Consider the following 55549-nt stretch of genomic DNA (forward strand, 5'->3'; position numbering starts at 1 on the left):
GATTTCCGCGACCGCGTCGGCCGAATACGAACATTACGTGGGGCTGCGCACGGAGTTGCGCCGGCCCGCGGCGAGCGGCGGGCCCCTGGGCGGGGGCGAGGGCATCCGCCTGACCGGCGGACAGGGCGGCGGCTCCAGCGCGGGCGTGGCCGCGGCGGCCGCGGTGCTGGTGCCGGTGCTGGCCGGCACGGCGGCGCTGATCTTCCTCCTCGTCGGCTATCTGCTGCAACTGATGGACCCCGAGCCCTCCGTGGCGTCCTCGATGCGCCAGGCGGGCTGGATCTTCGCGATGCTCGCGGTCGGCGCCATCGTCATCTCGATGGTCGCGCTGCTGCTGACGGCGGTGCGCAACGGTTCGACGTCCATCAGGGCGGCGGCCAGCCGGGATCTGACCGAGCAGGTCGACCGGGCCCGCGAGGAGTGGCGCGCGGCGCTGCTCGAACGGGGCATTCAGCCCTTCATCGAGCGGGCCCTCGCCGGCCCCGGAGCCGGCGGTCCCGAAGCGGGTGCCCCCGACGTCGGCGGTCCCGAGGTCGGCGGCCCCGACGTCGGCGGCCCTGAGGGCGGCGCCGGGGGCGGCGGGGCGTACCCCGCGGTCCGTACCGACCCCACCGCCACCCGCACCCCGCGCCTGGGCTACTCCCGCCCGGCGTTCTCCAGCCCCGACGACGGCCAGTCGACGGACGGACCGAGCTACTCGAGCCCGGACTTCACCAGCCCCGACTACGGCGGCCCGGAGCACGACCCGGACTGACTCCGACCGACCGCGACCGACTCCGGGGCCGTGCGGCGCAAGTAATCGTTTGTGGGCGACCGCGCGCACGTCCTAGCCTCACGGCCATGTCCCGGCTGCACATCTTCGACATGGACGGCACCCTGCTGCACGGCTCCTCCGCGAACATCGAACTGGCGCGGCAACTGGGCCTGGTCACGGAGTTCCGCGCGCTGGACGCGGCGTTCAGCTCCGGCGAGATCGACACCTACGTGTACGCCGAGCACGCCCACGCCATGTGGAGCAGCCTCACGCCCGAGATCCTCGCGCGGGCGTTCGCGGGCGCGCCGTGGCTCACGGGGATCCGGGAGGTGTGGGCGGACATCACCGAGCGTGGGGAGCGCTGCGCGGTCATCTCGCTGGCGCCCGGGTTCTTCGTCGAACGGCTGCTGGAGTGGGGGGTGCACGCGGCGCACGGTTCGCGGTTCCCGGCGCTGCCGTTCCGCGAGCCGGTGGACATGGCGGGCATCCTGGGGCCGCCGGACAAGGTGCGGATAGCCGACCTGCTGTGCGCGGAGTACGGGCTGACGCGGGCGGACTGCGTGGCGTACGGGGACTCCATGTCGGACACCGACCTGTTCGCGGTCGTGCCGCGGTCGGTCGCCGTGAACGCCGACCACCACGTGAGCGGGCTCGCCTCGCACGCGTACAGCGGGCGGGACCTGCGGGACGCGTACGCGCTGACGCGTACCGGCGGCTGACCCGTCAGCCGAAGTCGTCGGCGAGGACGGCGAGGACGCCCTCGATGTTCGCGCGCAGATAGGCGCGCAGACTGGGCGGGACGACGTCGACGGAGTCGACGCCCTCGCGGGTGAAGGGGATGCGCACCGCCTCGTACTCGCCGCAGGGCTCGTCGACTTCGGGGCCGTGGCGCCGGGTCAGGTCCATGGACGCCAGCCGGCAGGCGAAGAAGTGCTGCACCTTCACGCCGCGTGCGCCGTCGGGGCCTTGCGGCCCCTCGGGCACGGTGTCGACGAAGACGGGGACGACGCCGGTGACGCGGGCGCCCAGTTCCTCGTCGACCTCGCGGTGCAGGGCGGCGACGACGGAGGCGTCGGCGGGCTCGACGCCTCCGCCGGGGGTGATCCAGTACGGTTCGCGGCCCGGTTTGGTGCGTTTGATGAGCAGCATCTCGTCGCCGTCGAGGAGGACGGCGCGGGCGGTGCGCTTGACCACGGGCCGGTGGGACACGGTCATGGGATGTATGTGGCACGCGGGACGCCGGTCGAAACCCGCGCGCGCAGCGCGCGGGGGGACAACTCGCCGTCGAAGGCGCGGGAGTAGCGGCCGGCGCCGCGGTGCGCGGGCGTCCTGCTCACGGGTCCGGCGCCCGGGTGCCGCCGCTCGGCCCGGCGCGGGCCGGCCGCGGAACCCGGGCGCCGGTTGGGCGCCCGTGCGTCACCGCCGCTCGTCGTCGCCGCGGTCGCGGCGGGTGGTGTCGTCCTTGTCGTAGATGCGGTGGGTGCTGCCGCTCTCCTCGGTGCCGGGCCTCATCTCGTGCGCGGTGCCGCCGGTGATGTCGCTCTGCGTGGTGCGGCCGGACCGGTCGCCGGTGCCGGGCGCGGGGGACGTGCGGGACGCGGTGCCGCCGGGCATGCCGGAGTCGTCACCCTTCATCCCGGACGAGCCCGGCGTGCCGGACGTCTCACCGGACGCGCCGTGCCTGCCGCCGTGCATGCCGTGCTTGCCGTGCTTCTCGTGCCTCCCCTCACCCTGGCCGCGCATGTCCTCGTCGGCCGTGCGCGTCTGGCCGGTGTCCTTGCCGTGCCCGCGGTCCGTGCCGTAGTCGCGGCGCGTGCCGGTCGTCTGCGCGGCGCGGTTGGTGGTCTCGCCGCGGCGCGCGCCCGTACCGGACTTCTTCGCCAGACCGGCGAGGCCGAGGAGGCCGGCGAGGCCCAGCAGGCCCCAGTTGCTCGCGCTGTCGCCCTTCGGGCCGCGCGGGCCCTGCTCCTGCTGGACCGTGGTCTGGGGGCTGTCCGCCGGGGCCGCGGGCTGCGCGCTCGCGCCGGTCAGGGGGGCCAGGGCGATGACCCCGGCCGCGCCCAGTGTTGCGGCGATCTTACGCATGGTGTGATCTCCCTTGAGAGCTGTGCCGACGGGCGTCTCGAACGCGGCTCTCGACCCGCGTGCCCGCGGCTCCCCCACACACCATGAACACACGCCTTGCTGATTTACGCGAGTTTTATCTGTTTTGCCGGATTTTGCGGGCGTCAGCGGGCGAGGGCGTACGCCAGGGCTTCGCGCAGGTCGGCGACGAGGTCCGCGGTGTCCTCGACGCCCGCGGAGAACCGCACGAAGCCCTCCGGCACCGCGTCCCCGCCCCACCGCCCGCGCCGCTCCGCGGACGAGCGCACGCCGCCGAAGCTCGTCGCCTCGTCGACCAGCCGCGCCGCGCCCAGAAAACGCTCCGCCGCCGCCCGGTCCGGCAGCGTGAACGCCACCACGCACCCGTACCGCCCGGCCCGCATCTGGCGCGCTGCGAGCGCGTGCGCGGGGTCGGACGGCAGGCCGGGGTGGCGTACGTCCCGTACGCCCGGCGTCGCGTGCAGGGCCTCGGCGACGGCGAGCGCGTTCGCCGCCTGGCGCGCGGTGCGCAGCTCCAGGGTGGCCAGCGAACGGTGCGCGAGCCACGCCTCCATCGGTCCTGGGACGGCGCCCGCGGTCTTCCGCCACGTGCGCAGCCGGCGGGCGAGCGCGGGGTCGCGGGTGACGGCGTAGCCGAGGAGGACGTCGCCGTGGCCGGTGAGCGCCTTGGTGCCGCTGGCGACGGACAGGTCGGCGCCGAGTTCCAGGGGGCGCTGGCCGAGGGGGGTGGGCAGGGTGTTGTCGACGGCGACGAGCGCGCCCGCGGCGTGGGCGGCGGCGGCGAGGCGACGGACGTCGCAGACGTCGAGGCCGGGGTTGGACGGGGTCTCCAGCCACAGCAGGCGGGCGCCGTCGAGGAGCGCGGCCTGCGCGTCGCCGGCGGTGGGGGCGGCGCGTACCTCGGTGCCGTGTTCTTCGAGGAGGGTGCGCAGGCCGCCGGGGACGAGGTTGTAGCCGTCGGAGGGGAGGACGACGTGGCCCCGGGCAGCGGGGGCGGGTCCCGCCGGTCCGGGGACGGTCATGAGGACGGCGGTGATCGCGGCCATGCCGGAGGCGAACGCCACGGCCTCGGCGGGGACGCCGGGCGACTCCAGTTCGGCGAGGGCGGCTTCGAGGCGGGTCCAGGTGGGGTTGGCGTCGCGGCCGTAGTCGTAGGGGGCGCCGGCGACGTCACCGGGGAGGTGGTAGTGGGCGGCGAAGACGGGGCCGGGGAGGGCCGGTTCGTACGGCTCGGCGGCGGGGAGGCCGGCGCGTACGACGCGGGTGGCGTCGGCGTCCTGGGCGTCGTCGGGGGTCATCGGCCGGCTCCCGCCAGGGCCGCGCGCGCCGCGGCGCCGCACTGCGCGCCGTAGCCGGCGCCGAACAGCGCGGCGTGCACGAGCAGATGGTGGAGCTGGTACAGCGGCACCCGCCCGCGCCGGCCGGGCAGCGGGCGTACCTCCTCGTACGCCCCGAGCAGCCGCCCGAGCTGCGGGCAGCCGAACAGCTCCAGGAACGCGAGGTCCACCTCGGGGTGGCCGCCCTGCGCGGCGGGGTCGACGAGGTGCGCGCGGTCGTGGGCGGACCACTGCACGTTGCCCGACCACAGGTCGCCGTGGATGACCGCGGGCGGCTGCGGCGGGCCGGCGACCTCGTCGATCACGTCGCAGAGGTGCTCGACGGCGCGGGTGTCGGCGGGCGTGAGGGCGCCGTTGTCAGTGGCGAGACGTAGAAAGGGAAGCAGCCGGTGCCCGGCGTAGAAGCCGGGCCAGTCTGCGGGGGAGGCGGGCGCATGTGCGGCGTGCTGAGGGGGTGGTTCCGGCGCCGGTTCCGGGCTCTCGGGGGCTCCCGGGGCTCCGGGGGTGGCCGAGGCGCCCGGGGACGGCAGCGGGAGCGAGCCGATGTAGGCGGGCCAGGGAGTGCCGTAGGCGGCGGCGGGGGTGGTGTGCAGCGCGGCGAGGTCGCGGCCGAGCCGCTCGGCCTGCGCGGGGGTCGCGGGGCCCGGCTCGATCCACTCCAGCAGGATCATCCCGGGCTCCTCGCCGAGCACGGCGGGGACGGGGACCGTGCCGGTGCCGGCGAGGAGGCGCAGCCCGTGTGCCTCGGCGGCGAAGAAGTCGGCGGGCGCGCCGGCGCGGGTCTTGGCGAACACCCGGCGGCCGTCGGCGAGTTCGAGGCGGTGCGCGGCGGAGATGTCCCCGCCGCCGACGCGGCGTGCGGCGCGTACCGGAGCGCCGGCGAGCGCGGCGGCGCGTGCCTCGACGCCCCGGAGGGCGCCGGTGTCCGGGGTGCTCACGGGCGGGCGGTGAGTTCGTCGCGTACGGCCTGGAGAAGGCCCTCGGCGGCGGTCTCGATCAGGTCCAGAGCCTCTTCGAAGCCGCGGGTGCCGCCGTAGTACGGGTCCTCGACGTCGGTCAGGTCGAGGTCGGGCGCGAAGGAGAGCAGCAGCCGTACCTTCTCGGCGTCGGCGGGCGTCGGCGCGATCTTGAGGAGGCGGCGGACGTGCCCGCTGTCGAGGCCGAGGACCAGGTCGCGTTCGGCGAACCAGTCGGGCGTGAACTGCCGGGCGGTGTGCGCCAGCTCGTAGCCGTGCTCGGTGAGCACGGCGGCGGCGCGCGGGTCGGTGGCCTCGCCGACGTGCCAGCCGTCGGTGCCGGCGCTGTCCACCTCGATCTCGCCGTCGAGCCCCGCCTCCGCGACCCGGGCGCGGAGGACGGCCTCGGCCATCGGCGAGCGGCAGATGTTGCCGGTGCAGACGAAGCAGACGCGGAAAGGCGCGGGAAGGGGGCGTTCGCTCGTTCGCATGCGCTCCATCCTGCCTCAGCCGGGGCCGGGGCGCCCGGTGCCGGAGGCGGGTTCCCGCCGGGGCGGAGTCCGCCGCTCCGCGCCGTACCGGCGCCCGCGGGCTCACGGCCTCGTTCGCGGCCTCAGTCGTGGCCTCAGTCGCGGTCGAGGACCATGCTCGTCGCCCACGAGACGATGCTGATCACCAGCCCGCCGAGCACCGCCGTCCAGAATCCGTCCACGTGGAAGCTCAGGTCCGCCTCGTCCGCTATCCAGGAGGTGAGCATCAGCATCAGCGCGTTGATCACGAGCGTGAACAACCCGAGGGTCAGCAGCAGCAGCGGCAGCGACAGGAGTTGCACGAGGGGCTTGACGACGAAGTTCACGACGCCGAAGATCAACGCGACCAGCAGCAGTGTGACGGCCTTGTCGGCGTTGTCGTCACCGGTCAGTCCGATGTCGGGGATCAGCCAGACGGCGACCGCGAGGGCGGCGGCGTTGGCGACGGTCTTGATCAGGAAAGTCTTCATTGGTGTGATCGTTCCAGAGGTAGTCGGGAGCACCACGGACGCGGAGGGCGGGGCACGATGAAGGCATTCCGGCTGGACGACCTGGAGGCGGAGCGCCGTGCGAACGACGGAGCGTACCTCCAGTTCCTCCGGGAACGGAACATGTCGGTGGGCCTGTACGCGCTCGACGCCGGATCGCCCGACCCGCAGCAGCCCCACCGCCAGGACGAGGTCTACGTGATCATGAGCGGTCGCGGCTCCGTCACCGTCGGCGACGAGACCCTGCAGGTCGGCAGGGGCTGCGTCGTCTACGTGCCGGCGGGCGTGCCGCATCGTTTCCACCACATCACCGAGGATCTCCGGGTTCTGGTGGTCTTCTCTCCACCCGAGGCCTGAATCAGTCCCTCAGGGGTGCCTCAGGGTTCGTTCCGGGGTGGACCGGGGAAGGGGGCACTCCCGTCCGCCCTTCCGGCGACTTAGCATCGAAGGCACCGGGACAACCCCGGCGTACCGGAGGAGGAATGACCGTGTCCGTGAAAGAGATCACCGCGGGGCTGCCGTGGTGGGTGACGTGGGTGCTGATCCCGGCGATCGTGCTGGTGGTCTTCGGCAGCCTGATCATGGCGCTGGTCGGTTTCATCATCGGCCTGCTGTTCAAGGTGCTGCTGGCCGCGGCGCTGATCGCGGGTGCGATCTTCCTGGTGCGGAAGTTCATGACCGCGTCGTCGTCGAAGAACGACTGGTAGACGACCGGCCGGCCAGCCGGCCGGCAGCCCGCCGTCCTCGCCTCCGGCGCTACTTCCGGCGCCGCCGACCGCCGCCGCCCCGGCGGCGGGCGCGGCCCTCGGGAGGAGCCGCGGCGGCGCCGGAGCCCGTGCCCGCCCAGCCCGCCGGTCCCGCACCGGCCCCGGGCCCCGTGCCCGGTCCGCCACCCGGCCATGATCCCGGTCCGCCACCCGGCCCCGGCCCTCCAGCCGGTCCCATGCCCGCGCCCGGCCCCGCCTCCCGGCCCCGGTCGGCGGAGACGACGAGCGCCGCGAGCCCCGTGGTCAGCGGCACCGAGGCGACCAGCCCGATGCTGCCGACGAGGGTCCGTACGATCTCCTCGGCGACGAACTCGCTCGTCGCCACCGTGCCGACGCCCTGGTCGGCGATCGTGAAGAGCAGCAGCAGCGGCAGCGCCGCTCCCGCGTACGCGAGGACCAGCGTGTTCACCACCGAAGCGATGTGATCCCGCCCGATCCGCATCGCGGACGCGTACAGCTTCCGCCACGGCGCCGACGGATCGGCCTGCCGCAGCTCCCACACCGCGGACGCCTGCGTCACCGTCACGTCGTCGAGCACCCCGAGCGAGCCGATCAGCACCCCCGCCAGCAGCAGCCCGCTCATGTCGATGTCCGGGTACTGGGTGTGGATGAGCCCCGTGAAGTCGTCGGTGTTCCCGGTCAGTTTCGACCAGCCGATGAACAGCGAGCCCAGCAGCCCGATCAGCAGCAGCGACACCAGCGTGCCCAGGGCCGCCACCGACGTACGCACGTTGAACCCGTGACAGAGATACAGCGCGATCAGCATGATGGCGCTGCCCCCGACCACCGCCACCACCAGCGGATTCGACCCGTCGAGGATCGCCGGCAGGATGAACAGGATCAGGACCAGGAAGCTCACCGCCAGCGCCGCGAGCGCCGCCAGCCCGCGCAGCCGCCCCACCGCGACCACCGCCAGCGCGAACACCAGCGCCAGCACCGCCATCGGCACCGTACGCACCACGTCGGAGACGGCGTACTGCAGCTCACGCGGCGCATCCGGCGAATAGGAGACGACGAGTTCCTGCCCCACGTCGTACCGCCGCGACGCGTCGGGCGCGACGATCTCGGTGAAGGTACGTCCCTTGTGCTTGCCCGACGTCACCTCGATCGTCGCCCGCTCGCACATCGCGTCCTCGTCGGGCCGCGGCTCGTCCGCGTTTCCGCCGCCGCCCGGCGTCGCCGGCTCCTGGATCTGGGCGCCCACGTCCGCGCACCTGACCTCTTCGATCTTGGTGACCTTCGCCCGCTGCCGCTCCTGGTCGAAGCCGACGCCGCTGCGCGCGCCGCCCGGTTCGTCGCCGGGCCACAGCGCGATCAGCCCGGCGAGCACCGCCAGCGCGAACGGGACGAGCAGCGCCGCGATCACCGTACGCAGCCGGTGCGAGGCCGGCGGGGGCGGCGTGCCGTGGCCGTGGCCGTGGTTCTGTTCGTGGCTGTGCGAAGGGGTCACCGCCAGATCATCGCAGGAGCGCGCCCCCGGTGCCCTCTTTCGTGCCGGGGCGTCCACCGGTTAGCGTGGTCCGCGAAATGCACACCGCGGGAGCTCGGAGCACCGGGCTGAGAGGGCGCTGACGGATCCGGAACCGGACCGAAGCTGCGCCGACCGCCGAACCTGTTACCGGGTAATGCCGGCGTAGGGAGTGGGTCTCCATGACCGTTTCGGATGCACGTACGCCCGCCACCGCGGACTCCGCGAAGTCCGCCGACTCGACGGCGATCGGCTGGCACAAGGACCACGTCGAGCACCCCGCGCGGCCCGACATCAGGGTCCCGGTGCGGCGCGTACACCTCACGAACGGCCGGGACGTGACGCTGTACGACACGTCCGGGCCGTACACCGACCCGACCACCGACACCGACGTCCGCCGCGGGCTCGCCCCGCTGCGCGACAACTGGATCATCGCCCGCGGCGACACCGAGGAGTACGCGGGCCGCCCGCCCCGCCCCGAGGACGACGGCCTCAAGCACACCTCCCCCCGCGGCGGCCTGCGCAACCTCGACGCCGTCTTCCCCGGCCGCCCGCGCCAGCCGCGGCGCGCCCGCGGCGCGGCGGTCACGCAACTCGCGTACGCCAGACGCGGGGAGGTCACCGCGGAGATGGAGTTCGTCGCGCTGCGCGAGCGGGTCGAGCCCGCCTTCGTCCGCGACGAGATCGCGGCCGGCCGCGCCGTACTCCCCGCGAACGTCAACCACCCCGAGTCCGAACCGATGATCATCGGGAAGAACTTCCTGGTGAAGGTCAACGCCAACATCGGCAACTCCGCCGTCACCTCCTCCATCGAGGAGGAGGTGGAGAAGATGACGTGGGCCACCCGCTGGGGCGCCGACACGGTCATGGACCTGTCCACCGGCCGCAACATCCACACCACCCGCGAGTGGATCCTGCGCAACTCCCCCGTGCCCATCGGCACCGTGCCGCTCTACCAGGCCCTGGAGAAGGTCGACGGCCGCGCGGAGGAGCTGAGCTGGGACGTCTACAAGGACACCGTCGTCGAACAGTGCGAGCAGGGCGTCGACTACATGACCGTCCACGCGGGCGTCCTGCTGCGCTACGTCCCCCTCACCGCCCGCCGCAAGACGGGCATCGTCTCCCGCGGCGGCTCCATCATGGCCGCCTGGTGCCTGGCCCACCACCGCGAGTCGTTCCTCTACACCCACTTCGACGAGCTGTGCGAGATCCTCGCCGCGTACGACGTGACGTTCTCCCTCGGCGACGGCCTGCGCCCCGGCTCGATCGCGGACGCCAACGACGAGGCGCAGTTCGCGGAGCTGCACACCCTCGGCGAGCTGAACCGGGTCGCGAAGTCGCACGGCGTGCAGACCATGATCGAGGGCCCGGGACACGTCCCGATGCACAAGATCAAGGAGAACGTCGACCTGCAGCAGGAGATCTGCGAAGAGGCCCCGTTCTACACCCTCGGCCCCCTGGCCACCGACATCGCCCCCGCCTACGACCACATCACCTCCGGCATCGGGGCGGCGATGATCGCCTGGTGGGGCACGGCGATGCTCTGCTACGTCACCCCGAAGGAACACCTGGGCCTGCCGGACCGCGACGACGTCAAGACCGGCGTCATCACGTACAAGATCGCCGCCCACGCCGCGGACCTCGCCAAGGGCCACCCGGGCGCCCAGGACTGGGACGACGCCCTGTCGGACGCGCGCTTCGAGTTCCGCTGGGAGGACCAGTTCAACCTGGCCCTGGACCCGGACACGGCGCGCGAGTTCCACGACGCGACGCTGCCGGCGGAGCCGGCGAAGACGGCGCACTTCTGCTCGATGTGCGGACCGAAGTTCTGCTCAATGAAAATTAGCAAATCAGTAATAGAGCGCTTCGGTGGCGACGTGCCCGCCGACGCCACGGAGGAGGAGGCTGCCGCCGGCATGCTCCAGAAGTCACGGGAGTTCGCAGAGAGCGGCCACCGCGTCTACCTCCCGGTCGCGGACTGACGCACCAACGCACTCCACGCGGGCCCCGCTCAACTCCGAGCGGGGCCCGCTGCCGTCCGGCGGTCTCGTCCGCCCACTGCTCCCCCCGGTACGGTCGTAGCCGTGTCCGGCGTGCGTCGGGTTGGTCACCGTAGTGCGTGCGCCGGTGGATCGCGCACGACTCGGGGAGCTGGTTCTGGCAGTGGCGTCTGACGCTGCTCGGTCATCGGAAGAGGGGGTCGCGTTTCGGCACATTCTCGGGATCGCAAGATCTGTACCAATTGTGAGTCAAATTAGGTGATCGAGATTCAGCAGATATGGATATCCCTTCGTTCCTTACGCTCAAACCCGCCTGCCCCTGTCGGGCAGAGCAAGAGGAAGAGGGAAACTTTTTCCGCTTCACTAGAGCAGTCTGAACAGTACTTCACAGCTGCGGAACGAGTCGGATACGAGACCCGGCCAGTACTTGCATTTTATGGCCTCTCTCAACTGGGTCGCGCCATTGCGGCAGCAACACATGCCGACAGATGTGCATCCTCTACCGATTGGCAGCTTTCCGGTCACGGCTTAAGAATTCCTGGGATATCCCAAGCCGTCACAAGAGATAGTATCGGAACATTGACGATTCGAGACCACGGTAAAGGTGCATTTACTCAGCTCGCAAAACTTCTCGACTCTCCGTCGCTTGCCTCTCCGGTAAAACTATCTGAGATATGGGACTCCGTCCCAGAGATGAACGGACACTTTCTTTCTGGAGGTGGTCTATATCCAGCTTTAAGTCGATGGCCCCGGCCCACGGCCGGCCCGACACCGCACTCGGTCTGCTCGATTAAGTGGACAGACTCCCGTCGGGACTTTTTACAGGTCGTCGTCCCCGCAGAGGGACTGCCACTTGTCCTCGGCTGCCGAGGCCCTGTAGAACGCCGCCTTCGTCCGGCTCGCATCTGTCACCGGGAGCGAGTCCCCGTAGTCCTGGTAGCCATACGAGGACTCACGCAGGCTCGAACGAAGCTCTTTGTCGTCAGTAAGGCTCGACGCCTCAAGCAGCCGCTGGGCGTACTCGTGCATCTCTGCCCGGACTTCAGCGCGTGAGGCTTCCCCGATAATTTTGTTGGCATGGCGAGCATCGATCGCCATGCTGCATGCGTCGCTCCGGTCAGGGGCACCAGCGTTTCTCAGATCGTCAAAATTCGTGATGCCAAAGAACGCCAGGACCCCGATGACCGACACCACGATCCCGAGCCACGTTGCAAACTTCTGCGCATCAGACGCCTCGGCCACCCCTGTGCCCCTTCCTAACGCAAATTCAGAATGGAAGCTCTGGTTCGGAAGCGCCTTTGGTGATGGTGAGGATTCTTTCGTGGAAGTCGCGAGTTGCCATCTCGCGCGGGTAGCGGGAGCGAAGTTCGTTGTCCAGTTCGTTGGCGATTAAAAGCAACGACGGCAGGGACTTACGGTCTGCTTCCAGAGCCGCGTTCCCCATCCCTACTGCTTCCTCTATGTCACCGGTTCGGGCCGCCGTGACTCCGAGAGTGAGTCGGGCCTCTGCCGCCCGCATGGGGGAAATCTCGGTTCCGTCGGGGCCGGTGCTGATACGGATGACGGAGCGGGCATGTCCGGCGGCCTTTTCGTCGTCGCCCAGGAGACGGTAGGCGTCCATCTCGTAGAAGTCCCACTTGTCCGGGTCGATGATGAAGTGGTGTTCTGGGTGGTCCGGGCGTGGCAATCGGTCGAGTCTGGCGCGGCCGGCGTCAAGGGAGTCGCGTACAAGACGGTTGTCTCCCATGCGTGCTGCTGCGCGGGCTTTGTGTGCGTAGAGTTGCACGCCGACGGAGTGTGTCTGGTCGGCGACGTGGCCGGCTTCGACCGCTTCGAGCATGCCTTGCCAACGGCGCTGCGTGAGCGCGAACCAAGCCTCAATTTCCCACGCCCATGCCTTGATCTCTCCGTGGCCGGCCTCTTCCCCGATGCGGAGTGCAGCGGCCTTGCTCAGGTTTGCGGCCTCCAACTGGCCGCGGTCGTGCTGAACGCAGGCGTTGAGCAGGAACAGCCATCCCGTGTGGACGAGTAGTTCTCGATGTTGGCGCAGTGTCATCCGGCCTTCGAGCTGCTTCGTGACGTATTGCAGGCCGCTTCGTGTGCGCTTGTGGAGGTAGTCGGCATCGGCGTACGGGTACGCGCGGGCGAGTTGGTCAATGCCCTGCTCGATCGACTCCAGTGCGGCGCTGTTGATGCTGGACATCTCTGTGCGGCGAAGCAACTCGGCGATGTCCCACAGGCCGGCTCCGCCCTGGGCCAGCAGTGTGCTCGGATCGTCTGACTGTGCCGGGGCGGCTCTGCGCTCCAGCTCCCATGGGCGTGGAGTTAGTCCGGCGAGGTGGCCGGGGATCCGTAGCCCGTCCACCACTTCGAGGACCTTGTTGTACTGGGTGACCCGTGGGCGCGTGCCCTTGCCCTGGGTTTCGGGACGCGCCATCTTCCCGATGTGCTCGCGCTTGTAGCCGGTGGCCTCAGCGATCTTCGCGTAGCTGATGTGCCCGTGTAGCCGGGCGAGTCTGAAGACTTCCCCGAAGTCGTGGTTGGCGATAGCCGACCGCACGTCTGCGCGTTCCAGCACGTGCGGCGGGAGCGCTGCCGGTGTCGGTGCAGCCTCGGTCATCTCACTTCCCCATCGTGATTGACCTGCCCTGAACGTCTCGTCCCTCATCCGCTTCCGGTCTTCGAGTGTACCCACGAGGGGGGTCCCCAAGGGGGGGGGAGCGACAGAGGGCGATGGGCGTGCATCCTCGCTCGAGCCGGCCGGAGATCGTCCCGGCAGGGGCCCCTGCACACGGCTACCTGGAGGGTGCGAAATGGATCTTCAACAGGGTGAACGGGTCGCCGCAGCCCCGGCGGTCGTCATATCCCGTCCCGGCAGGCGCATGGAGACAGTTGAGTACTACCGCTCCCTGCTGCTGTTCGCTGAGGCACCTGACTGCCTTCGAGCGGCCCGGAGCCTGGTGCGGTCCACGCTGACGGACTGGGGCCTGGCTGAGCTTGTCGACGACGTCCAATTGGCTGTGTCTGAACTCGTGGGGAACGTCGTCCATCACGCCGTCCCCGACAAGTGCCTCATGTGGCCGGGGACGCACCGCGGCATTGACGTGGTGCTGAAGAGGTGGCCGCAGTGGCTGTTCGTCGGTGTGTCGGATGAGGACTCCAACCCGCCCACCTGCCCGGCAGGCGAGACCTTCTCGCCCGACCTGGTCAACGGCATGGCGGAAGCTCTGTTACCTGATCACGGGCGCGGTCTGCTGATCGTTCAGAGTCTGGCTGACGCGCTGTGGTGGGTGCCGCAGGAGGAAGGCGGCAAGACGGTCTACTGCCGCTTCGACCTCGACGGCGAACTTCGGAACTGGCCGCCGTAGCAGTGCCTGGCCGTCCCTCCTCGCCGTGTTCGTGGGGCGAATGACGGCCTGGGCCGGAGACAGTCGGTCTCCGGTGCAAGGGGCGTGACTTCCTGGCTGATCGCCGGGCTCCCCACCCGGTGCCAGGGGGTCACGCCTCACACAACTTCAGACCGAGACCGGGCCACCCGTCTGCCCTAGGAAGCGTGGGGTGGCCCGGCTGGGGACGCGACGGTCCCCGGTGCCTGATGGTACCGGGGCCGTCGCTCTGCGTTTTTGCTCTGGGCCAAGGAAGTTGACGATCCGTTACATAGATCGGGACAGAGGTGGATCACGTGTCCGGAGCTGGTGAGGACAGGCTGAACGACGGGTTGGACGTCTTCGCGCTCGACGCTGGCCTGTGGAACTCCAGCGTCGATTACGTGGCGGGCTGGCGTGAGGCGAGCCGGGCCGCGGACCGGCTGAACCGGGCGTTGCTGGCTGCTGGGGTGGAGCTGTCCCGGGTGCGGGCGGTGGCCGACGCCAACCAGGACGGGCGCGGTGTAGTGCGGCTGGCGGGCTGGCCGGCCGCTGTGGAACAGCTCGCCGTGCTCCTGGAGAACGCGGCCGGTGACGTGGGCGGTGCGTCGTGATGCGGTTCGGTGGTCGCGTGTCCGGCCAGGGTGTGCGTCGTCGGCTGGAGAGGGTTTGGGCGGTAGCTGCCATGGGGCGAGAGAGCAGGGGGCCTTACGCTGGCCGGGCGAATCGGGCAGGTACCTGGCCTGCCCGTTGTTGTGCCCGATTGGCCCCCTGCTCTTCGAGGCTCGCCCCATGGGAGCTGCCTAAAGCCTCGGAAGCCGACGACCCCCAGCCCCGCGCACCCCGGCAGACCTCGGACGGTCAGCTTCTCCCCGAATCCTGCGCGTTGCGGGGTGGGGCGCTGGCCGTCCGGCCGGGACCGGCGGGCACGCCGCACGCCCGGCCGGGGCGGCACGGGCGCCCGGCGCGCCGCAGGCGCGCCCTTGAGGAAGTAGAGAAAGTTTCGACCGATCCCCGGCCCTCAGCCGCGGTTGCCGCGGGCGGCTGCTGCTTTGTCGGCGGTGATGCGGTAGGCGAGTTGGGCGCGGTCCGCTCCGGTGCGGAGTTCTTCGAGGAGCAGGGGCCGGTCGTCGGTGCCGTGGGTGGTGCGGGCCAGGTGGATGACCGGTGTGGCGTCGGGGAGTTGCAGGGCGGTCCGCTCGTCGGGCAGGGGCATGCGGGCGCGTACCGTCTCGGACCACCACAGCGTGTGCCCGGCCTCGGTGAGCAGTGCGTAGATCGCATCCGGCTCGCTGTCCGGTGCCTCGGCGAGCGTGTCGACGCCCTCGGCGACTTCGAACGGGATGGTCGTGCGGTGCAACGCGCGGGTGCCGGTGGCCGGATCGATGAGCAGACGGTCACAGACGAAGATCGCTTCTTCGGCGTCCAGTCCGAGGAGCGTGCCGGTGGCCTGGCTGGTGTGAGAGCGGTAGACCGCGGGGTCCTCGGAGGTGGTCCACTCGATGCCGTCCGCCGAGGTGAACTGTCCGCCGCGGCTGCGAGTGACGCGCCGGTTGATGGTGAGCGCGGGGGTTCCGGTGGTGCGGACGAAGCTGCCTTTGCCGTGGCGGACTTCGATGAGCCCTTCCGCGCGCAGGGCGGCGATGGCGTTGCGGACGGTGGGGCGGGAGACCTGGTAGCGGGCGATGAGCTGGGTCTCGGACGGCAGTGGTGCGCCGGCTTCGAACTCACCGGACAGGATCGCTTCCCGGATGGCGGCGGCGACCTGCTGGTAGAGGGCTCCGGGGCGCTGGATCTCACTCATCTCGGCACCTTCGTCTTCCCGTCGTCGTAGGCACGTCGCACGCGCGACATCACTCGTCAGAATAAGTAGTTGCTTCCGTGCTGTACAGCTCCCCATACTCATAACTCGTCAGGACAAGTGACGTCAGACGGAAGGGTCTGGTGTCCCCAACAGGCCAGGGAGGCCGAAGCAATGCAGTCCATACCTGTGGACACCGGGCGGCTGGGCGTACTGCGGTGCGCCATCGCCCCCGAAGCGAAGATCGTCAACCCCGACACCAAGGAGGTCAGGAAGGACAAGGACGGCAACACCGTCTACACCGTGGCCGTCACGGTCAGGCAAGATGCCCGCCGCATCTCGGTGATTGAGATCGCCGTAGCCGGTGAACCGAAGGGGATCGAGGAAGGGCAGATCCTCAAGGTCAGCGGACTGACCGCGTTCGCCTGGCAGATGGGCGACCGGCACGGCATCAGCTTCCGCGCCGACTCGATCACCCCCGCACCCGGCCCGCCGGTCAAGGGCGGTGAGGCGCGATGAACTGGATCCTGATCGCGTTAGCCGCCGCGGTTCTGGCGTGGGTGCTGGTCGTCGGCAACCTGCTCAAGCGGCACCGGCCGGCCTGGCACTGGTACCTCACCGGCTACCCGATCACGGCATGCCGGGTGCTGGTCACCTGGCGCCGCGTCGCCATCCTCACCGACCTGGCCGTCTCCCACCGCCCGCCCCGCGGACTCCTCGGCGACCTGATCGTCAAGGGCGAGGCACTGCGCCCGGCACCCCCGCGGATCTCCTTCCCCCGCTCCACGCGCCTGGGCCTGAACGTCATGGTGCGGCTCCACCCCGGGCAGACACCGGCGGTGTTCGTGGCGGCGGCCGACGCACTGGCGCACGCCTGGAAGGTCCACGCGGTCCGTGTCACCTCCCCCCGGCGCGGGCACGTGTTGTTGACCGCAACCGCCACCGATCCCCTGGCGCGGCCTGGTCTGGTCACGGCCAAGCCCCGGCTGCTGACCGCGGTCCTTGGCGCGCTGGAGAACGGCGGCGCGTGGGTGATGGATTTTCTGCTGGTGCCGCACTGGCTCATCGCCGGTGCCACCCGATCCGGGAAGTCCACCCTCCTCGCCCGTCTGGTCGCGCAGCTCGCACCCCAACCCGTCGCCCTCGTCGGCATCGACTGCAAAGGCGGCATGGAACTCGGCCTATTCACCGACAGGTTGAGCGCGCTGGCCACCTCACGCCGCGAAGCGGTCGCCGTCCTCGGAGCGCTGGTGGTCGAGACACAGGACCGGATGAGTATCTGCCGTGAGGCGGGCGTCCGCTCGATCTGGGAGCTGCCGGGCAAGCAACGGCCGGTGCCCGTCGTCGTCCTCGTCGACGAGTTGGCAGAGCTGTACCTGTCCGACGGCACCCGCCCCAGCAAGGCGGAGACAGAGCAGTGCTCCACCTACCTGCTGCGCCTGGCCCAGCTCGGCGCCGCCCTCGGCGTCCATCTGGTCATCGCTGGGCAGCGCATCGGCTCTGACCTCGGCCCCGGCGCCACCGCACTACGCGCCCAACTCAGCGGCCGGATCTGCCACCGGGTCAACGACCCCGGCACCGCCGAAATGGCCCTCGGGGATCTGAACAAGGACGCCGTGACCGTCGCCCAGTCCATCACCCCTGACGAACAAGGCGTCGCCGTCCGCGCCGGCCCGGACGGCGGCTGGAGCCGCGCCCGCTCACACCTCACCACCGCCGAGGAAGCCACCACCACGGCGGCGACGTACGCCGAGACCACGCCCGTGCTGCCCGCACTCGACCGCGCTCTTCAGGCACTGAGGGGAGACGAGTCATGACCAGCGCGGGAACGGTCGTCTCGCTGGTGGTCCTCTTCGGGATCATCACCTTCCTCCTCGTCCGCTCCCGGGACGTACGCGCCTGGGAAGCGACCTGCATCGCCCTGTTCGGCATCTACCTCGGACAGACCCCCGTAATCCACACGGTCGACGGCTTCATGACCTGGATCACCAGCGGCTTCGCCCACTTCTAGGAGGGCTACACACATGCCTATGCCTCGTGTCAGGTGCCCGCACTGCAAGGGAGAAGGCGCCCGCACCACCTGGACCGGAAGGCGGCGGCGCTGCCGCGTCTGCCGGGGTGCCGGAACCATCCGCTGAACCAACCAGGCAATCGATCAACGAAGAGGAGCAACGACATGGACGACAGCGCGCCATTCCCCGCCAACTCGGCCGCTACCGCGGCCCACCCTGGAAGGTCACCACCATCACCCCCGAGAACACCTGGGCTGGCAGGCGCGCCGTGCTCGACGTGGCGGCGCGCCTGTTCCAGCTCTCCGATACGGACCGCGACGCGATACGCCTCGCGCAAGACCCCCAGTTCCCCCGCTGGCTCCAACAGGTCACCGCCACCGGCGGGTGCGCCCATCCGATCCACCTCTCCGGCACCACCACCACACGCAACGCGGTGACCGGCGAGATCCTGCACCACTACAACACCCGAACCGAACCCGGCGAACGCCTCCTCATCCGCTGCCGCAACCGCCGCACTACTGTCTGCCCGCCCTGCTCCCGCCTCCACGCCGGCGACACCTACCACCTCGTCCGCGCCGGCCTCCTCGGCGGCAAGAACACCCCCACCACCGTTCGCGACCGACCCCGACTCTTCCTCACCCTCACCGCCCCCTCCTTCGGCGCCGTCCACCGCGCCGGCGAACGGTGCCGCCCCCGGCGGGAGCGAAGCGAGTGCGAACACGGCAGGCCCCTCAACTGCGGCGCCAGGCACGCCCCGGCAGACCCTCTCGTCGGCCAACCCCTCTGCCTCGGCTGCTACGACTACACGGCACACGTGCTGTGGCACGCACACGCGGGCAAGCTCTGGGACCGCTTCGTCCGTGGAGTCCGGCGCCACCTCGCCACCTCAGCCGGACTGGCACAGACGCGATTCCCCGAGCACGCACGACTGTCCTTCGCCCGGGTAGCAGAGTTCCAGCGACGTGCCGCCGTCCACATCCACGCTGTCGCGCGGCTGGACGGCCCCGCCGGACCGGATGATGAACCTCCCGCGTGGGGCAGCGAAGAACGGCTTACGGAGGCCGTACGCGCCTCTGCGCGCCGCGTTGTCGTCCGCACGACGTACAGCCCCGCCGTGGGCGAGCTGGCGCTGCGATGGGGCACCGAGATCGACGCCCGGCCCTTGCACGCTCAGGACGGCAGCCCGGACGATGATGCCGTTGCTGCGTACGTCGCCAAGTACGTCACCAAGGGAGCGACTGACACAGGAGCGGGCACGGATCGTCGGCTTTCCTCACGGGACGACATCGACGCGGCGCCGGTGAGCCCGCACGTGCGCGCCCTCATGGGCACCTGCTGGCGCCTCGGCGGCCGGCCCGAGTACGAGCCGCTGCATCTCCGTCGGTGGACACACGCGCTCGGCTACCGCGGCCACATCCTCACCAAGTCCCGGGCCTACTCAACGACGTACGCCGTGCTGCGCGCCGAGCGGGCCGACCACCAAGGGCAGAGCTTGCTGTCATCTGATCAGTCGGTGGTCGAGTCTCACTGGCGCTACGTCGGGTCCGGGCATTCTCCCGGAGCGGCATCGATTGCTGCGGGTCTTGCAGCGGACTTCGCCATGAACCGGGTGATGGCGCGGTGGGCCAATGACGGAGAAGGCGGTGATGCCGTCTGAGTTCCGTCCGAAGAGACCCCACGACAAAGGGCTGCCAGGATGCCGTATCGCGTGCCTGGATAGAGAGGCAGTTGCGCGACTCTCCGCCGTTCTCCGAAGATCAGTTGCGACGTATTGGCGAGATCTTGGGGCTACAGCTCACACGGAAGTCCGCCACACGGGCGTAAGCAGCTCGGGATCGAACGGTTTGTTCCCCTTGCCGCCCGACACAGCGATGACTGCAATCAGCGCCTTCTTGATCGCCTCACGCTTCTGTGTGATCGTCTTCTTCTCCCAGGCTTCGCGGATATCTTCCCGGGCCTCTTCGGCCTCTGCCTTCAAAACCTCGTGCGCCCTCTGGTCGGCCCGCAGTTCTTTGACTCTCCGTTCGAGCACCGGCAAGTTGCGGAAGAACGCTTCGTCGTCAATGTCGGTGTCCTCGTCGTCATGCCAGCGTCGTTCCAGCTCCTTCCGGCTCTTGATGGCGCGTTCGAGTGCCTCGGCCTTGTCCCAGTCCGGTACGTCCTGAGCTTTGGCGGCTGCCTCCTCCTCCAGCTTGGCGATCACCAGCTCTTCAATGAGCTCGTCTGTCTTGTCGCCACGCTTCCAGGTTCCGTTGCATCCGCCGTAAAGCTTCGGCCTGCATGAGTAACCATGCTCGTACTTGAGCCACTTGTTCGCCCTGACTCCGACCATGGGGCAGTTGCACACGCTACCGTCGTCGAGAATCATTCCACAGCGGAGAATTCCCGTGAGCAGGTACTTGTGCGCAAGGCTGCCACGGGCGACCCCGGACTCTCCTCCGCCTCGCTCCCTGATCTTTGCAGTGACCGCGTACCACTGCTTGGGCGTGATGATCGGTTCCCACTCACCGACAACGGGCTGATCGTCGCCGTCACGAACAAGCTCGCTCTTGACTTCCCGGTATCCACAGAGACGAGCGTTCTTGAGTACCTGTTTGACAGTTTGGTACTGGAAGGGGTTGCCGCGACTCGTGATGAATCCCGCCTCCTTCCACTGGCGGGTGATCTCGGAGATCGAGGCTCCGGCGATCACGTCGTGAACCGCTTTACGGATAGCCTCTGCCTCCTCGGGGCGCAGCGTGACTTTGTCGTCCTGCCAGCCGAAGGGACGCCATGCCGCGACGGACTGCCCTCGCATCGCTCGACTGCGATGACTGTTCCTCGTGCGTCGCTGCTTCTTTCGCGTCTCGCTGAGGGACATAGCGACTCCCAGCAACCCCTTGATCTCGAATCCTTCGGCGTACAGATCCTGGACGCCGTTCGAGTCGTGATAGACACGCCCCTCGTGGGCTGTGAACGCCTTCAAGTACCGCTCCCAGTCGCTCGGTCGGCGGTACAGGCGGTCGTCGTTCGCGGCCATGACGCCGTGGATCGGGTAACCCTCCGGCGTCTGCCCCGCGGCAAGATCCGTGAGTAACTGCTCGAAATCGTCCCGGATCACGTCTTCCCTGCTGGCGCTCTTGTCGTTGTCCGTGTAGCGGTACACGACAAGCCACCCGAGCTTGCGGGCATCCTCGGCCATGTCCCGGTGTTGGTCCTCTACGCCGTGCGCGTCCTTCACACGGCCGTCGAACGAGATCCGCGCGTAGCAGATAACGCACTTGAGGTGCGGATCGGCGGCCAGCATGGCGCGCACTTCCTCAACGGACGGCAGTCCTTCGGGAACGCCTCGCAGCTTGCTGACCAACTCGTCGCGCCTGCTCACGTCTCCTCCTGGGGCCTCTGAAGGGGCTGTTGAACGCCCCTGCGCTCATATGGAGGATTTGATAATACTCTGCTCGATGAAGATCAGCAGAAGCATCACGGAACGCTTCGGCTCCGACGACTCCGCGGGGCTGAGCCCGGAGGAGATCGAACGCGGCATGCTGGAGAAGTCCAAGGAGTTCGCGGAGGCGGGCAACCGCGTCTACCTCCCGATCGCGGACTGAACGCTCCACACGCGCAAGCGGGCCCCTCTGCCGGCCGAGAGGGGCCCGTCGCCGTTCGCGCGCGGTTCGTCACCGGGGCCGGTAGGAGCCGTTGTGCGCTCGTGCCGTAGCCGCTGAGTCACACGATCAGTCTCGTGGCCGCTTCGAGTGCCAGATCCCATGGGTATGCGTCCGGCCGGCCCTTGCCTGGTTCGTTCGGCACGAACCCGCCTTCGCCGTAGAGGACGTGTACGCCCATGGAACGAAGCGTCTCGATGCTGCTCGTGAACTGGGTGTGCCGCACATAGGCCGCGTTCACGCACGGCATGGTCACCAACGGGATGTTCTTGCCGATCCCTTCTGCGGCGATTCCGACGACGAACTTCTCGGTGATCCCCAGGGCCCACTGGTTGAGGGTGTTGAACGTGGCAGGGGCGACGACGGCGACATCGGCGGGGGGCCAGACGTCCGGCTCATGAGGCAGTTTGTACTGGCTGCGGACCGGATAACCGGTCAGTTCCGCCAGCCGGGGCACTTGGTCGTCCAGCCACCGGGCGGCGGTGGGGGTGAGTCCGAGACACACGCTCCATCCCCGCGCCTGGGCGCGTTTGACGACGTCCTCGACGTAGAGCACGGGCGGAGCGGCGCTGCCCAGCAGGTAAAGCACGCGGTTCCTGGCCATTCGCGCAGTTCATCGTGCGCGGCCGTACTGGCGCAACCGGGAGAAACCGTCTCAGACCATCCCGGCGGGTAGCCGGCGCGGGCCGCCCGCCGCCCACCCTGGGGGCGTGCCGCGCGGGACGTGGGTCGGCGTCCGAACGAAGCCGCTCGCCGTGGTCTCGGCCCCCGTGACCGGCGCGGTTACACTCTTCCTCCACCGAACGTGACCCGGGGGAGGGGCCGTTGAGCGTGGAGGGGGAGGCACCGGGGCAGGACGGTGCGGGCGGCGAGGTCGGCGGCGGTGCGGAGGGTGGTGCCGATATCCGGCCGCTGGAGGAGGACGATCCGGCGGTACTCGGCTCGTACACGCTGCTGGGGCGGCTCGCCTCCGGCGGCATGGGGCGTATCTTCCTCGCCCGCTCCGTACCCGGCGGCGCGCTCGCCGCCGTCAAGACGCTGCTCGCCGAAGGCGAGATCGACGCCGTCGACAGGCGGCGCTTCGCGCGCGAAGTGACCGTCGCCCGGCGGGCCGAGGGCGTACGCACCGCGCGTGTACTCGACGCCGACCCGGACGCGCCGCGGCCATGGATGGCGACCGAGTACGTGCCCGCGCCCTCCGTGGCGGAGCTCGTTCGCAGGGCAGGGCCGCTCGCCGGGACCGCCGCGCGCTGGGTGACGCGGGGCGCGCTGGAGTCGCTGGCGGAGCTGCACCGGCAGGGCATCGTGCACCGGGACGTCAAGCCGCAGAACCTGCTGCTCGAACTCGCCGGACCCCGCCTGATCGACTTCGGCATCTCGCACGCCGCGGACCTCACCCGCACCCAGCTCACCCTGGGCACCGTCGCCTTCACCTCGCCCGAGCAGGCCCTCGGCGAGCCGTCCACCGCGGCCTCCGACGTCTACTCGCTCGGCGCCACCCTCTTCCACCTCGCCGTCGGCCGTCCCCCGTACCCGGCGGACACCGAGATGCTGCTGCTGCTCACATACGTGGCGGAGGGCCGGCTCGACCTGGCCGGGCTGCCCGACGAACTCGCCCCGGTGGTCCGCGCTTGCCTCGCGCTCTCCCCCGCCGACCGGCCGCGGACGGCGGAGTTGCTGGACCTGTTCACGTTCGAGCTGGCGGAGTTCCCGACGGTGCCGGACGCGGGCGGCTGGCTGCCGGCGTCGTGGGCCGGGCTGATCGAGGGGTACGCGCGGCAGGGGCGGGCGCTGGCGGCCGACCCCCGGGTGCTGCGGGAGGGCGGCGACGCGGCCGGGGGCGGGCAGGGGCGGCAGGGGCCGGCCGGCGGATGGCCGGAGCCGGCGGGAGGGGGCGCGCCGGGTGGGACGCAACTGCCGCCGGACACCGTGCGGGAGGCGCCGAGCACCGTACGGGAGCGGGCCGCCACCGGCTCTGAGCCGACCCGCCCCGAGCCGTACGCCACGCCCGTGCCCGGGACTGGCGGCCAGCACGGCGACGGCGACGACGGCACGCGGGACGTAGCCGGTGACCTGCACGGTGACGCAGACGAGAGCGAGGACGAGGGGCACGGCCGGGGCGCACGGGTCTTCGTCCGCTCGGTGCAGACGCTCATGGCCTCGATCCTCCTGGTGCTCGTGGTCGGCGGCGCGTACGCCTACTACCGGTCCAACCAGTCGCCCGAACCCGACGCGACCGACCGCGCCTTCGCCGCCGTGACGCCCGGCGACTGCGTACGCACCGACTTCGACCCGGCGCGCGGCTGGACCGCCGCCGCCCCCGAGACCGTCGCGTGCGGCTCGGCGCCGGACGCGCCCTGGCGGGTGATCGCGACGGAGGACGGCGGCTTCGTCGAACGGTGCATGGGCACCGACGCGGCGGTGGCGTGGAACCGGCAGAGCGACGCGGGTTTCGTCAGCCTCTGCCTGGAGAGGCGGTTCGCGGAGGGTGAGTGCGTGATCGGCGCCGCGCCGCAGGCGGGCGCCGTCCTCGACGTCACGCCGCTGACGGACGACACGGTGTTCGCCACCACCGTCGGATGCTCCGACACCGCCGCGCAGGGCCGCGCGGTGCTGCGGGTACTGGCCGTGGTCCAGGACGCGGCGGGCTGCCCGGAGCCGACGCAGGTGCGCTACCGGTTCAGCGAACGGGGGCGGATGCTGTGCCTGACCTCGCCGTGACGCCCGGCCCGCTGCACCGGGCCGACCCGCGCCACCTCGGCCCGTACCGGCTGGTCGCCCGGCTGTCGGCGGGCGGCATGGGCCGGGTCTACCTCGCCGTCGAGACCGGCACGGGCGAACTCGCCGCGGTCAAGACGCTGCTGGCGGAAGGGGAGATCGGCGACGCGGACCGGGCGCGGTTCGCCCGCGAGGTCGGCGTGGCAAGGCGGGTCGCCGGGCGGCACACCGCGCGGGTACGCGCCGCCGACCCCGAGGCCGAGCGCCCGTGGCTGGCGACGGACTACGTGTCGGCGCCCTCGCTCGCCGAACTCACCGCGCGCGGCGGGCCCGCGGACCCCGCGACCGTGGCCCGGCTCGCCGCCGACTGCGCGACGGCCCTGGAGGCGCTGCACACCGCCGGGGTCGTGCACCGCGACCTGAAACCGCAGAACGTGCTGCTGCCCGCCGACGGCATCCGGGTCATCGACTTCGGCATCTCGCACGCCACCGACCTCACGCGGACGCGGCTGACCCTCGGCACCCTCGCGTACATCGCCCCCGAGCAGGCGCGCGGCGAGCCGGCGACGCCGGCGTGCGACGTGTACGCGCTGGGCGCCACGCTCTGCACCCTCGCCACCGGCCGCCCACCCTCCCCCGACACCGGCGACCCCGTGCGGCTGCTGGCGCTCGTCGCGCGTGGGGCCGTGGAACTGGGCGCGGTGCCGGAGCCGCTCCTGGGCCTGGTCCGCGCCTGCCTGGCCCTTGACCCGGCGGCCCGGCCGGGACCGGTCGCGCTGCGGATGCTGGCACAGGAGGCGGGCGCGGCTGCCGCTGCCGGACCGGCCGGCGGGGGTGGGGGTGGGGCGTCGTGGCCGGGCATGCCGGACCGGTGGGCGGGGATCGTCCTGGCGTACCAGCGGCAGGGGCGGGAGCTGACGGAACGGTACGGGGGCGGGGGCGCGGAGGCACCGGCCCCGGCGGAGCCGGCGGGGGAGGCGTGGGGGGAGGCGTCGGCTCAGGAGGTGCGGGCACCGGGTACGTCGGCGCCACGTGCGCAGGCACCGGGGGCGTCGGCACCGGGCGCGCCTGCACCGAGGGCGTCCGCACCGGAAGCGCCGCCGGCCACGCCCGCACCCGACCCCGCTACCGCGCGGCGCTTCGCGGGGCTCACGCCGCGCGGCTGGCGGGCCGCCGGCAGCCTGGTCGGGAACTGCGCCGGGCTCGCCTTCCTCGTTCTCGGCACACTCGCCGTGGTCGGCACGATCATCGCCATCGTGGTCGCCGTCGCCCTCGAATGACCCCGTGACCCGCGGCTGTCGCGACCTGCGGCTGTCCGCGACCGGCCGCTACCCGCGGTCGGCCGCCCCGAGGTACAGCCGTGCGAGGCGCGGCAGGCGCTTCTGCATCTCCCTGTCGTCGTCGAAGTCGAAGTCCTCGCCCATGTCCTGCGCCTCGGCGCCCTGACCGTCCGCCGGCCGGTACGCGGCCCACGCCTCGTGGAAGGCGTCCTTGCTCCCGGTGAGGCGCTCGAAGGCGGCGCCCGCCGCGTAGTTGACCTCCTCGTGGGACAGGACCTCGTCGCGGCCCTCCCGCGCGGCCTCGGCGACGGCCGGGTGCTCGGCAAGGCTGTCCGGCGCGGCGGCGGTGCGCTCGTACCAGTCACGGCCGAGGGCGATCACCCCGGCGCGGAAGTCCATGAAGCCGTCATCCGAGCAGCCCCCGCCTATCAGGTACGCGGCGGCCCAGACATCCCAGCGGTACAGCGCACCGTGCACCTCGCCGAACCGTTCCTCGTACGCGAGGATCTCCCGCGGGGAGAGCCCCGCGAGGAGCTTCACGAGCGCCTTGTCGAAGGGCTCGCCGCCCGCCGCCGCGGCGGAGCGTGCCGATTCGACGAGGTGCCAGAACCGATCGATGTCCATGACTCCGTACTGTGTCACCCGCCACTGACAATCCGGTCGCATGCCGCAAAGCCGTTGCACCGGCCCGGCCGGCATGGGATATTCACCGCCGTCCGCGCGTTCTCGCGGACGAACCCGCCGGCCGTCCCGTCGGCGCACTCACGGTGAGGAACGAAGCCTTTGATCACGGCGCCCGCCAGCGGCCGCCGTCGGCGCCGAGCGGCCCGCCCGCTTCCGTAGCGGACCCGCCTGCTCGGACCGCCGGGCACGACCGTCCCGTACGGCGGCCCCACGATGCCCGCGCGCCATGCCGCGCGGGCGCTCGCTCCTGTCTGCGCGCAACCAGAGCCTTCGTGAGGTCGATACCACCGTGGCCACTCCCATGGACAAGCAGATCCAGAACTTCGCCGTCGCCCACCTCCGCCGCCGCCCCGACGTCGTGGAGACCGGCGGCTTCGTCGCCGGCTTCTCCCCCGGCACCGACAGCCCGTACCTCAACTACGCAACCCCGCTGCCCGGCGCGGACCCGACCGGTGCCGACGTGGCCGCGCTGGCCGGCACGTTCCGGGAGCGGGGGCTGGTGCCGCGGCTGGAGTTCGCGCCCGGGGCCGCGCCCGCGGCGGCCGCGGCGCTGCGGGCGGCGGGATTCGGGACGGACGCGGTGCACGAGTACCTCGTCTGCACCCCGGACACGTACACCGATCCCCTGCCCGGCGGCAGCGGGCCGCGGGTGGAGACCCCCGCCACCGACGCCGAGTTCCGGGCGCTGGACGCGGCGCTCGCCGAGGCGTTCGGCGGCGCGTTCGCCGCGTCGGCGGACGGCGCGGCGCGGCTGCGGCGCCTGGCAGAGGACGGCGGGGAGGTGCGGTTCGTACGGGCCGGGGGCGACGGCTGCGCCGGCGGCGCGACGTGCTCGCCGCCGGCCGAGGACACCGCGGAACTCGCCGGCGTCGGCACCCGCCCCGCGTACCGGCGCCGCGGCGTCGCGGCGGCGGTGACCGCGGCGCTGACGCGGGCGGTGTTCGACCGCGGGGCGGGGTCGGTGTGGCTGGAGTACGCGGGCGAGGGCGCGCGCGGCACGTACACCCGCGTCGGCTACCGCCCCGGCGGCACCCGCCTGTACGTCTCCCTGCCGGCGCCGCCGCCGGCCTGACCGGGGGGCCGGTCACGACTCCGGGTCAGAGCTCGGGCTTCCAGGGCTGGACCCGGAAGTCGCCGGTGCCGCGCTTGACCTTCTCGAAGGGGGCCGAACTCACGCAGGGCACCAGATCCTTGTCCTCCACCGGGCTGCCCGTGGCGGCCCAACTGTAGCCGAGGCGGTCGCGATGGCCCTGGTCGTGGACGGTGACGCCGACGCGCAGGCCCTTCGCGCCCGGGAGGTCGGTGTCGGTGATGACGCCGGAGACGACGGCCACCTTGCCGCCGGTGACGAGGCAGTCGACGTCGGCCTCCGCCCAGTTGCCTTCGCCGCCGAGGTAGTGACTGAAGCGGAAGGTGCCGGTGGCCTTCTGGGGGTCGTCGTTGTGCTTCGCGGCGAGGCGGGCGTCGAAGGAGAACGTGATGTCGTCACCGAGCGACCGGGTGAGCTTCGCGGTACCGGTCAGGGAGGCGGCGGGCCGCTGCCCGGCGTGTTCGGTGCGTTCTGTGTGTTCGGCGCTTTCGGCGCCGCGTTCGTCACCGTGGCCGTCGCCGGCCGCGCCGGCCGTACCGGCGGTGGCCGTCGCGAGCAGCGCGGCGGAGAGGACGACGGCGCGGAGGCGGTTACTGCGTACGTAGCGCAAGGGAACTGCTCCTCAAGGCTGTTGACCCGGACGGTCCGGATGCCCGCAGCCTCCCCTGCGGTGGGGGCGCGCCGCGTCCGCCCACGGCGGCAAGCGCCGTACCCCGCTGGTCTGTCCCACCACCCGGTCCGGATACCTCCCGGGCATGACACGCTGTACGTGACCAGGCCGGACCCCCGGCCGCCGGCCGCCCGCATCGGAGAGGGACCGAATCCATGCCCACCGGACCGCTCGCCAAGGGCGCCAACCTGCCCGTCGACGCCCCCGCGGTACGCGCCGAGCTCTCCTGGTCCGAAGGCCCCGGCGTGCCCGACGTCGACGCCTCGGCGCTGCTGCTCACCGCCGCCGGCCGGGTCCGCGACGACGGCGACTTCGTCTTCTACAACCAGCCGCAGCACACCTCCCAGGCCGTCACCCACCTCGGCAAGCAGACCGCGGGCGGCCGGTTCACCGACTCCGTCGAGGTGCTGCTGAACTCGCTGGGACCGGGCGTCGAACGGGTCGTGCTGTGCGCCTCGGCCGACGGCGGCACCTTCGGGCAGGTGCCCGCGCTGTCGCTGCGCCTCCTCGACGCCGGAACGGGCGCCGAGCTGGCCCGCTTCGACATGGAGGCGACGACCGAGACGGCGTTCGTCGGCGGCGAACTCTATCTGCGCAACGGCCGCTGGAAGTTCCGCGCGGTGGGCCAGGGCTACGCCTCCGGACTCGCCGGCCTGGCCACCGACTTCGGCATCACGGTCGACGAGGCCCCGCCCCCTCCCGCCGCCATCCCCGCACAGGCACCGGCGCCACCCCCGCCCGCGGCCCCGGCGCCGTCCGCGGCCCCGGCGCCGCCCCCGGCGCCCTCCGCGCCGACTCCTCCCGCCGCCGCACCCGCGGCCCCCGGCGGGCCGCGTCTGGTCAAGGGCGAGGAACACCTGCCCGTCGACATGCGCAAGCGGCTGTCGCTGCGCAAGGAGCAGGTGGCCATCAGCCTGCGCAAGCACGGGGCCGCCGACGTCTCCGCCCGCGTCGTCCTCGTCCTGGACGCCTCCGGCTCCATGACCCGCCTCTACGCCCAGGGCGTCGTCGCCGACGTCGTCGAGCGCATGGCGGCGGTCGCCGCGGAGCTGGACGACGACGGCGCCATGCAGGCGTGGACGTTCGCCTCCCATCCGGCTCGCCTGCCGGACCTGCTCCTCGGGGACCTTCCCGAGTGGCTGCGGCTGCACGTACGGGTCGGGCAGCTCGCCCTCTTCCGCCCGCGCAAGAAGCGCAAGGGCCTGGAGGACGGGCAGATCGACATGCGGACGGTGGGTATCCAGAACGAGGAACAGAAGGTCATCGCCGAAGTCCGCGCCTACGTCCGCGCGAACCCCGCCCCCGATCCGACGCTCGTGTTGTTCTTCTCGGACGGCGGCGTCTACCGCAACGCGGAGATCGAGCGTGAGCTGCGCGAGGCGGTCGACGAGCCGATCTTCTGGCAGTTCGTGGGGCTGGGAGCCGCCGACTACGGCGTACTGGAGCGGTTCGACAGCCTCGCGGGCCGCCGCGTCGACAACGTCGGGTTCTTCGCCGTCGACGACATCGGCGAACTCCCCGATCCCCAGCTCTACGACCGCCTCCTCTCCCAGTTCCCCGGCTGGATCACCGCCGCCCGCAGCGCACGCATCCTCTGACTTCCCCCGGGTGCCCGCCCCGCCGCCCGCCGTCCGCCTGTCACCCGGTGTCGGGTCACCAGACGGGGCGTAGCGGGGGGAGGTCGTCGCCGGCGATGCCGTGGACGAGGCGGAGGAGTTCGGTGCGGAGGAGAGGGGTGTCGGCACCCGTGCGGCGCGCGAGTTCGGCTTCGAGGTCGTGCAGGATGCTCCCGGCGGTGTCCAGGTGCCGGCGGGCGGCGTCGGTGAGGACGACGAGCTTGCGGCGTCCGCCGGCGGGGTGGGCGGTGCGGCGTACGTAGCCGCGGTTCTCCAGGTCGTCGACGAGCTGGCCGGCGGCCTGTTTGGTGACGCCGAGCCGGGCGGCGAGTTCACTGCCGGTGGCGCCGTCGGCGCCGAGGATCTGGAAGATCATGCCGTGCACCGGCCGCAGGTCGGGGTAACCGGCGGCGGTCACACGCTCGTTGAACTCGCTCAGTACGAGCTGGAAGGCCATGCCGAGCAGGAACAGCAGCTCGGGCGTCGGCGGGCCGTCGTGGTCGCGGGTCACGGGACCATCTTGACACGAGCGTGTAAAGCTCCTTTACTCAAGGTCCTGAGTAAAGGAGCTTTACACGTATGAAGATCATCACTCCCACCCCCGACCGCACCGTCACCACCCCGAACGCCGCCATGGAGTCCCTCGCCACCCCTTCGCAGGGCACGACCGCGCTCAGCACCTGGCGGGTACGCATCGACGCCGGCCGGTCCGGGCCCGTACACGCCATCGACCGCGAACAGGTCTGGATGGTCGTGTCCGGCTCCCTCACCGTGACCTGCGACGGCCGTACCGAGACCGCCGCCGCCGGGCAGGCGGTCCTGCTCCCGTCCGATGTCCTGCGGCGGCTCGGCGCGGCCGAGGGCGGCGGGGGCGTCGAGGCGCTGGTGGCGATGGAGGCGGGGGGCAGCGCCGTCACCGAGGACGGGGTGCGCCACCCTCTGCCGTGGGCGGAGTAGGGGACCGGCGCGGTCCGGCGTCGGGGCGCGCGCGTCCGACGTTACGGGGATGGGTCCGTCGTCCGGCGTACGGCGTCCGAGGAGGGCGTACGGCCCGGGAGCGCGCTCCCGGGCGCGCGTAGGGTCGGCGGCATGAGCGACCTGGCAATCCGGCGCGCGACGGCCGCCGACGTCCCCGTCATCGTGGCGATGCTCGCCGACGACCCCCTGGGCGCCGCCCGCGAGACACCCGACGACCCCGCCCCCTACGAGCACGCCTTCGCACGTATCGACGCCGACCCCGGCCAGCACCTCGCCGTCGCCGAACGCGACGGCCGCGTCGTCGGCACGCTCCACCTCACCGTCATCCCCGGGCTCTCCCGGCGCGGCGCGACGCGCGCGCTCATCGAGGCGGTGCGCGTGCACCGCGACGAGCGCGGCGGCGGGCTGGGGACGCAACTCATCGAGTGGGCGGTCGAGGAGGCGCGACGGCAGGGATGCGCGGTCGTGCAACTCACGTCGGACGCGACGCGCACGGACGCCCACCGCTTCTACGAGCGGCTGGGGTTCGCGGCGTCGCACGTGGGGTTCAAGCGGATGCTGTAGCGGGCCGGGGCCGCGGCCGGGGGCGGATGGCCGACGGCGGGTCGTCACCGGTCCGGCGGGAGCCCCTTGCGCGAAGTACCCCCTGGTCAGAGAGGTCTCGGCGGGCAAGATCCGAAGTTGTCCACAGGCCCGAGCGGGCCGGCGCGGGCTTCGGCATACTGCCTCTATGCAGATCACGACAGAGCAGCGACGAGCCCGGATCGCCGTGCGGCACGCGCTGGCGCCGACCGCCCGCGCCGCGTCGCCGGCGGACGTCGCGGACGCGGTCGTCGCGCTGCATGCGACCGACGCGGCGACCGTCTTCCTCTCCGCCTGCGCGCGCATGCGGGAGCCCGGCGTCACGCCCGTCGAGCGCGCGCTCTACGAGGACGTGTCGCTGGTGAAGCTGCTCTCCATGCGGCGCACGCTCTTCGCGGTCAGCCGCGAGCTGGCGCCCGTCGTGGACGCGGCGGCGGCGCGCGCCATAGCGGCGCGCGAGCGCGCCACGTTCCTCAAACACCTCGGTGACTGGAACGGCCTGGACGAGGCGTGGCTGCGGCGCGCCGAAGCCGCCGCGCTGGCCGTGCTCAAGGACAAGGGCGAGGCGACGGGCAGCGAGATATCCGCCGCCGAGCCGCTGCTGCGCACGAAGATCACGGTCTTCCCCGGCACCCGTCAGGAGACAGAGCAGGGCGTGGCCACGCGCGTGCTGCGCATGCTTGCCTGCGACGGGCACATACGCCGCGGGCACCCGCGCGGGTCATGGACGTCGAGCCAGTTCCGGTGGGCGCCCGGCGAGGACTTCGGCGGCATGGACGTCGCCGGGGCGCAGACGGAGCTGACCAGACGCTGGCTGTACGCGAACGGGCCGGCCACCGAAGCCGACCTCGTGTGGTGGACCGGCTGGACGAAGACCGCCGCGCGCAAGGCGCTGGCCGCGACCGGCGCCGTGGCGGTGGAGCTTGCCGAGGGCACGGGGTACGTACTGCCGGACGACACGGAACCGGTCGCGGAGCCGGAGCCGTGGGCCGCGCTGCTGCCGGGTCTCGACCCGACACCGATGGGATGGAAGGAACGGGACTGGTACCTCGACCCCGGACACCGCAAGGCGCTGTTCGACGGCAGCGGAAACGTGGGGCCGACGGTGTGGTGGAACGGCGAAGTCGTCGGCGGCTGGGCACAGCGACAGGACGGAGAGGTGGTGTGGCGGATGCTCACGGACGTGGGCGGCGACGCGGAACGCGCGGTGGCCGCGGAGGCCGAACGACTGGCGGCGTGGGTCGGCGACGCCCGGATAACACCGCGATTCCGCACGCCGCTGGAGAAGGAGCTGGCGGCGTAGGGGCCGCGGCGCAGCAGTCCGCGTGATCCCGCGGTTCGTCGCCCGCCCGTCGATCCCCGTCGGATGCGCCGGCGACGACGGGAGGGATCACGTCCAGCCGCGGGTGCCGCCGGGGACGGGGGCTTCCGGATCGTACGGTTCGCGGGTGAAGACGAAGGTGCCCAGGTCGAGGTGCGACACCTCGCCGTCCGCCGACCGCTCCACCCGCAGCGTCTCACCGGCGCAGTAGCCGTCGACCGCCGTCCACGTGCCGTCCGCCTCCGGGCGGAGGAGTGAGGCGTAGCCCGCGCCGGCCAGCGGACTCAGGTCCAGCCACCGGTCCTCCTTCAGCCGCAGCACGTGCGGGTTCGCGCCCCAGTACCACGGGCCCGTGAGAGCCAGCAGCTCCGGATCCACCGCGTCCGCGGCCAGCGGACGCCACGGCTCGGGGATGCGCGGCTCGTGCCGCACGACGGTGCCGATCAGATCCGCGGCCAGTCCGGAGACGGACACGCCGGAAGTGACGTTCGTGAGGGCGATCGCGCTCACGCCCTCGCCGACATCGGAAAGGAGGCAGGCGAGAAACCCGGGCATGGAGCCGGTGTGGCCGGCGAGCAGCGTGCCGTCGCGGCGGATGAGCTGCATGCCGAGCCCGTACGCGCTGTCCCAGGAGGCGGCCTCGGGGGCCACGGCGGGGGTGCGCATCTCCGCCAGCGTGTCGGCGGAGAGCACCCGGTCGTCGCCGCGCACGAGGAAGGCCGCGAACCGGGCGAGGTCGCCGGCCGTGGACCACAACTGGCCCGCGGGGCCCATCCGGCCGGTGTCGTGCAGCGGCTCGATCTGCATGACGTCGGCCCACGGGTGAACGGCGAAGCCGCCGGCGTGCGGTGCCTCGGGCAGCAGCGTCGTACGCCGCAGCCCCAGCGGCTCCAGCAGCTCGCGCCGCAGCACGTCGCCCCACGGCGCGCCGCGCAGTGCCTCGACGAGCGCGCCGAGGTAGGCGAAGCCGGGGTTGGAGTAGTGGTGGAGGCGGCCCGTCGGGTGCCGGGCGGGGTCGCCGTCGAAGAGTTCGCCGATCTCCGGGCGCAGCGTGCCCGGAGTCCGCTCCCACCAGGGGCCGCGGGGCTCGGCGCCGATACCGGAACTGTGGGAGAGGAGCTGGGCGATGGTCACCGCGGGAGCCTGAACGCCGGGGACGTGCTTGCCCAGCGGGTCGGCGAGGTCGACGAGGCCCTCGTCGCGCAGCCGGAGCACCAGCACGGCGACGAACGTCTTGGTGATCGAGCCGATGCGGTACTGGACGTCGGTGGTCGGCTCGTGCCCGTCGATCATCGAGCGGGCGCCGGACCAGACGGTCTCCTCGTCGCGTACGACGGCGGCGACGAGCGAAGGCGTCCGGCCCTCGCGCTGCGCGACGGCCAGTCGGTGGCGCAGGGCCCGGGCGGTGGCGGGGAGCAGGGCGTCGTCATACGGCGGCATGGCGCGCAGCCTAGATGAAGGAGTCCGATGAGGGACGCCGGCCGCCGTCGGCGGCCGGCGTCTGCGCACACCCCGACCGGCGCAGGGAGCCGGGCACTCAGTCGCCGTAACGTATGGAGATCTTGTCCGTGCAGTCGTCGGGCCAGTTGTTGATGCGCTCGCAGACCCTCATCCACTCGATGAAGTTGATGGCGAAGTACGAACTGGAGTCTTCGCAAACACCGTCAGAGCCGCCCTCGTCGGTCCACGACAGAGATTCACCGGCCTCGTTCTGCAACTGGATGTAGACCCCGCGGCCATCCGCCTCGTTGTCGCAGATTCGGACTTCGCCCCTCGAGGTGTAAGAGCCGAAGTAGCGAAGGTTTCCGATGTCGCTCCCATGCTTTTGAGAGACGAGCAACCGACTGGCCGCGGAGGAGGGCGCCGCCGCCAACCCCACGGCGAGCGCCCCGGCCGCCACACAGGTGGCGAGTGCCTGGAGCCGGCGACGACGAACCGGCCGTGCGAGGGTCCCTACTCGATTCGTGCGCATGTGCGTTCCTTCCGATGGTGGTGAGCGGATCTGGCGTGATGTTTGGACACCCACGCACCGCCACACTCTCCCGGGGCGCACCGGGCTTCCTCCACACGTTTGCGGCTGGTATCAAAAGCACAGGTCAGTGACGTTCTCTCAGCGGAAATGGCCTTCGCGAAGGGGTAGTTTGTAGCCGCAGGGCGGTTTATGGGCCACCGACACCCGCACCACAACCGCCTGCTCGCGCCATCCACGCGCTGCCGGGAAAATCGGTGTGTGTGCCGTGTGTTTGATGTGAGACTGCGGAAGTGATCGAAGTCCCGGATGCCGTACGCAACATGGTTCGCGCTGCCGGTGTCGAAGACTGGCTTGAGCGCCTGCCTGCGCTTGTCGCGAGCCTTGAGGCCGACTGGTCGATCATCGTGGGGCGCCCGTACACGGGCGGGGCCAGGGCCTTCGTGGCCGAAGCGACCCGGGCGGACGGAGCCTCGGCGATTCTCAAGGTGCTGGTGCCGGGCGTGGGGAACGACTCCTCCACTGAGGCGACGGTGCTCCGCATGGTCGGAGGAGAAGGATGCCCGGCGCTCTACCGACATGACGCCGGCCGGGGTGCCCTGCTCATGGAACGACTGGGGCGGCCGATGTTCGAGCTCGGCCTACCGCTCTCGCGTCGCCTTGGGATTCTCTGCGATACCGCAGCGCGCATCTGGCGGCCGGCCCCCGACTGTGGGCTGCCCACCGGTGCCGAAAAGGCCCGCCGGCTCGCCGACGTCATCGCGAGGCTGTGGGAGGAGCTCGATCACCCTTGTTCCGAGAAAGCGGTCGAGCACGCCCTCGTCTCGGCTCGACGGCGGGAGCAAGCGCACCGCGACGAGAAGGCCGTACTGGTCCACGGCGACGTACATCAACTGAACGCCCTTCAGAGCGATGGCGGCTTCAAGCTGGTCGATCCGGACGGTCTCCTTGCGGAGGCCGAGTACGACCTGGGTGTCCTGATGCGTGGAGACCCGGTCGAACTGCTCGCTGGTGACCCCTTCGAGCGGGCTCGCCGGCTGGCCGCCCGGACGGGTCTCGATCCCGTGGCCACCTGGGAATGGGGCGTGATCGAAAGGGTGTCGTCGGGTCTGCTCTGCACGCAGATTCACCTTCAGCCTCTCGGAAGGGACACGCTCCGGGCGGCTGAGGCCGTCGCCGGTACCGATGTCGTAGGTGCGCGATCCGGCGAACCTTTCCGGTCAAGGCACTAGCTGCGGCCCGCGGTGCGGAGCGCGGGAGTTTCGGCGCCCCGGCGGGCGCCGACGCGGGTGGCGTACCAGACGGTCGCGATCACCAGCAGGCAGCCGGCGTACTGCGTCACCGTGGGCCGCTCGCCGATGAACGCGACCGCGGTGGCGATGGCGAGCACCGGCTGCAGCAGGAGCAGCGCCGCCCCGGTGGCGGGGGCGAGCCGAGGCAGGGCGGGGGTGATGAGGAGCAGGGCGAGGACCTGGCCGAGCACGGCCATGGCCGCCAGCCAGCCGAGGGCGGCGGGCTCGGGCGTCGGATCGATGCCGGTCCACAGCCCGCCGAGGATGCCGGAGGCGATGCCGGCGGAGAACGTCGCGGTGCACACCGGCACGGCGATGTGCCCGCGGGGACGGGAGGGAGCGGCAGGAGCCGGGGCCGGGTCTGGAGTGGGTTGCGGGTCGGAGGTGGTGGGAGGTGCGCCGGCCAGGCGGGTGAGGAAGAGGTAGCCGGCGAAGGCGACGCCGGCGGCCGTGCCGTAGAGGATGCCGGTGACGGGGCTGCTGCCCGGTTCCGGGTCGCCGATCGCGCCGCCCGCGAGCGCCACCCCGGCGAGCAGCACCGGGGCGGTGAGCCAGAAGCCGCGCGGCAGCGGCGTGCGGGTGAGCAGGCGGGCCAGCAGCGGGAAGACGATCACCTGGATGTTGAGCAGCACGGTCGCGATGGAGGCGCCGACGTCCCTGATGCTGGCGGCCCAGAAGACGAAGTCGACGCCGAGCAGCAGCCCGGCCGCCAGGTCCGTGAGTACGGGGCGCCGGGCCCGCGGGCCGAGGCGGCGGAGTTCGACGGCCGCCAGCGGGGCGAGCAGCAGCAGTGCCAGGGCGCAGCGCAGCACGGCGGCGGTGCCGGCGCTCACGTCGGAGAGCTTCACGAACATGGCCGACAACGAGATGCACGCCGAGCCGCCGATGACCATCGTGACCGGGGTGGCCAGCCGGCCGAGGAGTCCCCGGCCCTGTTCCCCGGTGGCGAAGGCGCCGGGACCGGGCTGTTCGCCCGGGGCGGGCCGGGACGGCGCGGCGGGCGGGGTGAGGCGGAGGGATATGTCGCCCTGCTTGTCCTGGCCGTCCCCGTCGACTCGCATGCCTCTCACTCTGCCTGCCCGATCCCCCAAGAAAAAGCGATGATTCGTTAGCCGAAAGCGTTAGCATCGCTTCGTGTTCAGTCTGGAGCGCCTCCGTGCCCTCGACGCCGTCGCCGTCCACGGCACCATCGCCCGTGCCGCCGCGTCGTTGCACGTCACCGCCTCCGGCGTCTCACAGCAGCTCGCGAAGCTGGAGCGCGAGTCGGGGCACCGGCTGCTGGAGCCGTACGGGCGCAGCGTCCGCCTCACCCACGCCGGCAGGGTGCTCGCCGCGCACGCGGCCCGGGTGTGCGCGCAGGTCGCCGAGGCCGAGGCGGATCTCGCCGACATGCAGGACGAGATCCTCGGCCCGCTGCGCCTCGGCGGAGTCGGCAGTTCGCTGCGCGCGCTGCTGCCCGGGGTGCTGACCGCACTCACCGCCTCGCACCCGCGGCTGGTCCCCACCGTCGTCGACGGCGAGGTCGTCGAGCTGGTGCCCGGGCTGGTCGGTGGGGAGCTGGACCTGCTGCTCATCGAGAGCTGGAGCAGCCGGCCCATCCGGCTGCCGCAGGGCCTGGCGGTGCGGACGCTGGTGGTCGAGGAGGTGCAGTTGGCGGTGCCGGACGCCCATCCGCTGGCCGGTCGCGAGCGCGTCGGCCTCGCCGAGCTGGGCGAGCTCGGCGAGGCCGACGCGACCGGGGCGGCGGTCTGGGCGAGCTGTCCCGTCGGCACCGAGCCGTACGAGGGGCTGACGCAGGCGCTGCGCGAGGTGGGCCTGGAACCGGAGGTGCGCTACCGGGTGACGGAGTACGCCACGCAGCTCGCGCTCGTGCGGGGCGGGTTGTGCGTGGCGCTCGTACCGGAGATGGCGCAGCGGCCGTGCCCGCCCGGGGTGCGGTTCGTGCCGGTGCGGCCGGTGGTGCGGCGCACGGTCCAGGCCGCGTGGCGGTCCCTGGGGGAGAGCCCGGCCGTACGGGCCTGTGTCGCCGCCCTGGCGGAGGCGGCGCAGGCGCAGGCGGAGTCGGAGTCCGGGGCCGCAGGCGGAGTCCGGGCGAACGGGTGAGCGAGGGCCGGTCGGTGGGCCGTGCGAGGATCACGGTAGTCAGCACAGCCACGGGAGGGCCCGATGTTCGCGATATCCCTGGGTGACGACGGTGCCGAGCTGCGGCCGCTGGAGCCCTGGCAGGCCGAGGAGTTCCTCGCCCACATGGACCGCGGTCGCGCGTTCATCGGCCAGCACATCGGCCTCGCCGACGCCGCCGCCGATCTCGACTCCGCCCGCGCCTGGCTCCAGTCGTACGCCGACAAGACGGCCGCCGACTCCGGCCGCCTCTACGGCATCTGGCTCGACGGCCTCCTCGTCGGCGGCGTCCTGTTCCGCATCTTCGACGCGCCGCAGCGCACCTGCGAGGCCGGCTGCTGGCTGGAGCCCGCGGCGGCGGGCCGCGGGCTGGTCACGCGCGCGGCGCGCGTGATCATCGACTGGGCGGTGCGTGAGCGCGGCATGGAGCGCGTGGAATGGCTCGTGTCCGCGGAGAACACGCCGAGCATCAAGGTCGCGCAGCGTCTCGGCATGAGCCGCGACGGCGTGCTGCGGGCGAGGTATCCGCACCGGGGGGTGCGGCAGGACACCGAGGTGTGGTCGGTCCTGGCGGACGAGTGGGTCAAGGGCCGGGGCGCGTAGCGGGGTTTCCCGCTCGTACGAGCCGTCCGTGCCGCCCGTACGAGGGGTGTGACCCGGATACGCGCCCCTGCCAAGGGCCCGGCGGGCGTCCCCAGAGCCTCGGCCGCCTGGTACGACGCATTCACCTTCAGGAGCCGCCCGACCACTCCTTGCGCCACGAGTCGAAGTCGATCTCCTCCGACCCGAACTCCTCCAGCCAGTCCACGAACCGGGCGCCGTACTTCTTGCGGCCCGACCCCAGGATCTCGTCGGTTTCCGCGTCGGTGGGAGGGGTCAGGCCGAATGTCTCCTTCAGCCAGACCACGTACGCCTCGTGCCCGGGGGAGTGCTCCTCGTCGGGGTCCGCCTCGCGCTCCTCGTCCCAGGGGATGAACCACTCGTCGTCGATCGCGAGCAGCCGGAACAGGTTTCGCAGGCCCTCGATGATGTCGAGATCGCCTTCGTCGCCGAAGCGGATGACGGGTAGCGTGGCGAGGTCGGTGCGGTCGTCGCAGTGCCACAGGGCGTAGAACGAACCCGAGCCGGTGGCCCGGGCGAACGGGGTGAGCCGGTTGAGGTGGCCCCGTGCCTCCTCTTCCCGCTTCTCCAGGCTCAGCCACTCCACCAGACCGGCGTCGGGCCGGTTGTACTCGTAGAACTCGAACCCGTCGGAGAAGTAGGCATCTCCAGGGCCGTCGGAGAACTCCTTGAGCAAGTTCAGTTCAGAGACGGGCGCGTAGGCGTCGGTCATGTCTTCCCCGGTGCGGAATCGAGTGGTTGACGTGTGCCGCGCACGCTACCGCCCGAGACTGACACGACATGCGGCCCGCTGCACGGCCTCGGACGCCTGCGACGGGGCTGCCCTCACTGAGCTTCTTCGGCGTTGCTGCTCCAGGGTGAGGACGTATGTGGCCGTCGACGTCATGCGGTTCGGACTGCAGCCGCGTGCCCACCGAGATCTCTACCGATACTCGTGCACAGGCGGCTTGCAGCGGACCCCGAGGAAAGGTTGCGGCAAAGAGTGATCTTGATCCGGTTGATCCCACCAACCAAATCGGTGTCGCCGATCCCGAAGCTGGTCGTAGACCCCCTGGGAGAGGGCCGGGTGAGGGCGGGCGCCCGAAGTCGTTCCCTGCTGCTCGTACGGGCCCTCGGCAGTCAGTCCGCCGGTGCCGCTGCTTCCAGCAGGACCGGCAGTTTGCGCATGTCGTCGAAGAGCACCGTGTCCGGGCCCGCCAGCCAGTCGGCCGGTGACAGTCCGCCGGTGAAGCCGTACGCGCGCATGCCCGCGGCGCGCGCCGCCTGGACGCCGTAGCGGCTGTCCTCCACCACCGCGCACGCCTGCGGCGCGTAGCCCATCCGGCGCGCCGCGTGGAGGAAGAGGTCGGGTGCGGGCTTGCCGCGTCCGCCGACGTCGGCGGCGGAGTAGATGCGTCCGGCGAAGCGGTCGTACAGCCCGGTCCGGCCGAGGGTGCGGCGCATCCGCTCGTGGCCGCCGCTGGACGCGACACACGTGGGCAGGCCTGCGGCGGCGATGGCGTCGAGCGCGTCGACGACGCCGGGTACGGCTTCGAGGCGGTCGAGGCCGGCGAGGAACTCCTCGAAGTAGCGGGTTTGCCAGGTCTCGTCCGTGCCCGGGCCGAGGCGTTCGACGACCATGGCACCGACGGACTCCTGGGACTTGCCCATGAACAGTTCGACGGCGTCGGCTTCGGTGAGCGGCCAGCCGAGCTCCGCACCCACGGTGGCCTGGGCGGCGGCGGCGATGCGCTCGGAGTCGACGAGGACTCCGTCGCAGTCGAAGATGACGAGTTCGATGGCTCCGGGCATGGTCACGAGGCTAACCGAGCGCCGCCGGGGCGGGCCGGCGGGGCGGGGTGACGTCAGCGGGTGCCCGGGACGACGAGGCCCGTTTCGTACGCCATGACCACCGCCTGCGTGCGGTCCCGCAGGCCGAGCTTGGCCAGCAACCGGCTGACGTGCGTCTTCACGGTCTCCTCGCCGACGTGGAGCCGGGCGGCCAGTTCGGGGTTGGACAGGCCCTCGGCGAGGAGCCGCAGCACCTCCGTCTCGCGCGGCGTCAGCGCCGCCAGCGCCGTGGCCGCCTCGCTCCGCTCCCGCCGCGACGTGCGCAGCCGCGCGAACTCGGCGATGAGCCGCCGCGTCACCGCCGGCGCGAGCAGCGCCTCGCCGGCCGCGACGACGCGCACCGCGTCGAAGAGCCGCTCCGCGGTGACGTCCTTGAGCAGGAAGCCGCTGGCGCCCGCGGCGAGGGCGTCGTAGACGTACTCGTCGAGGTCGAAGGTGGTGAGGATCAGCACCTTCGGGTGCGGGGCGCCGGCGGTGAGGCGGGCGGTGGCCTCGATGCCGTCGACGCCGGGCATGCGGACGTCCATGAGCACGACGTCGGGCCGCCGGGCGCGGCAGACGCGGACGGCGTCGGCGCCGTCGTGCGCGGTGCCGACGACGTCGAAGTCGGGCTGGGTGGCGAGGAGTCCGGCGAAGCCGGCGCGGACGACCTCGTGGTCGTCGGCGACGACGACACGCACGGTGTCCGCGGGGCCGGTCATGCCGCGGTCTCCGCCGCGCTCGCGCCGGTCCGTGCGGGGAGCGTGGCTTCGAGGAGGAAGCCGCTGCCCGCGGCGGGGCCGCTGCGCAGCCGGCCGCCGACGGCCGCGGCGCGTTCGCGCATGCCGAGCAGTCCGTGCCCGCCGCCCGCCGCGGTCGCGTCGCCCGCCGCGCTGCCGCCGCCTGCCGCGGTCCCGCCGCCGGGGCCCGGGCCGTTGTCGCGGACGCGCAGGCGCAGGGAGGCGTCGGCGTAGTGCAGTTCGACGTCGACGGCGGAGCCGGGGGCGTGCCGGCGGGCGTTGGTGAGGGCTTCCTGCACGATGCGGTACGCGGTGAGTTCGATGCCGGTGTCGAGGGGGCGTACGGCGCCGCTGACGATGAGGCGTACGGCGGCGCCTGCGGCGTCGCGGGCGCCGTCGAGGAGTTCGTTGAGCTGGGCGAGGCCGGGCGGGGGGCGGCGTTCCGCGGGGGCGGCGCCGGCGTCCTCGCGCAGGACGCCGAGCAGGCGGCGCATCTCGGTGAGGGCGGTGCGGGCGGTGTCGCCGATGTCGCGCAGTCGGCGGGCGCCCTCGTCGGGGAGGCCGGGGGTGGTGAGGCGGGCGGTTTCGGCCTGTACGGAGATCATCGAGATGTGGTGGGCGACGACGTCGTGGAGTTCGCGTGCGATGCGGGCGCGTTCGCCGCGGGCGGCGTGTTCGTAGAGGGCGTGCGCGATGGCGCGTTCGGTGGCGCTGTGTGCGGCGGCGGCGCTGCGGGCGCGGCGGGCGAGGCCGGCGCCCGTGGCGGCGGCGAGGAGGACGGCGGCGGCGACGGCGAGCAGCCTGCCAGCGTCGTCGAGCCGGCCACCGGCGGCGGCGCCGGGGTCGCCGACGGCGTAGCCCGCGAGCGGCAGCACGAGCAGCACGGCGAGGATGCGGCCCCGCCGGGTGCCGTGGCGGGCGAGGCGGTGCAGGAGGACGGCCTGGGCGGCGGCGCCGGCGGCGACGGGGGCGCCGAGGAGGGCGAGGAGCGGGGCGTTCGCGGCGGTGGCGAGGACGGCGGCGGGGGTGGGGTGGGTGCGCAGGAGCGCGACGGGGGCGGTGGCGCCGAAGGCGAGCAGCAGGGCGGCGGTGAGGCGGTCCCCGGCACCGGCGCGCAGGACGGCGTCGACGGCGGCGAGGAGCGCGAGGAGCGCGGCGGCGGCGACGGGCCCGTCGGGGGAGGCGGCCAGGCGGCGGAGCGGGGGAGCCGGAGGGCGCGCGCCGGGCGTGTGGTCTGCGGCGGGCGTGTGGTCTGCGGCGGACGTGCGGTCCCCGTTCTTCGCGTACGTACCCTCCGCCCCACCCGTCACGCCCGTACCCCCCGCCCACTCCCCCCGCGCACCCGTCACCACGCCATTGTCCCCGCGCCCGCCCCTCCCGGCGTCCCTCCCGCCCAGGACATCTCCCTCCCTCACACGAGCTACGCCGCCGCCCGCAAGACTCCTCCCCCGCGTGACGACCCGGCCGACGCCCGCTTCGTAGCCTCCTCACCATGGCAGCGTCAGAAGCAACCATCGAGGTCCGGGAGCTGCGCAAGCGCTTCGGTCCCGTCGCCGCCGTGGACGGCCTGTCGTTCACGGTCGCCCCCGGTCAGGTCACCGGGTTCGTCGGCCCCAACGGGGCCGGGAAGTCCACGACCATGCGCATCGTCCTGGGCCTCGACGCCCCCGACGCGGGCAGCGCGCTGGTCGGCGGCCACCCGTACGCGGCGCTGCGCCGCCCGCTGCAGCACGTCGGCGCCGCGCTCGACGCCGCGGCCGTCCACCCCGCCCGGCGCGGGCGCGACCACCTGCTGTGGCTGGCGCACTCGCACGGCCTGCCGCCGCGCCGCGTCGACGAGTTGCTGGAGCAGGTGGGTCTCGCCGCGGCCGGGCGGCGGCGGGCCGGCGGCTACTCGCTGGGGATGCGCCAGCGCCTCGGCATCGCCGCCGCGCTCCTCGGCGACCCGCCGGTGCTGCTCTTCGACGAGCCGGTCAACGGCCTGGACCCGGAGGGCATCCGCTGGATACGCGGCTTTCTGCGGCGGCTGGCGGCGGAGGGGCGGGCGGTGCTCGTCTCCAGCCACCTGATGAGCGAACTGGAGGACACCGCCGACCACCTGGTGGTCATCGGCCGCGGCCGGCTCGTCGCGGACATGCCGGTGGCCGAGGTGCTGGCCGCCGCCTCCGACAGCCGCGTCGCGCTGCGTACGGGGGCGCGGGAGCGGGCGATGACGGTGCTGGCCGCGGCGGGGGCGACGGTGGCGGCGACGGGCCGGGAGTCGCTGACGGTGTCGGGGCTGCCGGCCGAGCGGGTGGCGGAGCTGCTGGGCGCGGGGGCGGTGCCGTTCTCGGAGCTGGCGGCGCACCGGGCGTCGCTGGAAGAGGCGTACATGGAGCTGACGCGCGGCGAGGCGGAGTTCGCCGCCGGTCCCGAGGGGGAGGAACCGCGATGAGTGCGGGAAGCGGTACGGGCACGGGCGCCCGCGCGGTGGCGGCGGGGGCGCGGACGGGCGCCGGGGGCGTGGCCCCGTACCGGTCGAAGCTGCCGCCCGCGCGTGCCGGGTTCCGGCAGTTGCTGCGCGCCGAGTTCACGAAACTGCGCAGTGTCGACCGGTGGCTGCTCACGCTTCTCGCGGGCGTGGTCGTGACGGTGCTCGTGTCGCTGGTGTCGGCGGGCGGCAGCGAGGTGGCCACGTCCGACGACGGCGGCGGCTCCGGTACGGGAGCGGCGGACCGGGTGGCGGACTCGTTCCGCTTCGTGCACCGGCCGCTGGCCGGGGACGGCAGCGTCACCGCGCGCGTGACGGACCTGACGCTCGGCGAGGGTACGGACGCGCCGTGGGCGAAGGCCGGCGTGATCGTGAAGGCGGGTACGGAGCCGGGGAGTCCGTACGTGGCGCTGATGCGCACCGCCGGGCACGGGGTGCGGCTGCAGTACGGGTTCGAGCACGACGTCGCCGGGGGCGCCGTGGCCGGTGACGCTCCGGTGTGGCTGCGGCTGACGCGCGAGGGCGACCGGCTGACCGGCTACCGGTCCGCCGACGGCGAACGCTGGCAGGAGGTCGGCGGCGTGTCCGCGGCCGGGCTGCCGCGGACGGCGCGGGCGGGGCTGTTCGTGGCGGCGCCGGAGACGGTGCGGGTGGAGCGGTCGTTCGGGTCGCTGAGCATCGGGGCGGGGCCGAGCGAGGCGACGGGGGTGTTCGACAACGTACGGCTCGAAGGGGCCGGTTCTGGTTCCGGCCCGGGTTCGGGTCCGGATTCGGGTTCCGGTTCCGGTTCTGGTTCAGGGGACGGCGACGGCGGCGGCGGTACGGCCTGGCGGGACGAGGCCGTGGGCCCGCCGTCCGGCCCGGCGGCGGCGAACGGCCCGGTCGGCGGCGCCGAGCGCACCGGCGGCACGTTCACCGTCACCGGCTCCGGCGACATCGGCCCGCGCCCGCCCGCCGCGGACCTGACGTGGATGAGCCTGGCGGGCGCACAGGTCGGGCTGATCGCGTTCGCGGCGCTGGGGGTGGTGTTCATCACCGCCGAGTACCGGCGCGGCATGATCCGCACGACGTTCACCGCCGGGCCGCGGCGCGGGCGGGTGCTGGCGGCGAAGGCCACGGTGCTGGGGGCGGTGACGTGCGCGGCGGGGCTGGCGGCAGCGGTGGTGTCGTTCCTGGCGGGGCAGCGGGCGCTGCGCTCGGGCGGGCACACGCCGCCGCAGTTCCCGGAGGTGTCGCTGTCCGACGGGCCGGCGCTGCGGGCGGTGGTGGGCACGGGGCTGCTGCTGGCGCTGGTGGCGCTCTTCGCGCTCGGGCTGGGGGCGCTGCTGCGGCACACGGCCGCCGCGGTGACGCTCGTGGTGGTGCTGTTCGTGCTGCCGATGGTGCTGGGCGGGGGGCTGCCGCTGGGGGCGGTGGAGTGGCTGTTCCGGGTGACGCCGGTGGCGGGGTTCGGGGTGCAGAGCACGACGCCGCGGTACGGGCAGGTGGAGACGGTGTGCGTGCCGGAGGACGGGTGCATGCCGCAGGGGCCGTGGGCGGGGCTCGGGGTGCTGGCGGTGTGGGCGGCCGTGGCACTGGCGCTGGCGGCGTGGCGGCTGCGGCGGCGCGATGCGTGAGGGGCGGGCGACGACCCGGGGGTACGCGCCGGGGGCCGGGTCGGCCTTCCCCGGCGTACGGGACACGGCGCACGCGGTGCGGGCGGAGTGGACCAAACTGCGTACCGTCCCCAGCACGTGGTGGCTCCTCCTCGCCGCCGTCGTCGTCACCGCCGCGGTCGGCGCGGGCGCGGTCGGCGGGCTGTCCACGGCGCACTGCCCGCCGGCCGGCTGCCGCGAGGACGTCGTGAAGACCAGCCTGGCCGGCGTGTGGGCCGGACAGGCGGCGGTGGCGGTGCTCGCGTCGCTGGCGTTCACGGCGGAGTACGGCACGGGCACGATCCGCACGACGCTGACCGCCGTACCGGCCCGGCTGCGGGTACTGGCCGCGAAGTCCGCGGTGGTCGCCGCGGCGGTGCTGGTGGCGGGCGGCGCGGGGGTGCTGGGCGCGCTGCTCGCGGGGCGGGCGGTGGTGCCGGCGGGCTTCGACGCGTACGACCCGGGGGCGGGGCCGGTGCTGCGGGCCGGCTTCGGGACGGCGCTGTACCTGGTGCTGGTGGCGCTGCTGGCCCTCGGCCTCGGTGCGGCGCTGCGGGACACGGCGGGGTCGGTCGCGGCGTGCCTGGGGGTGCTGTACGCGGCGCCGCTGGTGGCGGGGATGGTGTCGGATCCGGAGTGGGTCGAGCGGTTGCAGCGGTACGGACCGGCGTCGGCGGGTCTCGCGGTGCAGTCGACGGTGGACACGGCGGACCTGCCCATCGGGCCGTGGGCGGGGCTGGGGGTGCTGGCGGCGTGGTCGGCGGCGGCACTGGCGCTGGGCGCGGCGGCACTGCGGCACCGGGACGCGTGAGGCGGTGGCCGGGACCACGCGGCGGGAACACGCGGCGGTGACGCCGTCGCCGCGCCTGCCCGTACGCCGGTCCGCGTCTCCGGCCGTTCCCCCTGGCCCGTTCCCTCTGGCCGCTCCCCCCTCCCTCCCTCCCTGCGGTCCGTCCCGCTACGTCCCCCGCAGCGCCTGTCCCAGCAGCCTCACCCCCTCGGTCACGGCGTCGGGGTGGCTCGCCGCGTACCCGAGGACCAGGCCCGGCGGGCCCGGCCGGAGCCGGTGCCAGGACAGGGGCTGCACCTTGACGCCGCAACTCAGCGCCGCCGCCGCCAACTCCGTGTCGGTCACCCCCGCCGGCTCCGCGCCGCCCGCCCCGCCGAACGTCACCGTCAGGTGCAGCCCCGCCGCCGCGCCGTGGACCACCGCGCCGGGCAGGTGCTCCGCGACCGCCGCGATCATCGCGTCCCGACGGCGCCGGTGCCGTCCCCGGAGCAGCCGCAGGTGCCGCTCCAGCTCCCCCGACTCCATCAGCCGCGCCAGGACGAGCTGCGGCAGCACCGCGTTGCCCAGGTCGGTGAAGCGTTTGGCGTTCACCAGCGCGTCCCGGTACCCGGGCGGCGGCACCACCCAGCCCACCCGCAGCGCCGGCGCCAGCAGCTTCGACACGCTGCCCATGTAGCAGACGCGCTCCGCGAGCATCGCGCGCAGCGCGGGCACCGGCGGCCGGTCGTAGCGGTGTTCGGCGTCGTAGTCGTCTTCGAGTACGAGCCCGCCGCCGTCCTCCGCCCAGCGCAGCAGCTCGCGGCGGCGCTCGCCGCTGAGCACCGCGCCGGTCGGGAACTGGTGCGCCGGGGTGAGCAGCACCGCACGCGCGCCGGTGGCGCGCAGCGCTTCGACACGTATGCCGTCGGCGTCGACCGGCACCGGGAGGACGTCGAGACCGCCGTTCTCCAGATGCTGGCGCGTACCGAGCGAACCGGGGTCCTCCAGCGCCACCGCCGCCATGCCGTCGGCGCGCAGCACCGGGTGCAGCAGGGTCAGCGCCTGGGCCGTGCCGGCGACGACCACGACGTCGTCGGGGTCGGCACGGATGCCGCGGTTGCGGGCGAGCCAGCCGGCGACGGCCCGGCGCAGCGCGGGGGCGCCGTGCGGGTCCCCGTAGCCGAGGTCGGCGGCGGACAGCTCGGCGAGGACGGCGCGCTCGGCGCGCAGCCACGCGGCGCGGGGGAAGGCGGCGAGGTCCGGCAGCCCGGGGGTGAGGTCGATCCGGGCCGGTGCGGCGCGCAGCGCGTCGAACGCGCCGGGCCCGGGCGCGGTGGGGAAGAACACGGCGGGACGGCCCGGACCCGGCCTCGCGGAGTCCGCCGCGCCCCCCGCCCGCGCCGCCTGACCTGCCCGCGCCGCCGGACCCACCGCGCCTCCCGCCCGCGCCGCCGGACCCACCGCGCCTCCCGCCCGCGCCGCCGGACCCGCCGCGTCCCCCGCGCCCACCGGCGCCGCGACCACCACCGTCCCCGCGCGCCGCCGCCCCTCGACGTGCCCGTCCTCCGTCAGCCGCCGGTACGCCTCCGTCACCACCCCGCGCGACACCCGCAGCTCGGCCGCCAGCACCCGCGTCGGCGGCAGCCGGCCGCCCACCTCCAGCCGCCCGTCCGCGATGGCCTCCCTGAGCTGCCACGCCAGCCAGTCCGCCATCCCGCCCGCCGGCGCCTCCCCGACGTCGAGCTGCAGGAAATCCGACCCGTACGCTTTGGACCTGTCAGAGGCCGCCTCTTCCACCCTGTTCATGGAGCCATCGTGGCACGCGCCACTGACAACGCCCTCCGGCGCAGCGTCCCCGCAGCTCAAGAGGGGCGGCGGTCCCGTCACTCCGCGAACACGAACTCCGGGCCCGCCTCCGTCAGCAGCGCGGCCTTCGGCGCCACGCCCCACAGCCGCTCCAGCTCCCCTTCCACCGCACCCGTCAGCTCCGCCACGTCCGCCGCAGCCGTCTCGTGCACCCCCTCCGCCACCACCAGCACCCGGCGTGTCTCCGCGCCGACCGCCGAGTACCCGCTCTGCCGGTTCGTCCAGCGCCGCGCGTGCGCGCGCCCCGACGAGTCGGCGAACGTCACCTCCCCCGCCGCCGGCCGCTCGTCCCCGCCGCCGAACGCCGTGTACGTCTCGTCACCCCGCGCCCGCCGCACCTGGAGCCACGGCTCCGCGACCCGGTCCACGTCCAGCACGGCGACCGGGATCGCGTACGCCACGGAGACCGCGTTGCACAGGTCCACCACCGGGTGGATCCGCGGCAGGGACCCCTCCCGCCGCAGCCGCCGCAGCAGCGACTCCGACGCGCACCGGTACTGCGTCGGCCGCAGCCCCAGCCGCGTGTACGTCCGCCGCCACGCCCGTACCTCGGGGAACTCCCCCTCCGTGCCCTCCGCCAGCCGCCGCCGCGCGACGTCCGTGTACGCCGCGATCCGTGCCTCCAGCTCCGCACCCCCGCCGGGACCGCCGGGACCGCCGGGACCGCCCGCGCCACCGCCCCCGAAGTCCCCGTACAGCACCCCCGCCACCAGCTCGGGAAACTCCGCCCGCAGCTCCGCCGCATGCCCGAACCGCATCGTCACGCCACCGCCAGCTTCGCGCCCAGCCCCACGAACGACGCCGCGAACACCCGCCGGATCCCCGCCATCACCCGCGGCCGTCCCAGCACGTACCCGCGTACGGCCGCCGCGCACAGCCCGTACGCCACGAGCACCGCGAACGTCAGCCCCATGAACACCGCGCTCAGCCGCAGCATCGCCGCCACCGACCCCTCCCGGCCCGCCGGCACGAACTGCGGCAGGAACGCCACGAAGAACATCGTCAGCTTCGGGTTGAGCACGTTGAGCAGCACGCCGGAGACGATCACCCGCCCCGCCGGCGCCGGTCCGGCCGCCGTGTCGTCCGCGACGACCAGGGTGTCCTTGTCACGCAGCGTCGACCACGCCATGTACAGCAGGTACGCGACGCCCAGGTACTTCACCGTCTCGAACGCCACGGCGCTGGCGTGCAGCAGCGCCGCAAGCCCGGTGACGGTCGCGACGACGTGCGGGACGGTGCCGAGCGTGCAGGCGAACGCGGCCACCACGCTCGCGCGCCGGCCGTGGGACAGCCCGGCGGCGAGGGTGTAGACCACGCCGGTGCCCGGCGTGACGACCACGACGAGCGTGGTCAGCAGGAAGGCGATGCTCAAGGGGGCCTCCGGCGGTGGCGATTCGGCTACTGCGGAACGTCACCCACCCTCGCCCACCGATGGCCTGACGGGCAGAGCCAAAGAGAGCAGAGATCACCGGTCCATATCCGCCGGGCCCGCCACCCCCGCCGCCACCATGTCCGCGAACGTCCGCGCCAGCGGCGACAGCGCCGCCCACCGCCGCACCGCCCAGCCCGCCCACAGCGGCGGAAGATCCGGCACCGGTACGAGCCGCACCCCCGGATGCCGCCCGTCGCGCCGCCCGTCCCGCCATCCGGGCAGCTCCGGTACGACGGCGTAGCCGAGGCCCAGCTCCGCGAGCAGGATCGCCGTGTCCCAGTCCGCGACCGACGTGTCGAACGCCGGCAGCCGCACCCCCGACTCCGCGAACCACGCCTCCAGGTGAGCCCGCGAACTCGAGTTCCCCGGCAGCCCGATGAGCCGCACCGCCGCCAGGTCCGCCGCCCCCACCGCCGACCGTTCCGCCAGCGGATCGCCGTCCCGTACGGCCAGCACCCACCGCAGCTCCGCCGCGCGCCGCAGCTCCACGCCCCGCACCGGCGCCGCGATCGTGATCCACGCCAGGTCGGCGCCGCCCGCGGCCAGCGCGGCGACGCACCCGCGGCTGGAGTTCTCCGTCTGGAACTCCAGGCTGACCTGCGGATACCGCTCGCGGAACGCGACGACCGCCGCCGACATGAAGTGCCGTACGGTCGTCGCCCCCGTCGTCACCCGCACCGACCCGCCGTCGCCGCGCGCCAGGTCGCCCAGCCGCCGCAGCGCCTGGTCCACGCCGCCGATACCCTCGGCGGCGGCGGTGCGCAGCAACTCCCCGGCGTGCGTGGGCACCACCCCGCGCGGGTGCCGCTCCACGAGGCTGAGGCCGATCTCCCGCTCCAGCCGCTTGACGTGCTGGCTGACGGCCGACTGCGTACAGCCCAGCTCCCGCGCCACCGCGCTCAGGCTCCCCGCCCGGCACACGGCGACGAACACCCGCAGGTCGTCCAGAGTCATGCGCGTCAAGTTAACCCTTGGGAATGCCCAAGAACAGCCGAGGATTGACTTGGACGGACCGCCGCGCTCACGATGACCACGATCTTCGCTGTACGCCCTACCCGGCCCGACCGACCCACCCCCAGCCCCACCGCCGGGACCGAAACCAGGAACGAGGACGCCGCCGTGGAACCGCTCGAAGCCGCCGCGCTCGCCGGCGCCGGACTCGTCGCCGGCGGCATGAACGCGGTCGTCGGCTCCGGCACCCTCATCACGTTCCCGACGCTCCTCGCCCTCGGCTACCCGCCGGTCCTCGCGAACGTCTCCAACACCGTCGGCCTCGTCCCCGGCGTCGCCGGCGCCGTCTACGGCTACCGCCGCGAGCTGCGCGGCCAGCGCCGGCGCATACTGCGCTTCGGCACCGCCTCGCTCCTCGGCGGCCTGGCCGGCGCGCTGCTCCTCCTGCAACTGCCCGCCGAGGCGTTCCAGGCCGCGGTCCCCGTCCTGATCCTGACGGCCTGCGCGCTGGTCCTCCTCCAGCCCGTCCTCAGCCGCCGCCTCGCCGAGCGCGACGAGGACGACGACAAGGACGGCGGCGCCCCGATGTGGGTCGGCGTCCTCGGCACGGGCGTCTACGGCGGCTACTTCGGGGCCGCCCAGGGCGTCATCCTCATGGGCCTGTTCGGCACCTTCGTCCGTGACGACCTGCAGCGCCTCAACGCCGCCAAGAACGTCCTCGCCGCGCTCGTCAACGGGATCGCGTCGATCGTCTTCATCATCGTCACCGACGTCGACTGGACCGCGGCCGGCATCATCGCCACCGGCTCCACGGTCGGCGGCTTCCTCGGCGCGCACCTGGGCCGCAAGCTCACCCCGGCCCTGATGCGCACGATCATCGTCGTCGTGGGCACCACCGCCGCCGTCACCATGATCATCCGCTGACGCCGGCGGTACGGGCGGCCCAGCCCTACGGGCCGGCCCCGCGGTGGGGTCAGCCGAACACCCGGTCCAGCACCGCCGCGATGCCGTCCTCGTCGTTCGAGCCCGTCACCTCGTCCGCCACCGCGATCAGCTCCGGGTGCGCCCCCGCCATCGCCACCCCGTGCCCCGCCCAGCGGAACATCGGGATGTCGTTCGGCATGTCCCCGAACGCGATCGTCTCCGCGCCCGTGACCCCCAGCCGGCGCGCGGCGAGCGACAGCCCCGTGGCCTTGTTCAGCCCGTGCGGCAGGATCTCGACGGTGTCGGCGCCGGCGAGGACCACCTCGACGAGGTCGCCGACCGTCTCACGGGCCGCGGCCGTCAGCGCGTCGTCGTCCAGGTCGGGGTGCTGCACGTACAGCTTGCCGATCGGCCGGGCCCACAGCTCGGCGCGCTCGGCCACCCGGCGGACCGGCAGGTCCTCCCGCGCCACCGCACGGAAGCCGGGGCCGAAGAGCACCTCGCCCGCGAGGCCGTCCGCGCTGGCGGCCACCGCCACCTCGCCGACCTCGGCCTCCAGCTTGGCCACCGCGTCGGCGGCCAGCCGCCGGTCGAGCGTCACGGAGGTCAGCAGCCGGTGCTCGCCGGCGTGGTACACCTGCGCGCCCTGGCCGCAGACGGCCAGGCCCGCGTACCCCAGCGCGTCGAGTATGTGCCGGGTCCAGGCCACGGCGCGGCCGGTGACGACGATGTGCGCCGCGCCCCGCGCGCAGGCCGCCTCGATCGCCGCGCGCGTGCGCGGCGAGACAGTCTCGTCGCCGCGCAGCAGCGTGCCGTCGAGGTCGGTGGCGATGAGCCGGTACGGCAGCGGCCCGCTCATTTCGCGACCGGCTCCAGCAGCTCGCGTCCGCCCAGGTACGGCCGCAGCACCTCCGGCACCACCACCGAGCCGTCCGGCTGCTGGTGCGTCTCCAGGACGGCCACGATCGTCCGGGGTACGGCGCACAGCGTCCCGTTCAGCGTCGCCAGCGGGCGGGCCGCCCTCTTCTGGCCCTGCCCGTCGCGCATCCGCACCGAGAGCCGCCGCGCCTGGAACTCCTCGCAGTTCGACGTCGACGTCAGCTCCCGGTACTTCCCCTGCGTCGGGATCCACGCCTCGCAGTCGTACTTCCGCACCGCGGACGCGCCCAGGTCGCCCGACGCGACGTCGATCACGCGGTACGCCAGGCCGAGCGACGACAGCCACTGCTTCTCCCAGTCGAGCAGCCGCGCGTGCTCCGCCTCCGCGTCCTCCGGGGCGACGTACGAGAACATCTCGACCTTGTCGAACTGGTGCACCCGGATGATGCCGCGGGTGTCCTTGCCGTGCGAGCCCGCCTCGCGGCGGAAGCAGGGCGAGAACCCGGCGTAGCGCAGGGGCAGCCGGTCGGCCTCGATGATCTCGTCCATGTGGTACGCCGCGAGCGTGACCTCCGAGGTGCCGACGAGGTAGAAGTCGTCGCGCTCCAGGTAGTACACGTCCTCGGCGGCCTGGCCGAGGAAGCCCGTGCCCTCCATGGCGCGGGGCTTGACCAGCGCGGGCGTGAGCATCGGGGTGAAGCCGGCGGCGGTGGCCCGGGCGATCGCGGCGTTGACCAGCGCCAGCTCCAGCAGGGCGCCGACGCCCGTCAGGTAGTAGAACCGCGAGCCGGAGACCTTCGCGGCGCGCTCGACGTCGATGGCGCCGAGGATGCGGCCCAGCTCCAGGTGGTCGCGCGGCTCGAAGCCCTCGGCGGCGAAGTCCCGCGGGGTGCCGACGGTCTCCAGCAGCGCGAAGTCGTCCTCGCCGCCGACGGGCACGTCGGGATGCACCACGTTCCCCAGGCGCAGCAGCAGGGCCTGCGTCTCGGCGGCGGCCTCGTCCTGCGCGGCGTCCGCGGCCTTGACGGCGGCGGACAGCTCGCCGGTGCGCCGCAGCAGCTCCTGTTTCTCCTCGCCCTGCGCGCGCGGGATCAGCTTGCCGAGCTGCTTCTGCTCGGCCCGCAGTTCGTCGAAGCGCGTACTGGACGACCTGCGCCGCTCGTCGGCGGAGAGCAGCGCGTCGACGAGGGCGACGTCCTCTCCACGGGCGCGCTGCGACGCGCGCACTCGGTCGGGGTCCTCACGGAGCAGGCGAAGGTCAATCACGCAGCCAGGTTACCGGGGTAAGCGGACCGCCTCGAAGCCCATTTCCACCCCTGTGGATTTCTCCGCGCTTTGCGGTGAATAGCCGGTTTCGCGGATCCCGCTTACCCGCAGATGGAGAAAAGGTGTGAGAGTGGGCAATTGGGACATAAAGTCACCGTAGATCCCCGGCGCGCACCGCAGTTGGGGAATCCTTTTCCACAGGTGGCCGCGGATCCTCAAAGTTATCCACAGGTCGGGGAGGCGGCCTGTGGAAGCCGGGGAAGATCATTCCGTACGGCCGGTGCTGGCGCAGGAATTCCCCGTTACGCACCCGGCTACACACCCTTTGGAGCGGAATTGCCTACCGCCTTGGAGTGGATCAAGGGAATTCCCCTGACGAGTAACCATCTGAGCAGGTGGACGCCGGGAATCAGTCACTAGGCAGATTTGTCGACACTGCCCGCCCGGCTGCCCCGAGTTATGCACAGGCAGCCTCGGCAGCCTGTGGATAACTTCCGCGAACTGTGCACAGACCCCAGGTCAGGCCCGGCCGTCCAGGCACCGCGTCAGCCAGTCCGACGCGTCCGTGAACGCCGTGTCCGACGTCCCCGCCCGCAGCGGCTGTACGTCCGCCGGCGACAGCCCCGCGCGCGGGTACGAGCCGAGGAACCGCACCCGCGGACAGACCCGCTTCAGCCCCATCAGCGCCTCGCCCACCCGGCGGTCGGTGATGTGCCCCTCGCAGTCCACCGAGAAGCAGTACCGCCCGATGCCCTCGCCTGTCGGCCGCGACTCGATGCGCAGCAGGTTGACGCCGCGCACCGCGTACTCCTGCAGCAGCTCCATCAGCGCGCCCGGGTGGTCGTCGCCCAGCCAGATCACCACCGACGTCTTGTCCGCGCCCGTCGGCGCCGCCGGCCGGGCCGGGCGGCCGACGAGGACGAACCGGGTCTCGGCGTTCTCCGCGTCGTGGATGTCGGAGACCAGCGGCTCCAGCCCGTACACCGACGCCGCGAACTCGCCCGCGAACGCGCCGTCCACCCGCCCCTCCTGCACCTGCCGCGCGCCGTCCGCGTTGGAAGCCGACGACTCCCACACCGCGTCCGGCAGATGCCCGGCCAGCCAGCGCCGCACCTGCGGCTGCGCCACCGGGTGCCCGGTGACGGTCTTCAGGTCCGCCAGCTTCGTGCCCGGCCGCACCAGCAGGGCGAACGCGATCGGCAGCAGCACCTCGCGGTAGATCATCAGCGGCTCGCCGAGCGCCAGCTCGTCGAGCGTGGCGGTGACGCCGCCCTCGACGGAGTTCTCGATCGGCACCAGCGCGCCCGCGGCCTCCCCGGTGCGCACCGAGTCCAGCACCGCCGGCACCGAGACCATCGGCACCAGCTCCCGCGTCGCCGCCTCCGGCAGCGTGCGCAGCGCGGCCTCGGTGAAGGTGCCCTCGGGGCCGAGATAGGTGTAGCGGCTGGCGGACATGGCGGCGGCTCCTCGTGGGCGTGCGGCGAGACGGCCACGATACCCACGGGCGCGGGGCGGGGTGTGGCGGTCCGGGGAACGGACGATCATGGACCGGGGTGCCGAGCCCGGCCCGTACGGGCCCGGGAGCCCCGGTCCGTACGGGCCCCGCTCAGCCCTCCAGCAGCCGCTGGCCCACGTACTCGCCCTCCGCCGCCCCGCCCGGCACCGCGAACAGCCCGCTCGCCTCGTGCCGCAGGAAGCGCGACAGCCCGTCGCCCCGGTCCAGCTTGCGCTGCACCGGCACGAACCCTTTCAGGGGATCCGCCTGCCAGGCGACGAACAGCAGCCCGGCGTCGGGCACCGGCCCGTCCCGGGTGTCCAGATAACCGTCGTGGTACGAGAACGAGCGGCGCAGCATCGTCGCCCCGCCGTTCGACTCCGGCGCCGCCACCCGTACGTGCGCGTCCCCCGCGATGGCCAGCGAGCCGTCCGCGAGTTGTTTGTTCATGTCCACCGGCGTCGTCTCCCCGCCGCCGGACAGCGGAGCGCCGTCGGACTTACGGCGGCCGATGACCCGCTCCTGCCGCTCGGGCGACAGGTGGTCCCAGGTGTCGAGCAGCATCCGGATCCGGCGGAACACGGCGTACGAGCCGCCCGCCAGCCACGCCTGCCCGCTGTCCGGGGCGACGAAGACGTGCGCGTCGAAGTCCGGGTCCTCCGGTTTGGGGTTGTTGGTGCCGTCGACCTGCCCCATGAGGTTGCGCGCGGTACGGGGCCGGTCGGTGGCGCCGGGGGTGCGGTTGAAGCCGCTCATCTGCCAGCGCAGCACCGCCGCGGCGCCCGCCCGGCGCTGGAGCGTACGCAGCGCGTCGAACGCGACGAGCGCGTCGTCGGCGCCGATCTGCAGCCACAGGTCGCCGTCGCTGCGCCGCTCGTCCAGCGCGTCGGCGGAGAACGGCGGCAGCGGGGCGAGCCCGGCGGGGCGGCGGGCGGCCAGGCCGGTGCGGTCGAAGAAGGTGCGCCCGAAGCCGAACGTCACCGTCAGCGCCGCGGGCCCCGCGTCGAGCGCGCTGCCGGTGGCGCCCGCCGCGGCCCGGCCCTCGCTCAGCTCACGGGCCGCCGCCGACCACCGCCGCATGAGCGCCGCGGCCTCCTTGCGCCCGGCGCCCGGCGCCAGGTCGAAGGCGGCGAAGTGGCCCGCGGCC

56 protein-coding genes and 1 riboswitch (2 of these 57 only partly in view) are annotated in these 55549 nt (G+C 72.7%); of the genes, 26 read left to right on the forward strand and 30 right to left on the reverse strand.

From position 1 onward, the window contains the following. Together O7599_RS20030 and O7599_RS20035 are read left to right on the forward strand one after the other, a co-directional pair. On the forward strand, positions 1 to 754 hold the 3' portion of the coding sequence (locus O7599_RS20030; RefSeq protein WP_281616974.1) for a hypothetical protein. The gene continues 158 nt to the left of window position 1, outside the view; only the last 754 of its 912 coding nucleotides appear in the window; its start codon lies beyond the left edge, outside the window; the stop codon is at positions 752 to 754. Positions 755 to 840: 86 nt separating this feature from the next. Further along, the gene (locus O7599_RS20035) at positions 841 to 1473 is read left to right on the forward strand and encodes an HAD-IB family phosphatase (protein WP_281616975.1); all 633 of its coding nucleotides are present in this window, start codon (positions 841 to 843) and stop codon (positions 1471 to 1473) included. Between the two features lie 4 nt (positions 1474 to 1477). On the opposite strand, the gene O7599_RS20040 is transcribed toward O7599_RS20035, so the two are convergent. From O7599_RS20040 to O7599_RS20065, 6 genes are all read right to left on the reverse strand, one after another. After that, a complete protein-coding gene (locus tag O7599_RS20040) occupies positions 1478 to 1969 on the reverse strand; it encodes an NUDIX hydrolase (RefSeq protein WP_281616976.1) in 492 nt (163 codons plus the stop codon). Positions 1970 to 2170: 201 nt separating this feature from the next. Beyond that, positions 2171 to 2839: a WGxxGxxG family protein gene (locus tag O7599_RS20045; protein ID WP_281616977.1), complete on the reverse strand. Its 669-nt coding sequence runs from the start codon at positions 2837 to 2839 to the stop codon at positions 2171 to 2173. A 143-nt stretch (positions 2840 to 2982) separates the two neighbouring features. Beyond that, on the reverse strand, positions 2983 to 4155 hold the full coding sequence (locus tag O7599_RS20050; protein WP_281616978.1) for a cystathionine gamma-lyase: 1173 nt from the start codon (positions 4153 to 4155) through the stop codon (positions 2983 to 2985). Beyond that, positions 4152 to 5132, reverse strand: a complete 981-nt coding sequence (locus O7599_RS20055) for a fructosamine kinase family protein (RefSeq protein WP_281616979.1) — start codon at positions 5130 to 5132, stop codon at positions 4152 to 4154. The genes O7599_RS20050 and O7599_RS20055 overlap by 4 nt, the downstream gene beginning before the upstream one ends. Further along, entirely contained in the window at positions 5129 to 5650 is a 522-nt protein-coding gene (locus tag O7599_RS20060; protein ID WP_281616980.1) for a low molecular weight protein-tyrosine-phosphatase, read from the reverse strand. Before O7599_RS20060 ends, O7599_RS20055 begins: the two co-directional genes overlap by 4 nt. Positions 5651 to 5775: 125 nt before the next feature. After that, entirely contained in the window at positions 5776 to 6150 is a 375-nt protein-coding gene (locus tag O7599_RS20065) for a phage holin family protein (RefSeq protein ID WP_281616981.1), read from the reverse strand. Positions 6151 to 6207: 57 nt separating this feature from the next. Here O7599_RS20065 and O7599_RS20070 point away from each other — a divergent pair, with 57 nt between their 5' ends. Both O7599_RS20070 and O7599_RS20075 read left to right on the forward strand, forming a co-directional pair. Further along, positions 6208 to 6525, forward strand: coding sequence for a cupin domain-containing protein (locus O7599_RS20070; RefSeq protein ID WP_281616982.1), 318 nt, complete (start codon positions 6208 to 6210; stop codon positions 6523 to 6525). A 137-nt stretch (positions 6526 to 6662) separates the two neighbouring features. Next, entirely contained in the window at positions 6663 to 6875 is a 213-nt protein-coding gene (locus O7599_RS20075; RefSeq protein ID WP_047020110.1) for a DUF5326 family protein, read from the forward strand. A gap of 49 nt (positions 6876 to 6924) precedes the next feature. Here O7599_RS20075 and O7599_RS20080 read toward each other — a convergent pair whose 3' ends face one another. Further along, positions 6925 to 8385 (reverse strand): YibE/F family protein, encoded by a 1461-nt coding sequence (locus O7599_RS20080; protein WP_281616983.1) that lies wholly within the window; start codon positions 8383 to 8385, stop codon positions 6925 to 6927. Between the two features lie 76 nt (positions 8386 to 8461). Further along, a riboswitch (TPP riboswitch) is annotated at positions 8462 to 8593 on the forward strand. On the opposite strand from O7599_RS20080, the gene thiC reads away from it, so the two are divergent. After that, entirely contained in the window at positions 8586 to 10385 is a 1800-nt protein-coding gene (thiC, locus tag O7599_RS20085) for a phosphomethylpyrimidine synthase ThiC (RefSeq protein WP_281616984.1), read from the forward strand. Its footprint overlaps the riboswitch before it by 8 nt. Before the next feature lie 837 nt (positions 10386 to 11222). Here thiC and O7599_RS20090 read toward each other — a convergent pair. Next, on the reverse strand, positions 11223 to 11645 hold the full coding sequence (locus O7599_RS20090) for a hypothetical protein (protein ID WP_281616985.1): 423 nt from the start codon (positions 11643 to 11645) through the stop codon (positions 11223 to 11225). 25 nt (positions 11646 to 11670) lie between these two features. After that, the gene (locus O7599_RS20095) at positions 11671 to 13023 is read right to left on the reverse strand and encodes a tetratricopeptide repeat protein (protein WP_281616986.1); all 1353 of its coding nucleotides are present in this window, start codon (positions 13021 to 13023) and stop codon (positions 11671 to 11673) included. Positions 13024 to 13216: 193 nt separating this feature from the next. Here O7599_RS20095 and O7599_RS20100 point away from each other — a divergent pair, with 193 nt between their 5' ends. Further along, positions 13217 to 13771, forward strand: a complete 555-nt coding sequence (locus O7599_RS20100) for an ATP-binding protein (protein WP_281616987.1) — start codon at positions 13217 to 13219, stop codon at positions 13769 to 13771. Positions 13772 to 14076: 305 nt separating this feature from the next. Beyond that, positions 14077 to 14382 (forward strand): hypothetical protein, encoded by a 306-nt coding sequence (locus O7599_RS20105; RefSeq protein WP_281616988.1) that lies wholly within the window; start codon positions 14077 to 14079, stop codon positions 14380 to 14382. Between the two features lie 407 nt (positions 14383 to 14789). Here O7599_RS20105 and O7599_RS20110 read toward each other — a convergent pair whose 3' ends face one another. After that, the gene (locus O7599_RS20110) at positions 14790 to 15572 is read right to left on the reverse strand and encodes a GntR family transcriptional regulator (RefSeq protein ID WP_281616989.1); all 783 of its coding nucleotides are present in this window, start codon (positions 15570 to 15572) and stop codon (positions 14790 to 14792) included. 171 nt (positions 15573 to 15743) lie between these two features. Here O7599_RS20110 and O7599_RS20115 point away from each other — a divergent pair, with 171 nt between their 5' ends. The 4 genes from O7599_RS20115 (at position 15744) to O7599_RS20130 (ending at position 19238) form a co-directional block, all read left to right on the forward strand. Continuing rightward, a complete protein-coding gene (locus O7599_RS20115) occupies positions 15744 to 16088 on the forward strand; it encodes a hypothetical protein (protein WP_281616990.1) in 345 nt (114 codons plus the stop codon). After that, a complete protein-coding gene (locus O7599_RS20120) occupies positions 16085 to 17386 on the forward strand; it encodes an FtsK/SpoIIIE domain-containing protein (RefSeq protein WP_281616991.1) in 1302 nt (433 codons plus the stop codon). The genes O7599_RS20115 and O7599_RS20120 overlap by 4 nt, the downstream gene beginning before the upstream one ends. Then, a complete protein-coding gene (locus tag O7599_RS20125) occupies positions 17383 to 17580 on the forward strand; it encodes a hypothetical protein (protein WP_225796549.1) in 198 nt (65 codons plus the stop codon). Before O7599_RS20120 ends, O7599_RS20125 begins: the two co-directional genes overlap by 4 nt. A 269-nt stretch (positions 17581 to 17849) precedes the next feature. Continuing rightward, a complete protein-coding gene (locus O7599_RS20130; protein WP_281623448.1) occupies positions 17850 to 19238 on the forward strand; it encodes a replication initiator in 1389 nt (462 codons plus the stop codon). Positions 19239 to 19376: 138 nt separating this feature from the next. Here O7599_RS20130 and O7599_RS20135 read toward each other — a convergent pair whose 3' ends face one another. Beyond that, positions 19377 to 20945: a recombinase family protein gene (locus O7599_RS20135; protein WP_281616992.1), complete on the reverse strand. Its 1569-nt coding sequence runs from the start codon at positions 20943 to 20945 to the stop codon at positions 19377 to 19379. Between the two features lie 76 nt (positions 20946 to 21021). On the opposite strand from O7599_RS20135, the gene O7599_RS20140 reads away from it, so the two are divergent. After that, entirely contained in the window at positions 21022 to 21168 is a 147-nt protein-coding gene (locus O7599_RS20140) for a hypothetical protein (protein ID WP_281616993.1), read from the forward strand. A gap of 118 nt (positions 21169 to 21286) precedes the next feature. Here O7599_RS20140 and O7599_RS20145 read toward each other — a convergent pair whose 3' ends face one another. Continuing rightward, the gene (locus tag O7599_RS20145; RefSeq protein ID WP_281616994.1) at positions 21287 to 21829 is read right to left on the reverse strand and encodes a flavoprotein; all 543 of its coding nucleotides are present in this window, start codon (positions 21827 to 21829) and stop codon (positions 21287 to 21289) included. 227 nt (positions 21830 to 22056) lie between these two features. On the opposite strand from O7599_RS20145, the gene O7599_RS20150 reads away from it, so the two are divergent. After that, a complete protein-coding gene (locus O7599_RS20150; RefSeq protein ID WP_281623449.1) occupies positions 22057 to 23946 on the forward strand; it encodes a serine/threonine-protein kinase in 1890 nt (629 codons plus the stop codon). After that, positions 23928 to 25223 (forward strand): serine/threonine-protein kinase, encoded by a 1296-nt coding sequence (locus O7599_RS20155; RefSeq protein ID WP_281616995.1) that lies wholly within the window; start codon positions 23928 to 23930, stop codon positions 25221 to 25223. Before O7599_RS20150 ends, O7599_RS20155 begins: the two co-directional genes overlap by 19 nt. Positions 25224 to 25271: 48 nt before the next feature. Here the strand turns inward: O7599_RS20155 and O7599_RS20160 are convergent, their stop codons facing one another. Continuing rightward, positions 25272 to 25847, reverse strand: coding sequence for a DUF4240 domain-containing protein (locus O7599_RS20160; protein WP_281616996.1), 576 nt, complete (start codon positions 25845 to 25847; stop codon positions 25272 to 25274). 361 nt (positions 25848 to 26208) lie between these two features. Between O7599_RS20160 and O7599_RS20165 the strand changes: the two genes are divergently transcribed. Next, a complete protein-coding gene (locus O7599_RS20165; RefSeq protein WP_281616997.1) occupies positions 26209 to 26979 on the forward strand; it encodes a GNAT family N-acetyltransferase in 771 nt (256 codons plus the stop codon). Positions 26980 to 27004: 25 nt separating this feature from the next. Here O7599_RS20165 and O7599_RS20170 read toward each other — a convergent pair whose 3' ends face one another. Beyond that, positions 27005 to 27607, reverse strand: coding sequence for a Repetin (locus tag O7599_RS20170; protein ID WP_281616998.1), 603 nt, complete (start codon positions 27605 to 27607; stop codon positions 27005 to 27007). A 215-nt stretch (positions 27608 to 27822) separates the two neighbouring features. Between O7599_RS20170 and O7599_RS20175 the strand changes: the two genes are divergently transcribed. Further along, positions 27823 to 29265: a VWA domain-containing protein gene (locus tag O7599_RS20175; RefSeq protein WP_281616999.1), complete on the forward strand. Its 1443-nt coding sequence runs from the start codon at positions 27823 to 27825 to the stop codon at positions 29263 to 29265. A gap of 55 nt (positions 29266 to 29320) precedes the next feature. Here the strand turns inward: O7599_RS20175 and O7599_RS20180 are convergent, their stop codons facing one another. Further along, complete coding sequence (locus tag O7599_RS20180) at positions 29321 to 29794, reverse strand: MarR family winged helix-turn-helix transcriptional regulator (RefSeq protein WP_281617000.1); 474 nt, start codon at positions 29792 to 29794, stop codon at positions 29321 to 29323. Between the two features lie 68 nt (positions 29795 to 29862). Here O7599_RS20180 and O7599_RS20185 point away from each other — a divergent pair, with 68 nt between their 5' ends. The 3 genes from O7599_RS20185 (at position 29863) to O7599_RS20195 (ending at position 32146) form a co-directional block, all read left to right on the forward strand. Continuing rightward, positions 29863 to 30240 (forward strand): cupin domain-containing protein, encoded by a 378-nt coding sequence (locus O7599_RS20185; RefSeq protein ID WP_281617001.1) that lies wholly within the window; start codon positions 29863 to 29865, stop codon positions 30238 to 30240. A gap of 132 nt (positions 30241 to 30372) precedes the next feature. Then, positions 30373 to 30825, forward strand: a complete 453-nt coding sequence (locus O7599_RS20190) for a GNAT family N-acetyltransferase (protein ID WP_281617002.1) — start codon at positions 30373 to 30375, stop codon at positions 30823 to 30825. 166 nt (positions 30826 to 30991) lie between these two features. Beyond that, positions 30992 to 32146, forward strand: a complete 1155-nt coding sequence (locus tag O7599_RS20195; RefSeq protein ID WP_281617003.1) for a winged helix DNA-binding domain-containing protein — start codon at positions 30992 to 30994, stop codon at positions 32144 to 32146. A gap of 87 nt (positions 32147 to 32233) precedes the next feature. Here the strand turns inward: O7599_RS20195 and O7599_RS20200 are convergent, their stop codons facing one another. Both O7599_RS20200 and O7599_RS20205 read right to left on the reverse strand, forming a co-directional pair. Further along, complete coding sequence (locus O7599_RS20200) at positions 32234 to 33604, reverse strand: serine hydrolase domain-containing protein (RefSeq protein WP_281617004.1); 1371 nt, start codon at positions 33602 to 33604, stop codon at positions 32234 to 32236. 97 nt (positions 33605 to 33701) lie between these two features. After that, on the reverse strand, positions 33702 to 34136 hold the full coding sequence (locus tag O7599_RS20205) for a hypothetical protein (protein ID WP_281617005.1): 435 nt from the start codon (positions 34134 to 34136) through the stop codon (positions 33702 to 33704). Between the two features lie 290 nt (positions 34137 to 34426). Between O7599_RS20205 and O7599_RS20210 the strand changes: the two genes are divergently transcribed. Further along, the gene (locus O7599_RS20210; protein ID WP_281617006.1) at positions 34427 to 35365 is read left to right on the forward strand and encodes an aminoglycoside phosphotransferase family protein; all 939 of its coding nucleotides are present in this window, start codon (positions 34427 to 34429) and stop codon (positions 35363 to 35365) included. Here O7599_RS20210 and O7599_RS20215 read toward each other — a convergent pair. After that, positions 35362 to 36486 carry a DMT family transporter gene (locus O7599_RS20215; RefSeq protein WP_281617007.1) on the reverse strand — a complete coding sequence of 375 codons (1125 nt, stop codon included), beginning with the start codon at positions 36484 to 36486 and terminating at the stop codon, positions 35362 to 35364. The genes O7599_RS20210 and O7599_RS20215 overlap by 4 nt on opposite strands. Positions 36487 to 36559: 73 nt before the next feature. Between O7599_RS20215 and O7599_RS20220 the strand changes: the two genes are divergently transcribed. Together O7599_RS20220 and O7599_RS20225 are read left to right on the forward strand one after the other, a co-directional pair. Beyond that, entirely contained in the window at positions 36560 to 37528 is a 969-nt protein-coding gene (locus O7599_RS20220; protein ID WP_281617008.1) for a LysR family transcriptional regulator, read from the forward strand. A 63-nt stretch (positions 37529 to 37591) separates the two neighbouring features. Continuing rightward, on the forward strand, positions 37592 to 38149 hold the full coding sequence (locus O7599_RS20225; RefSeq protein WP_281617009.1) for a GNAT family protein: 558 nt from the start codon (positions 37592 to 37594) through the stop codon (positions 38147 to 38149). Between the two features lie 127 nt (positions 38150 to 38276). Here O7599_RS20225 and O7599_RS20230 read toward each other — a convergent pair whose 3' ends face one another. From O7599_RS20230 to O7599_RS20245, 4 genes are all read right to left on the reverse strand, one after another. Beyond that, positions 38277 to 38879, reverse strand: a complete 603-nt coding sequence (locus tag O7599_RS20230; RefSeq protein WP_281617010.1) for a hypothetical protein — start codon at positions 38877 to 38879, stop codon at positions 38277 to 38279. A gap of 407 nt (positions 38880 to 39286) precedes the next feature. Next, positions 39287 to 39958 carry an HAD family hydrolase gene (locus tag O7599_RS20235; RefSeq protein ID WP_281617011.1) on the reverse strand — a complete coding sequence of 224 codons (672 nt, stop codon included), beginning with the start codon at positions 39956 to 39958 and terminating at the stop codon, positions 39287 to 39289. Positions 39959 to 40011: 53 nt separating this feature from the next. Next, positions 40012 to 40698 carry a response regulator transcription factor gene (locus tag O7599_RS20240; RefSeq protein WP_281617012.1) on the reverse strand — a complete coding sequence of 229 codons (687 nt, stop codon included), beginning with the start codon at positions 40696 to 40698 and terminating at the stop codon, positions 40012 to 40014. After that, complete coding sequence (locus tag O7599_RS20245; protein WP_281623450.1) at positions 40695 to 41906, reverse strand: histidine kinase; 1212 nt, start codon at positions 41904 to 41906, stop codon at positions 40695 to 40697. Before O7599_RS20245 ends, O7599_RS20240 begins: the two co-directional genes overlap by 4 nt. Before the next feature lie 302 nt (positions 41907 to 42208). Here O7599_RS20245 and O7599_RS20250 point away from each other — a divergent pair, with 302 nt between their 5' ends. From O7599_RS20250 to O7599_RS20260, 3 genes are read left to right on the forward strand one after another with little or no spacing between them, the layout of a single operon-like run. Then, positions 42209 to 43150: an ATP-binding cassette domain-containing protein gene (locus O7599_RS20250; RefSeq protein WP_281617013.1), complete on the forward strand. Its 942-nt coding sequence runs from the start codon at positions 42209 to 42211 to the stop codon at positions 43148 to 43150. Next, a complete protein-coding gene (locus tag O7599_RS20255; RefSeq protein ID WP_281617014.1) occupies positions 43147 to 44802 on the forward strand; it encodes an ABC transporter permease subunit in 1656 nt (551 codons plus the stop codon). The genes O7599_RS20250 and O7599_RS20255 overlap by 4 nt, the downstream gene beginning before the upstream one ends. After that, positions 44795 to 45631: an ABC transporter permease subunit gene (locus O7599_RS20260; protein ID WP_281617015.1), complete on the forward strand. Its 837-nt coding sequence runs from the start codon at positions 44795 to 44797 to the stop codon at positions 45629 to 45631. Before O7599_RS20255 ends, O7599_RS20260 begins: the two co-directional genes overlap by 8 nt. 147 nt (positions 45632 to 45778) lie before the next feature. On the opposite strand, the gene O7599_RS20265 is transcribed toward O7599_RS20260, so the two are convergent. The 4 genes from O7599_RS20265 to O7599_RS20280 form a co-directional block, all read right to left on the reverse strand. Further along, a complete protein-coding gene (locus O7599_RS20265) occupies positions 45779 to 47395 on the reverse strand; it encodes a PLP-dependent aminotransferase family protein (protein WP_281617016.1) in 1617 nt (538 codons plus the stop codon). 77 nt (positions 47396 to 47472) lie between these two features. Beyond that, a complete protein-coding gene (locus tag O7599_RS20270; protein WP_281617017.1) occupies positions 47473 to 48213 on the reverse strand; it encodes a phenylalanine--tRNA ligase beta subunit-related protein in 741 nt (246 codons plus the stop codon). Positions 48214 to 48215: 2 nt separating this feature from the next. Further along, positions 48216 to 48827, reverse strand: a complete 612-nt coding sequence (locus O7599_RS20275) for a LysE family translocator (RefSeq protein ID WP_281617018.1) — start codon at positions 48825 to 48827, stop codon at positions 48216 to 48218. A 93-nt stretch (positions 48828 to 48920) separates the two neighbouring features. Further along, positions 48921 to 49841: a LysR family transcriptional regulator gene (locus tag O7599_RS20280; protein WP_281617019.1), complete on the reverse strand. Its 921-nt coding sequence runs from the start codon at positions 49839 to 49841 to the stop codon at positions 48921 to 48923. A 165-nt stretch (positions 49842 to 50006) separates the two neighbouring features. Between O7599_RS20280 and O7599_RS20285 the strand changes: the two genes are divergently transcribed. Continuing rightward, complete coding sequence (locus O7599_RS20285; RefSeq protein WP_281617020.1) at positions 50007 to 50762, forward strand: sulfite exporter TauE/SafE family protein; 756 nt, start codon at positions 50007 to 50009, stop codon at positions 50760 to 50762. A 49-nt stretch (positions 50763 to 50811) separates the two neighbouring features. Here the strand turns inward: O7599_RS20285 and O7599_RS20290 are convergent, their stop codons facing one another. From O7599_RS20290 to efeB, 4 genes are all read right to left on the reverse strand, one after another. Then, positions 50812 to 51621, reverse strand: coding sequence for an HAD family hydrolase (locus tag O7599_RS20290; protein WP_281617021.1), 810 nt, complete (start codon positions 51619 to 51621; stop codon positions 50812 to 50814). Then, entirely contained in the window at positions 51618 to 52907 is a 1290-nt protein-coding gene (gene serS / locus O7599_RS20295; RefSeq protein WP_281617022.1) for a serine--tRNA ligase, read from the reverse strand. The genes O7599_RS20290 and serS overlap by 4 nt, the downstream gene beginning before the upstream one ends. Positions 52908 to 53426: 519 nt before the next feature. Further along, entirely contained in the window at positions 53427 to 54362 is a 936-nt protein-coding gene (pheA, locus tag O7599_RS20300; protein WP_281617023.1) for a prephenate dehydratase, read from the reverse strand. Positions 54363 to 54513: 151 nt separating this feature from the next. Then, positions 54514 to 55549: the 3' portion of an iron uptake transporter deferrochelatase/peroxidase subunit gene (gene efeB, locus O7599_RS20305; RefSeq protein WP_281617024.1), read on the reverse strand. Its footprint extends 296 nt past the window's final position; the window shows 1036 of its 1332 coding nt (coding positions 297-1332); its start codon lies off the right edge, out of view; the stop codon is at positions 54514 to 54516.

It is taken from the genome of Streptomyces sp. WMMC500 (assembly GCF_027497195.1).
Lineage (GTDB): Bacteria > Actinomycetota > Actinomycetes > Streptomycetales > Streptomycetaceae > Streptomyces.

What these genes read in the sequence shown, in the direction of transcription:
- O7599_RS20040 (WP_281616976.1), bottom strand. Translation starts at nt 1,969, where the DNA reads ATGACCGTGTCCCACCGGCCCGTGGTCAAGCGCACCGCCCGCGCCGTC.
- O7599_RS20270 (WP_281617017.1), bottom strand. Translation starts at nt 48,213, where the DNA reads ATGCGGTTCGGGCATGCGGCGGAGCTGCGGGCGGAGTTTCCCGAGCTG.
- O7599_RS20095 (WP_281616986.1), bottom strand. Translation starts at nt 13,023, where the DNA reads ATGACCGAGGCTGCACCGACACCGGCAGCGCTCCCGCCGCACGTGCTG.
- pheA (WP_281617023.1), bottom strand. Translation starts at nt 54,362, where the DNA reads ATGTCCGCCAGCCGCTACACCTATCTCGGCCCCGAGGGCACCTTCACC.
- O7599_RS20045 (WP_281616977.1), bottom strand. Translation starts at nt 2,839, where the DNA reads ATGCGTAAGATCGCCGCAACACTGGGCGCGGCCGGGGTCATCGCCCTG.
- O7599_RS20235 (WP_281617011.1), bottom strand. Translation starts at nt 39,958, where the DNA reads ATGCCCGGAGCCATCGAACTCGTCATCTTCGACTGCGACGGAGTCCTC.
- O7599_RS20110 (WP_281616989.1), bottom strand. Translation starts at nt 15,572, where the DNA reads ATGAGTGAGATCCAGCGCCCCGGAGCCCTCTACCAGCAGGTCGCCGCC.
- O7599_RS20230 (WP_281617010.1), bottom strand. Translation starts at nt 38,879, where the DNA reads ATGACCGACGCCTACGCGCCCGTCTCTGAACTGAACTTGCTCAAGGAG.
- O7599_RS20060 (WP_281616980.1), bottom strand. Translation starts at nt 5,650, where the DNA reads ATGGAGCGCATGCGAACGAGCGAACGCCCCCTTCCCGCGCCTTTCCGC.
- O7599_RS20250 (WP_281617013.1), top strand. Translation starts at nt 42,209, where the DNA reads ATGGCAGCGTCAGAAGCAACCATCGAGGTCCGGGAGCTGCGCAAGCGC.
- O7599_RS20035 (WP_281616975.1), top strand. Translation starts at nt 841, where the DNA reads ATGTCCCGGCTGCACATCTTCGACATGGACGGCACCCTGCTGCACGGC.
- O7599_RS20125 (WP_225796549.1), top strand. Translation starts at nt 17,383, where the DNA reads ATGACCAGCGCGGGAACGGTCGTCTCGCTGGTGGTCCTCTTCGGGATC.
- O7599_RS20255 (WP_281617014.1), top strand. Translation starts at nt 43,147, where the DNA reads ATGAGTGCGGGAAGCGGTACGGGCACGGGCGCCCGCGCGGTGGCGGCG.
- thiC (WP_281616984.1), top strand. Translation starts at nt 8,586, where the DNA reads ATGACCGTTTCGGATGCACGTACGCCCGCCACCGCGGACTCCGCGAAG.
- O7599_RS20120 (WP_281616991.1), top strand. Translation starts at nt 16,085, where the DNA reads ATGAACTGGATCCTGATCGCGTTAGCCGCCGCGGTTCTGGCGTGGGTG.
- O7599_RS20070 (WP_281616982.1), top strand. Translation starts at nt 6,208, where the DNA reads ATGAAGGCATTCCGGCTGGACGACCTGGAGGCGGAGCGCCGTGCGAAC.
- O7599_RS20240 (WP_281617012.1), bottom strand. Translation starts at nt 40,698, where the DNA reads ATGACCGGCCCCGCGGACACCGTGCGTGTCGTCGTCGCCGACGACCAC.
- O7599_RS20190 (WP_281617002.1), top strand. Translation starts at nt 30,373, where the DNA reads ATGAGCGACCTGGCAATCCGGCGCGCGACGGCCGCCGACGTCCCCGTC.
- O7599_RS20200 (WP_281617004.1), bottom strand. Translation starts at nt 33,604, where the DNA reads ATGCCGCCGTATGACGACGCCCTGCTCCCCGCCACCGCCCGGGCCCTG.
- O7599_RS20185 (WP_281617001.1), top strand. Translation starts at nt 29,863, where the DNA reads ATGAAGATCATCACTCCCACCCCCGACCGCACCGTCACCACCCCGAAC.
- O7599_RS20115 (WP_281616990.1), top strand. Translation starts at nt 15,744, where the DNA reads ATGCAGTCCATACCTGTGGACACCGGGCGGCTGGGCGTACTGCGGTGC.
- O7599_RS20050 (WP_281616978.1), bottom strand. Translation starts at nt 4,155, where the DNA reads ATGACCCCCGACGACGCCCAGGACGCCGACGCCACCCGCGTCGTACGC.
- O7599_RS20265 (WP_281617016.1), bottom strand. Translation starts at nt 47,395, where the DNA reads ATGAACAGGGTGGAAGAGGCGGCCTCTGACAGGTCCAAAGCGTACGGG.
- O7599_RS20165 (WP_281616997.1), top strand. Translation starts at nt 26,209, where the DNA reads ATGGACAAGCAGATCCAGAACTTCGCCGTCGCCCACCTCCGCCGCCGC.
- O7599_RS20225 (WP_281617009.1), top strand. Translation starts at nt 37,592, where the DNA reads ATGTTCGCGATATCCCTGGGTGACGACGGTGCCGAGCTGCGGCCGCTG.
- O7599_RS20160 (WP_281616996.1), bottom strand. Translation starts at nt 25,847, where the DNA reads ATGGACATCGATCGGTTCTGGCACCTCGTCGAATCGGCACGCTCCGCC.
- O7599_RS20205 (WP_281617005.1), bottom strand. Translation starts at nt 34,136, where the DNA reads ATGCGCACGAATCGAGTAGGGACCCTCGCACGGCCGGTTCGTCGTCGC.
- O7599_RS20260 (WP_281617015.1), top strand. Translation starts at nt 44,795, where the DNA reads ATGCGTGAGGGGCGGGCGACGACCCGGGGGTACGCGCCGGGGGCCGGG.
- O7599_RS20065 (WP_281616981.1), bottom strand. Translation starts at nt 6,150, where the DNA reads ATGAAGACTTTCCTGATCAAGACCGTCGCCAACGCCGCCGCCCTCGCG.
- O7599_RS20145 (WP_281616994.1), bottom strand. Translation starts at nt 21,829, where the DNA reads ATGGCCAGGAACCGCGTGCTTTACCTGCTGGGCAGCGCCGCTCCGCCC.
- O7599_RS20280 (WP_281617019.1), bottom strand. Translation starts at nt 49,841, where the DNA reads ATGACTCTGGACGACCTGCGGGTGTTCGTCGCCGTGTGCCGGGCGGGG.
- O7599_RS20195 (WP_281617003.1), top strand. Translation starts at nt 30,992, where the DNA reads ATGCAGATCACGACAGAGCAGCGACGAGCCCGGATCGCCGTGCGGCAC.
- O7599_RS20140 (WP_281616993.1), top strand. Translation starts at nt 21,022, where the DNA reads ATGAAGATCAGCAGAAGCATCACGGAACGCTTCGGCTCCGACGACTCC.
- O7599_RS20100 (WP_281616987.1), top strand. Translation starts at nt 13,217, where the DNA reads ATGGATCTTCAACAGGGTGAACGGGTCGCCGCAGCCCCGGCGGTCGTC.
- O7599_RS20175 (WP_281616999.1), top strand. Translation starts at nt 27,823, where the DNA reads ATGCCCACCGGACCGCTCGCCAAGGGCGCCAACCTGCCCGTCGACGCC.
- O7599_RS20290 (WP_281617021.1), bottom strand. Translation starts at nt 51,621, where the DNA reads ATGAGCGGGCCGCTGCCGTACCGGCTCATCGCCACCGACCTCGACGGC.
- O7599_RS20215 (WP_281617007.1), bottom strand. Translation starts at nt 36,486, where the DNA reads ATGCGAGTCGACGGGGACGGCCAGGACAAGCAGGGCGACATATCCCTC.